Below are 42,243 nucleotides of genomic sequence, written 5' to 3'. Positions count from 1 at the left end.
GACCCACGGCCCAAGAAGGATCACGCGGAGCCAGTGGGGAAATCCCGTGTCCGCGGGGAGTTCTCATGTCCGCCAGTGCGTGGGTCATCAAGTCCGCCACCGGGGCAGTCGCCCTGACCGTTGACACAGCTGGACGCCGACGGCTCAGTCATCTCCTGGGCTTCCTACGGCCCTGACCTGGCCGAAGCCATCCGTGGGTTGTGAGCTGTCAGGCAGCGAGCTCGATCATTTTCACAACACGTCCCCGAGCTGGATCCGAATCCGGTGAGAACGTTTGAACCACGGATGCCTGTCACGCTGTAGTGAACATCGACAACAACCGACAGGACGCCGCCGGGACGGCCGTTCTCTGACAAGCCATCGGTTGGAGGCACAGGTGACCGAGAACGCGGTGGGTGCGGCGCGTGGCCGGGACGAGGACGGCCCGGAACACGACGCGCTGTCGTCTTTGGGGCCGGAGTCCACTCAACTCCAGGCGTTGCACGCCCTGTTGACCGAACGGAGCGTCACCGGCGCTGCCGCGCGGCTCGGGCGCAGTCAGCCGACGCTGTCGAGTGCGTTGGCGCGGTTGCGACGCCACTTCGGGGACGAGTTGCTCACCCGCAGAGGCAACCACTACCGGCTGACCCGCTTCGCCGAACAGCTGCGCCCGCTGACCGGCACCGCGGTGGCTGCCGTCGACCGGGTGTTCGCCGCGCAGGCGGAGTTCACCCCGGCGACCAGCCACCGCACGTTCAGTGTGGTCTCCTCCGACCATGGTGTCGGCACGGTCGGCGCCCGGCTGGTGGCCCGGGTGGCGGCCGAGGCGCCGCAGGCGTGTGTGCGGTTCGTGCCGGTCACGGCGCGGGCGCTCGGCGACGACGAGGAGTACCTGCGCACGGTGGACGGTGTGTTCATGCCGCACGGCTATCTGAACCTGCCGCGCTCGATCGATCTGCACACCGATCGGTGGGTGTGCGTGGCCGCCGCGGAGAACACGGCGGTGGGCGACCGGCTCACCATGGACGATCTGCGCACGCTGCCGTGGGTCGCGACGTTCGCGGACCGGCTGGGGCGGGCCGCGGCGTGGCGGCAGATGGAACTGCTCGGGGTCATACCACGGGTGATCGCGGTGGCGGAGTCGTTCCTGGTGGTGCCGGAGCTCGTCCGGGCGTCCGGTGCCGTGGCACTGCTACAGGAGAAGGTTGCGGCGCTGGTCGCCGCGGGGCCTGAGTTCCGGGTGCTCGACTGCCCCTTCGACGCGGTCCCGCTGATCGAGGCGTTCTGGTGGCATCCGGTGCACGACGACGACCCCGGCCACAGCTGGCTGCGTCACTGCCTGCACGACATCGCGGGGGCCTGACGCGCAGCACATCGACGTCGTCTATACCGGGTATGGCAAAGATTGGCTTCCTTTTGGACGTTGGCGGCAGCAGGCTGAAGTTGCCGCCGAACGTTACGGAGGAAACCGATGCAGGCCACTGTCGATGTCCACGCGCATCTGTGGGCAGCCGCGGTCGAGGCTCTCGTCGCGGGCCGGCCGGGGCACGCCGAGCACGTGGAGCTGGCGGACCGGCGTCTCGGCGCCGCATCCGTCGCGGTGGGCGCGGTGCGACTGCGCGACCAGTTGGCGCTCCTGGTCGACGTCGAGTCTCGGCTCGGCGCGATGGACGCCATGGGGGTCGGCGCCCAGGTCGTCTCGGTCACACCGACCCAGTTCCACCACTGGATCCCCGACCCCGCACTCGCCGCCGAGGTCGCCCGGGCGACCAACGAGGCCGTGGCCGGACACTGCGCGCTCCGCCCGGACCGGCTCACCGGCCTCGGCGTCGTGCCACAGCAGTTCGCGGAGCTTGCCCCAGCGGCGCTGGAGGACGCGGTGCTCCGGCAGGGCTTGCGCGGTGTCGCGTTGTCCTCGCACGCGCCGGGCCCGGCTGGCCGCGCACCGCTGGAGCTGTCCGACCGCCGCTACGACGAGTTGTGGCAGCGTGCCGTCGAGCTGGAAGCGGTGGTCTTCCTGCACCCCTGGGGGTGCACGCTCGACGCTCGGCTGGCTCGCTGGTACCTGGCCAACAGCGTCGGCCAGCCGGTCGAGCACGCGGTCGCGCTCTCCCACATCATCGTGGGCGGCGTACTCGACCGGTTCCCCGGGCTCCGGATACTCGCCGCCCACGGCGGTGGCTACCTGCCAGGCATGCTGGGCAGGGCCGACCATGCCTGGGCCAACCGCCCGGAAGCCCGCACCACCGAGTGCCGGCCCAGCAGCTACGTGCCGCGACTGTTCTTCGACTCTCTGGTCTACGAGCCGCAGGCATTGGTGAGGCTGATCGAGGCGGCAGGCCCGGATCACGTACTGCTCGGCTCCGACCACCCCTTCGACATGGGCGTCCCCGATCCGGTCGCGCGGCTGCACGCCGCGGGGCTCGACAGCGCCACCATCTCGGCCGTCGCCAGCGAGAACGCCGTACGACTCCATCTGGCGCCCACCCCGGCGCGACCCACGCTGGTCGACCGCTGACCGGCCCGACACCACCATCCGTTTCATTCGCCGAGGAAGAACCATGAACGCATCCACGGATTGCGAGACCCTGCGATACCACTGGTCCTCCCACGACCAGGCCGACCGCTTCACCGTCGAAAACCCCGCCACCGGAACGCCCATCGCCACCGTTCAGGGCGCAGGGGAGAAGGAGGTGGACGCGGCGGTGCACGCCGCATACGCAGGCCACCTCGCATGGAAGGCACGACCCCCGCACGAGCGCGCGAAGTACCTGCACGCCATCGCCGCCGCCGTAAGGGAGAACGCCGACGAGATCGCCCGACTGGAGACGAGCGACAACGGCAAGCCGTTCACCCAGGCACGCCGGTTCGACCTCGAGGCCACGATCGCGATCTTCGAACTCTTCGCGGGGCTGACCGCGGCACTGCCTGGCGCGGTACACGACAGCGGAGCGCTCCTCGACGTCACGACGCTGGAGCCCTACGGGGTCGTCGGGGCGATCGTGCCGTTCAACTGGCCGCCCCTGCACACGGCGGGCAAGCTCGCCCCGGCGCTCGCGGTCGGGAACGCGGTCGTGCTCAAGCCGCCGGAGCAGGCGCCGCTGTCGGTGCTGAAGGTGGTCGAGATCGCGCGATCGGTCCTCCCCGACGACGTCGTGCACGCCATCCCGGGCGGCGGCCCGGTGGGCGCGGCACTCGTCGCCCATCCGCTGGTCAAGAAGATCTCCTTCACCGGCGCTCCGGCCACCGGTACCACCGTGTTGCGGACGGCCGCCGACAACCTCACCCCCGCCCTGCTCGAACTGGGGGGAAAGAACCCGCTGATCGTCTTCGACGACGCCGACCTCGACTCGACGATCCCCTGGATCGTCGAAGGCGGCTGGTTCAACCAGGGTGAGGCGTGCACCGCGGCATCCCGGGTACTGGTCCAGTCGAGCGTCTACGAGCAGGTGGCCCGACGCGTCGGGGTTGCGGTCCGGCGACTGAACGTCGGTGACGGCGCGGACCCGGGTACGCACGTCGGCCCGCTGGTCACCCGGCAGCAGCAACGGCGCGTGCTCGACTACCTCGACGTCGGCGTGGCCGAAGGTGCCACGATCGCCGCGCAGGCACCCCTCCCGGACGACCCCCGGCTGGCGGACGGCCACTACGTGCGCCCGACGCTCTTCACCGGCGTGCGCCCGGACATGCGGATCGCGAAGGAGGAGATCTTCGGCCCGGTGGTCGCCCTGATCCCGTTCGACGACGAGGCCGAGGCGGTCCGGATCGCCAACGACACCCAGTTCGGCCTCGTTGCGGGCGTGTTCACCACCGACGCCGAGCGTTCGATGCGGGTCAGCCGAGCCATCGAGTGCGGCATGGTCTTCGTCAACCACTACAACCGCGCCTTCGTCGGCGCTCCCTTCGGCGGCATCGGCGCCAGCGGCTTCGGCCGTGAGCACGCCCGCGAGACGCTGCACGAATTCGGCTACAGCAAGACCCTGCGCATCCCGACGGGCGCCGCCCCGATCCCCCGCTGGGCACCGGCACTGGAAGTCAGCGACATCGAAGAAGAAGCGAGCGGAAAGTGAGAGGCACCATGACCTCGGTCGACGGCTGGGTCGATGTGCACGGCCACTTCACACCACCCATCACCGAGCGGGAGCGGATCGCGCGGTGGGAAGCCATGCGCGAGCAGCGCTTCATGGCTCCGCAACCGCACTACTGGAGCCCCGAGTCCACGCTGGACTACCTGGACCACACGGGCATCGCGATGCAGATGCTCAGCAACATCCCCGCACAGCACACGGAGTTGCGGAGCTCCAACGACTACGGGGCGAAGGTCGTCGCCGAACACCCGAGCAGGTTCGGACTGCTCGCCGCCGTACCCACCGACGACCCTGAGGTGGCCCTCGCCGAGATCGAGCGAGCTGACACGGAGCTGCACGCCGACGGGTACGCCGTAAGCACCGCCTACAACGGCGTATACCTCGCAGACGAGCGCCTGGAGCCGGTGTGGGCCGAACTCGACCGCCGACGAGCGGTCGTCTTTGCTCACCCGAACGCCTACCTGCCCCCGGTGCTGGGACACCCCGTCCCGTTGATCGAGGTGGCCTTCGAGACCGCGCGTTGCGTGGTCGGGATGCTGTACGCGGGTGTCTTTCGACGATACCCGCACTTGACGCTGATCCTCGCCCACGCGGGCGGCGCGCTGCCCGCACTGTCCGGGAGGCTGCAACTGCTCGGCACCGAAGCCTGGGTGCCCAACCCGCAGCGGATCACCCGCGACGAGATCCGGCAGCACCTGGGCCGGCTCTATCTCGACACCGCGGCCTCCGGCATGGACGCCAGCCTCGCCCCGGCGCTCACCATGGTCCCGCGCGACCACCTCGTGTACGGCGCCGACTGTGGGGTGCCCTGCAGTACGGATGCCACGATGGCTGCCAACATCGAGGCGTTGCGGCACTCGGGGGCACTGGTCGGCGACGAGGCCGACCGGGTCGGGCGCCGGGCCCTGGAGCTCTTTCCGGCGGCGGCAGGGCGTCGCGGCTAGCTGGGTTGCGCGGCTCACCACCCGATCGGCCATCCGCACACCGAGACGTCAGCCGCCCGCGCGAGCCTGCCAAACGCGGCTGATCGCAGCCCCCAATTTCGCCCACGTGCACCAGAATTGACGTACTTGCCGTGATGCGGTCAGCTCCACCGGGAGCTGATCGGCGGGCCGTTGGACGGGCAGCTCGTCGATGTCACCGCCTCGACACCGGCGCAGGTGGTGGAGAGCGCGTACCTCGTCTGTGAGTCCGGTGCGGGCGGTCGAGCTTCTTGGGGCCTGTCTCCGCGGTCCAGGACGGGAACTTGACAACACCTTGCGGGTGGTTACGATCAAACTCGAATTCGAATCCATGTCGAGTTTGTGTTTCGCTGCCGGAGATCCCGTCCGGCTTCCCCGCAAGTCCAGAATGTGAGCACTCAATGTTCCGCAACGCGCTTGAGCCGTGGCACCTGGTGGTCCTGGTCGTGGTCAGCATCCTCGTATTCGGCTCCAAGAAACTTCCGGACATGGCGCGCTCGCTCGGTAGGTCGGCGCGGATCCTCAAGAGCGAGGTCGAAGCGATGAAGGGAGACGGGGAACGGTCCGTCACGATCGACCGGACGTCTGAGGAGAAGTCCCCGTCCTGACCGGCCGCCGGGACCCCGCCGCGACGTCTCAGCCGCTGCTGAGAGCGGATACGAGGCTCGCCACCGTCACGGTGTTGAAGACGAACGCGATGACCGCGTTGGCCGACACGGTTCGCCGCATCTCCCGCGAGGTGACGTTCACGTCGGTCGTGCCGAATGTCGTCATGACGGACAGGGCGAAGTAGACGTAGTCGGCCCAGGCCACCGACGTCGTGCCGGGAAACTCCAGCCCCTGTTCGTCCTCGACGAGATTGTCGGCCTGGAAGGCGACGGCGAACGCCACCACCACGCAGATCCAGGCGATGACGACGAGCGAGAGCGCCACCAGTGCGCGAGGCACGACGGAAAGAACGCTCCCGATGTATCCGGGGAGCCACACCATTGCCACCAGCAACGCGGCCGCGGCGATGAAGATCGACGCCCCAGGCCCCGGCGCGGTGCCGAGCAGCCATCGCTGGGTGATCGTGCCCCGCGTCTCACGCCGGGCCCAGGAGCGAATCCGAGCCGGAGAGGCGTTCGAGAAGGCGATCAAAGTGACGCACAGATAGGGGCACAGGTAGGCGAACAGCACGACCACGCCACAGTCTGACGGCGAAAGCCTCAGCACCGCACCGCTGAGGGTGAGAAGCAGCAGGACCACCGCCGCGCAGGCCGCGGTGAGACCGCTGAACGCCGACCGACGGCGTTCGGAGAGCCAGTGATTCACGAAGAAGTCCTCCGCGTATGACCATCGGAATGCTGGACGCTGATGACATCCGGTGCCGCGGGTCATGCCTATCCCAACTGCTTCGCTATTGGGGCCGGCCACGCCGGAGCCGGAGCTTCGGCACGAAGGGCGGATGAGGCCCGGCGGGATGCGGCTGTCGCTGTCGCTGTCGCTGTCGCCGTCGCCGTCGGTGCCGGTGCTGGTGCTGGTCTCCGTCAGGGGATTGTCGTCAGACCGGGCAAGAAGGTGATCAGTAGCGGCACAAAGGGGATCAGGGCGGCGACGGCAGCGATGAGCCCTCGTCGGGGACGTGCGAGTCTGCGCGGGGGTTGCAGGAGGCGGTTCACGCGTTCGTCGAGGAGGCGGTGGCCGTTGCCGGACAAGACGCCCCGGTGTTGGTTGAGTTCGACGAGGGCGAGGGCGGTGGTGAGGCGCCCGCAGCGGCGGGAGGCCGTGTCGTCGGCGGCGAGTTCGACCAGGCGGTGGGTCTGATCGCAGAAGCGGGTGAACAGAGCGACGCGAGGGAAGCCGGTGGCGAGGGCGGTGGACAGGTGGAGTAGCCAGTCGTGGTGGGCGCGTGCGTGGCCGCCTTCGTGGGCGAGGACGGCGTTGAGTTGGTGGTCGGTGAGCCGGCGCAGCGCTCCGGTGGTGACGACGAGTCGGGCGGGGCGGCCGGGCAGCCACCAGGCGCGGGGGTACGCGTCTTCCAGCACCAGCATCGGGCCACGCGCCGAGGGGAGTCCGATGGGCAGCTCGGGGGCGCGTTCGCGCAGCAGTGCGTGGGCCGCTCCCCGCCGTCGCCGGGCCCCGGTGAGTTCGCGGGCCAGTACGGCGGCTGTCCATGCCGCGCCCGCGGCGAGCACGACGGTGAGAGCGGTGGTCCAGGCAGGTGCGGTGGATGCCGCCGAGAGGCCGTGGGCGGCGGCGACGGCGGGGGGCGCGGGGGCGAAGACGTGGTCACGGACGGTGCGGACGACGGCGGCCGCGCCGAGAGCGAGTGCGCTCAGACAGCAGAGCAGGGCGGTGGAGACCAGGCACTGCCATGCCCACAGGGCCGTCACGGGTTCCCGTTCGGGCCAGGCTGCCCGGGTGAGCGCGCGGGGCGCGGGTACGGCGGCGGTCAGGGCGACGGCGCTGAGCAGGACCAGGCAGACGGTCATGCCGGGGATCCGGTTGCCGGTCGGACGGATGCGTGGGCGGTCATGTTGGCTGCTTCCTGGTCCTGCACGTGACGAGCGTCCTTTGTCTTGCCTACCGGAGTTGTGGTGTCAGCGGCCTCGGGCGATGGCGCCGGCACACCGTGTTCGGGGCGGGAGGGGAATCGGGCATCGGCCCGCAGCCGGGCAGGCCACCCGCCAGGCTGTGCTCCGGGCCATCATGTGGACGAGGGCGGTGGGGCCGTCCGGTCCCGATCGGCTCCGGACGGCGGGAGCCCGTTCAGGAGGTGGTCGCAGCGATCCAGTCGTCGTAGAACTGCGGCATGTTCGAGGCCCGCTGGGTGAAGTGCGGGGAGCGCTTCTCGCGGAATGCCGACACGCCCTCGGCGCCGTCGCCGATGCTGGAGTAGAACATGGCCAGGGATTCCACCCGGTGCGCCGCCTCAGGATGTTGCAGGGACGCATTGCGGTGCAACATCTGACGGGTCAGCGCGGTCGCCACGCGCGACCGGCCCGCGGTCCATCGGTCCGCCAACGCACGGGCTTGTTCGATCAGGTTCTCAAGTGGGTGGACCGCGTCAACGAGGCCGGCCGCCGCGGCGGCTTCGGCGTCGAGGATGTCGGCGGAGTACATCAGGTCCAAGGCCTTGGCCATGCCGACCAGGCGGGGAAGGAACCAGGTCGATACGGCTTCGGGCGTGATGCCCAGGCGGCCGAAGACCAAGCCGTACCCAGCCGTTGGCGACATGAGTCGTGCGTCCATCGCCAGCGTCATGGTCGCCCCGATCCCGATCGCGGGGCCGTTGATCGCGGCGATCACCGGCTTGCGGCAGGCATGGATCGCCAGGGTGACCCTGCCTCCTGTGTCCCGCACCCGGCGAATGTCGGGACTGTCGAGATCGCCCATGTCGGCGAGGGTGGGGGTGCGCGACTCGTCGAGCCCGAACGCGTTGCCGTCGGTGCCGAGATCCATTCCGGCGCAGAAGGCCCTTCCCGCGCCGGTGACGATGACGGCCCGCACGTCGTCGTTGTCGTTCACCTCGGTGAATGTGCGCTCAAGTTCCTCGGCCATCGTCGGCGTGAAGGCGTTGAGGTGGCCGGGCCGATCGAGGGTGACGGTGCGGATTCCGTCGTCGAGTCGGTGGTGGAGGGTGGTCCACGTCATGGGTACGGGCTCCTGGTTTCCGTCGTCGGCGGCAGCCGGATTCACCTGGGAAGTACGGCGAGTCGGCCGATGATCTCTTCAGCGTCGGCCACGATTCCGGTGACGATCTCGTCGCATGTGGCGACGGACTCGACGAGCCCCTGCGATTGACCGGCCCACCACAGACCGTCGTCCAGGTGTCCTTGCTCCAGCACGCGGGTCCGGCCCCGGACACCCGAGGCCAGATCGGCGACGTCGTCGAAGCTCGCTCCGGGGCGCCGTGACCGGGCGACGATCTCCTCGGATATCGCATTGCGTGCGACCCGCGCGGTGTTGTCGAACTCGCGGAAGACCAGTTGGGTGGCCCGTTCGTCATTGGCGACGATCTGGTCCTTGACGTTGCGGTGCACCGGCGCTTCCGCGCTGGCGACGAACCGGGTGCCCATGTTGATGGCGCACGCCCCGAGCGCGAGGGCGGCGGCCAGCCCGCTGCCGGTCGCGAAGCCTCCGCTGGCGATGACCGGGACGTCCAGCTGCCGTGCGGCGGCGGGAATGAGCACCAGGCCGGGGACGTCCTCGTTGCCCGGATGTCCGGCGCATTCGAAGCCGTCGACACTGACCGCGTCGACGCCGAGACACTGCGCTTTGACGGCGTGCCGAACGGCCACCGCCTTGTGGATCACCTTGACCCCCGCGGCCTTGAAGGCGGCCACGTGCTCTGCCGGGTTGCTGCCGGCCGTTTCGACCACCTGGATGCCGCTGTCGATGATGGCCGACCGGTATTCCGCATAGGGCACCGGGTTGAGGGTGGGCAGGATGGTCAGGTTGACGCCGAACGGCCGATCCGTCATCTCCCGGCATCGTGCGATCTCCCGCGCCAGCGCCTCCGGCGAGGGCTGAGTGAGGGCCGTGAGGAACCCGAGCGCGCCGGCCTCGGCCACCGCGGAGATGAGTTCCGCGGTGCCCACGCCGGTCAGGCCGCCGCAGACGATGGGGTGGTCCACTCCGAACAGGTCGGTGAAGCGAGTCGAGATCACGGGTCAGCCCCTTCCCCTGTGGGTGCGGACCGCCTGAGCCGTCCGCACTGCAAGGCCGTTGGGGCTCATGCCCTTGAAGGGACCGACGGGAGCCCCGCAGGCTGTCGGCGTGGGAAAACCGCCCCGGCAGGGGCGAGTGTTGACCATGGCCCTCTCCGTTCCGTTGTCGTCGCCGTACATGTGCGCGGCGGTATCCGTGTCGCTGTCGGCTCGGGGGACCGAGAGCGCATAAGTCGAAATCGAATCGACTTCGAGTTTAAGGGGCGCCGGTGCGACGCTGTCAAGATCCGCCGTTCCTGCGTCGTTCTGCTGCATCTCCGGCGCCGAGACGGCGACGCCACCCGCGTCGACGGCCTCGCCGTGTGCGCTGACGCTCATCGCTGTCTCTCGCTTTCCCGTCTCCACAAGTTCCGTTGCCCGTCTCCGACCGGGACGCCCGATTCCCGGCGGTCGTCCCGGCCTGGGCGTCACCGCACTCGGCCCCTTGCGTCAGCCGCTGTGACCCGTTTTCGAGCCGAGGCGATCCGACAGCCGGTCGACCGCCCAAATGGCACGCAGCGTCGGAGCGTTGAAGACGGGCGAGGGGACAAACCGCGACCGCTCCTGCCAGATGGCTCCGAGGTCGTCGTGGAGCGCACCGCCGGCGAGCCGGTCGGCGAGCATCGTGCCGACGTACGGCGCCTGGGCGAGGCCGTGGCCGTTGCAGGCCATGGCGTAGAAGACGTTCTTCGCGGCCTGTCCGGCGACCGGCAGCCACGACGACGTCAGCGCGACCCACCCACCCCACGCCCGTTGCAGCTTGACGTCGCGAAGGGACGGGAAGCGGTCGTGGAAGCCGCGGGCGAGGTCCGCCACGACCGCGGGGTCCGGCTCACGAGTGCCCGCCGCTCCTCGCGTCGCTTGCAGCCGGCGAACACCGAACACGATCGTGCCGCGCGCGGTGGGACGGAAGCTCTGCATGAGGTTGTGCTGGGTGGCGATGCCGGACCGGCTCGTCCAGCCGGTCGCCTCCAGACGGCCGGGCTTGATCGGTTCGGTCTCGACCATGCTGACCCAGAGGGGGGTGGCCAGCCGCTTCGGGGTGATCGCAAGTTCGCGGGAGTAGGCATTGGTGGCGAGGAGGACCCGGTCGGCGCGGATGCGCCCGCCCGGCACCGTGACGACGACTCCCGTGCCATGGGGCTCAACGGCTCGCACGGCGGTTTGCTCGAACACCCTCGCCTGCGACCCGAGGAGCGCCTCGCGGAGACCGAGCGCGAACTTCCCGGGGTTCAACAGGCCCCCGGCGCGCTCCAGGACGCCACCGGGGAACGCTTCCGGCAGTCCGAGGTCATGCCTGTCTCCGAACTCGGCGTCCGCCCCTGCCTTCTGGAGAATCCGGGCGTTCCGCCTCGCCTTGCGCAGCTGTCCCGTGGAAACGGCGGCCCCGATGTTGCCCGTCGGCTCGTATTCGCAGTCGGTGTCGAGCCGCCCGATCAACTCCTCGGCGAAGTGGACGGCTCCTTCGGTGAGGCGGAGGAGGTTGCGAAAGCGGCGCGGGTACAACGTGCTCAGGACCGAGGGGTCACCCGCTGGTGCCCCCGTCAACTGTCCGGCGTTGCGCGAGGCCGCCCCGCTGCCGCAGAACCCGGTTTCGAGGAGCACGACATCGGCACCCCGCTCGGCCAGCCGCAGCGCCGCTGCCATGCCGGCGTACCCACCGCCGACGACGGCGACATCGCACGTGAGCTCGCCCCGTAGCGCCGGCATGACGTCGGTGGGCGGATCGATCCAGCCGCTGGAAGCCGAGTAGGTGATTCCCTCGTTGGTCATCTCAGACCTCCTCGACTGCGTCGGCGCCGCCGATGACCTTGGTCTGGGCGGAGAAGCCGAGCGTGCCCAGGCCCGCAGCCTCGGCCAACGCCAGGTTCTCGGTGGCCGCCGCGAGGACGCGGGCTCGCTGTCCGGCTCCTCGCATGACGGTCAGGCCGGCGCTGGCCCCTGCGGCGTAGGTGTCGAAAAGCGTGGCACCGCGCCGGTCGGCGGCGGGGCCGAGTGCCGAGTGCGTAGCTTCGTAGGTCGACACACAGTCGACGACCAGTGGCGACGACCGCACGGCTTCACCGACGTCGCGCACCGGCGTGATGCCCTCGCCGGCGAGGGCATCCGCCCGCTCGGGAGTGCTGTTCCAGACCGCCACCGAGTACCCGCTCCTCGCGAACGCCCGCGCCAGAGCGGCACCCGTCAATCCACAGCCGATGATTGCGGCGTCGCGAGTCTGCGAACCATCGTTTGATTCCGTCACGTCAAGCACCACTGTCCGTCTCGGATCCTGAAGATCCTGGTTTCGAAGTCGGACCGCGATCGCAACGGAGCGCCTTGCGGCACTCGTTGACGCCATCGGCTTGCTCTTGGGGAACCTGCCGACAAGGGCGAGGGCAGCGTGCGATCACAGCAGAGAGATCGGTCTGAGCCTGGTCCCCGACGTCATTGCCGCATCACCGGTTGACCATGACTCGCTCCGGCCCGTGCGCGTGGCGTGCACACGCGGGGAGTCCGCGTCGCGGTAAGGCTCAGCACAGGCAGGCAGAACCAGATCTCGAATCGAATTCGACTTTATGGGGGGTGGTGGGGTGGTGTCAATCCAACCGATCGGCCGCAATCGCTCGCCGCGCGGAGCTCTTCCACCTTCGCTCCCGCAGCAGAACGGAGAGGGTCATGCCCCACGGCGTTGCGGGTGCAGTGCGGGGATCGTCGGAGGCATACGTCGGTGGGACTTCGGTGATCATGCCCGCGCTCGATCTGCCGGAGCTGACAAGGGCGTTGGCGGCAGAGCGGATCTCGTTCATGGTGACCGTGCCCGCCGTGTACTCCCTGCTCTCGCGGCACCCGGATTTCGCCGACGCCCGACGTGTCCGGGGTGCGCACGGTCGCGTACGGCGGTGCGTCAACGTGACCACCGGGTACTGGCGCAGACCGGCGGCCACCGCGGAGCCGATCGTGGACGGTGGGGGAACCTCCGCCAGTGAGGCCGTAGCCGGTGGGCGTTCCCCCGGTAAGGGGGAAGGTGGCCGCCGGGGGAGGGGGATGGCTGTGCACCGGTGACATCGTCCGGGTCGACGCAGCGGGCCGTGTCCGTATCGTCGACCGGATCAAGGACATCATCAATCGCGGTGGGGAGAACGTGTCGAGCGCAGAGGCCGAGGCGGTGCTGCTGTCAGCTCCAGGGGCGGCCGACGCCGTGGCCCTCGCCGTGCCCGACGGCGTGATGGGGGAGAAGGTTGGAGCCGTCCTCTTCGGGGACCGGGGCCGGATCGACGTCGCCGCCGCTCACGCATCGCCCGAGGCGTAGGTTTCGAGATAGGCGCTGACGAAGCGTCGCATTTCGGCGATCGTCGTGTCGTCACCGGCCGGCGAACGCCGGAACGCGATGTCGAAGAGCCGGTTGCCCGCCTCGAAGGTGAGCTGCAGGACGAGCCGAGGAGTGTCGGCGGGCACGAGCTCCCGCTCGATGAGAAGGCGCCAGATCCGCTCGGCCTGCGCCTCGTCGAATGCGCGGACCAGCTCGCCGACTGTCGACCTGTTCCCCGAGAACCACAGCTCGGTACAGCTGGGATGCCGTCGGAAGTAGTCGAGCAAGGGGTCGATGACGGCGTCGGCGGCGTCCCGCAGCGTCTGCGGTGGGGATCTGTCCAGCGCGGCGCTGATGAGTGCGTCGAGCTCGCGCGCATGGCGCTGCAGGAGCTCGGCCTCGACCTGATGTCGGTCGGAGAAGTAGTGGTAGACGGAGGCGATCGGGATGCCCGCCCGCTCGCCGATCGCCTTGAGCGTGGCGGCCTCGTAGCCCTTCTCGCCGAGCAGCCCTTCGGCGGCGTCGAGGATGGCCTGTCTCCGCTCCACCCCGCGGCGCTGTACCGCCGGGCGAGCCGATGCCTGGGTTGTCGGATTTTTCTCGAACACGATTCGGGATCGTATCAGCGATGTGGCCCGAACTTCCTTGTCGTACGGCTTGACAGTCCCCTGGCGCGCCATAAACTCGAACTCGATTCGAGATCGAATCTCGCGTCTTGGTCGAACCGATCGCAACGCGATTGCGCTGCGTACATCCGGCGAGGACAACAGAACGGAGCGGGCTATGCCCAACAGTGCTTGTGATGTCGTGGTGATCGGCGCGGGCTTCGCCGGTGTCACCGCCGCGCGGGACCTCACCCTGGAGGGCCACTCGGTGATCCTCCTCGAAGGGCGCGACAGGGTCGGGGGAAGGACCTTCACCAGCGAAGTGTTCGGTCGCCAGATGGAGTTCGGCGGCACGTACGTGCACTGGACCCAGCCGAACGTGTGGCGCGAACTCCAGCGTCACCACATCCCGCTGTCGCTGCCGCTCGGCATCGAGAGGGTGTACTGGTTGGCCGACGGCATGGTGCACTCCGGCAGCCAGATTGAGTACGACAGCGCCGTCAGCCCCCTCGTGGCCCGGTTCTTCGCCGACGCGCGGACTCGGTTCCCGTTGCCGGTCGACCTTTCCGCCGTCGACAACACCGCGATCGAGAAGGAGACCTTGGGAGGACGGCTCGACTCGCTGAATCTGTCGGCCTACGACAGGGACCTCCTCGACGGGGCGCTGTCCACGCTGGTCCACTCCTACAGCGAGCAGGGCGTCGCACAGATGCTTCTCTGGGCGGCCACGGCCTTCGGGGACTGGGGCGCGTTCCTGGAAACCGCCGGCTTCTGGCCGATCAAGGGCGGAACCAAGAGGCTCATCGACGCCATCCTCGGTGAATCGAAGGCCGATCTCCGCCTGTCCACGCCCGTCAGCGCGATCGAGGACGACGGATCCAGTGTCGTCGTGACCACCCGCAGCGGTGAGCGGATCCGGGCACGCTCGGCCGTCGTCGCACTGCCGCTCAACACGCTGGGCGACGTCGCCATTACCCCTGACGTCGCCCAGCCGGTGCGCACCATGATCGATCACAAGCACCCGATGAAGACCGCCAAGATCTGGGCGCGGGTCAGGGGAGAGATCGAGCCCTTCTGCGCCTTTGCCCCGGTCGGCAAAAACCCCGTCAACACCGCCAGGGTCGAGCACCGGCACGAGGACGACACGCTCGTCGTGTGCTTCGCCTCCGACGCCTCGGCCATCGACGCCGAGGACCGCGAGGGCGTGCAGGCTGCACTGCGGACCTTCGTCCCCGACATCGACGTACTCGAGACGGCCGGCCACGACTGGGTCGGCGACGACTTCTCCCAAGGAACGTGGGCCCATCACCGGCCAGGCAACCTGACCCAGGCCGCTCCGCAGATGCGAGAGCCTCACGGGCGAATCCACTTCGCCGGTGGCGACATCGCGCCGCTGGGTGTCGGAGGGATCGAGGGTGCCATGGAATCCGGCGCCGGTGCCGCCCGGAACATCGCTGCGGCGCTGGCTGACGGACGCCACTGACCCACCCAGCCCCGTCGAGGAGAACCCATGGCCAACAGATTCGCGGGACAGACCGCGATCGTCACCGGTGCCAGTCGCGGGACCGGGGAGGGTCACCAGGGCATGGAGGACCGGTCAGACGCCGGTCACCGACGGCGGGGCGGTTCGCCGACGGCCCCGACGAGGTGCACAAGAACGCGCTCGCGCGCGCCGAGCTCGGCCGAAGCTCCCCCGGCACCGACTGAGTGGCGGCAGCCACCGCCTCGCAGCCCCTCACCACCGCGGAAAGGAGATGCCTGTGACGATCACGAGCATCAGCCAGACACGGCCCGTGGATGTCGATGTGTTGATCATCGGCGCCGGAATCTCGGGCATCGGCGCGGCCAGCCACCTCAAAGCCCGCCGCCCGGCCACATCGTTCGCGGTCCTGGAGGCGCGCGACGCGATCGGCGGCACGTGGAGCCTGTTCCGGTACCCCGGCATCCGGTCGGACTCGGACATGCCCACCTTCGGTTTCGGATTCAAGCCGTGGACACACCGCAAGTCGATCGCCGACGGGCACCTCATCGTTGACTATCTGCGGGAAACCGTCAGCGAGCACGGACTGACCGGGCACATCCGCCTCGGCCACCGGGTGCTCGGCGCGGAGTTCTCCTCGTCCACGGGACGGTGGATCGTCACCGCCCAGCAGGCCGGCAGCCGGAAGAAGACGAGATTCACGGCACGATTCCTGTTCCTCGGAACCGGCTACTACGACTACGAGGCGGGTTTCACGCCCGAGTTCACCGGTGTCGAGGACTTCGAAGGCCGAGTGGTCCACCCGCAGCACTGGCCTCAGGATCTGGACTACACGGGCAAACGCGCCGTCGTGATCGGCAGCGGCGCCACGGCCATCACGCTGATCCCGTCGATGGCCGGCACGGCAGGTCACGTGACGATGCTGCAACGCTCGCCGAGCTATGTGCTCTCGGCGCCGGCCGAAGACGCGATCACCAACGCGCTGAACCGGGTGCTCGGCCACAAGCGCGCTCACCGGATCGTCCGGCGCAAGAACATCATGGTCACCCGCGGGATCTACACGGCATGCCGGCGCGCTCCGAAACTGATGCGCAGGCTGCTGATCGCCAACGTGCGCCGGCAACTGCCCCGGCACTTCGACGTCGACACCCACTTCACCCCGCGCTACGACCCGTGGGACCAGCGGCTCTGCGTGGTGCCCGACGGCGATCTGTTCAAGGCGATCTCGACCGGACGGGCCTCGGTGGTCACCGACCGGATCGAACGGTTCACCAAGGCGGGCATCCTGCTGGAGTCGGGGCAGGAGCTGTCCGCCGACATCATCGTGACCGCGACCGGGCTCACCATGTCACCCTTCGGAAAGATCCAGCTCAGCGTCGACGGCCAAAAGGTGAATCCGCCGGACACGACGGCCTACAAGGCGATGATGCTCAGCGGTGTGCCCAACTTCGCGTTCGCCCTGGGGTATACGAACCTCTCCTGGACGCTGAAGGTGGATCTGGTCTGCGAGCACTTCTGCCGGCTGCTCGACCACATGGACTCCCACGGCTACGGCACCGTCGAGCCGGTTCTGAACGATCTGGGCATGGAGCGGGCACCGTTCATGGAGCTGAGCGCCGGCTATGTCCACCGGGGGATCGCGAAGTTCCCGCGAGCGGGGGCCAACGGCCCCTGGACGGTCGAGATGGCCTACGAAAAGGACGTCGAGCGGCTTCGTGAGGGACCGGTTGAGGACAGCGCACTGAAGTTCACCGCCGTCGAGCCGGCTCCGCCGGCGCCCCGGTCCGGAGGAGCGCAATGAAGACGGACCTCACCTTCACCAGCCGCGGCAGCAACTGCGCCGCCTGGCATGTCCCGGCCACGACCGACGCACTGGCCGGTGCGGCCGGCCGACCGTGCGTGGTCATGGCGCACGGCTTCGGCGGCACTCGCGACAGCGGCCTGCTGAACTACGCCGGGCCCTTTGCGGACGCCGGCATCGACGCGTTCGTCTTCGACTACCGCGGCTTCGGCGACTCCGAGGGCACACCCCGCCAGGATGTCTCGGTCAGGCGTCAGCGGCAGGACTATCACGCGGCCGTCGCGGCCGCCCGGCGCCTACCCGGCGTCGATCCGGACCGGATCGTGTTGTGGGGCGCGTCGTACTCCGGCGGTCATGCCCTCGTGGTCGCGGCCCAGGACGGCCGTGTCACGGCGGTCGTCTCGCTGACGCCCGTGACGGACGGCCTCGCCTCACTGGCGCAGGTCGTGCGCTATGCGGGAGTCGGCCGGCTGTGCCGCCTGGCCGGGCACGGGCTGCGTGACGCTGCGCGCGCCCTCACCGCGCGAACGCCGCACCACGTGCCGGTCGTCGGGGAGCCCGGATCGCTGGCGATGATGAGCGTCCCCGGCGCTCTGGAGATCTGCGCGTCGTTCGCCGGCCCGACGTTCCGCAACGAGGTGTGTGCTCGCGCGGCGTTGAAGGTCGGGCCGAACCGCCCGACCGCCTTCGTCCGACGGCTGGCGTGCCCGGTCCTTGTGCAGGTCGGCACGCACGACCGCATCGCGCCGCCCGACGCGGCGCGGCGGACCGCCCGCAAGGCCGGTCAAGGGGCGCAGTTGCGCGAGTACCCCGTCGACCATCTGGACGTGTACGCCGGGCCGGGGCAGCAGCGAGTGCTGGCCGACCAACTCGCATTCCTCGCGCACACCCTGGATCCGGCTCGGATGCCCCGGCATCGGGGACGTCACCGGGCTCCCCGGGCGTAGGACCCGTCCGATCCTGAGCTCTCCACTCTTCTCTCGCCACAACGTCGTTCGTCACCACGCATTCTTCGTTCACAGGGACGGGATGAGCATGTACGACTACGTCATCGTCGGCGCCGGATCCGCGGGCTGTGTCCTCGCGGCGCGACTGTCGGAGAACCCCGAGGTCCGGGTGGCCCTGGTCGAGGCCGGGGGCCCCGACACGGCTCAGGAGATCCACATCCCGGCCGCCTTCCCCCAGCTGTTCAAGTCCGGCCTCGACTGGGACCTGGACACCGACCCGGAGCCGGGCCTCGGCGGACGGCGGGCCTACCTGCCCCGGGGCAAGGTGGTCGGCGGCTCCAGCTCGATGAACGCGATGATCTACATCCGGGGCAGCCGCGCCGACTACGACGGCTGGGCCGCGGCAGGGGCCACGGGCTGGTCGTACGCCGAGGTGCTGCCGTACTTCAAGCGCGCCGAGGACAACGAGCGCGGCGAGGACAACTTCCACGGTGTGGGCGGGCCGCTGACGGTAAGCGAGGGAAGGTCTGGGCATCCGCTCTCCTCGCTCTTCGTGCAGGCCGCCCAGCAGGCCGGATACAAGACGAACGACGACTTCAACGGCGAGGACCAGTTCGGCGTCGGGCGCTACCATCTGACGCAGCGGGGCGGCCAGCGCTGCAGCGCGGCCGTCGCCTACCTGCACCCCGCCCGCGACCGTCCGAACCTCACCGTGCTGTGCTCGGTTCTTGCCCGCCGAGTGGTGATCGAGAACGGCCGGGCAACGGGCGTGGAGGTGGACCGCGGCGGTGCCGTCGAAGTGATCCGCGCCGAGCGAGAGGTGATCCTGTCGGCCGGTGCGTACGAATCCCCGAAGCTGCTGATGCTGTCCGGGATCGGCCCCGCCGCCGACCTGACTGCCTTCGGCATCGACGTCGTGCGGGACCTTCCGGTCGGCCAGGGCCTGCAGGACCACTACATGGCGATGCTGAACTTCCGCACCGACGCCGAGTCGCTGATCAGCGCGGCCACCGCGGAGAACACCGCGCTGCTGCAGAGCGAGGGGCGCGGCCCGCTGACGTCCAACATCGGCGAAGCCGGCGGATTCTTCCGGAGCCGTCCCGAACTGGACGCCCCCGACGTGCAGTTCCACGCCGCGCCCGTGCTCTTCCACCAGGAGGGGCTCGGCGCGGCCACCGAGCACGGCTTCTCCTTCGGCCCGCTCGTGCTCGCCCCGACGAGCCGCGGCGCGGTGACCCTGCGCTCCCCGCTCCCGCACGCCGCGCCCCGGATCGTGCACAACTACCTGGTGACGCCGGAGGACCAGGAGTGCATCGTCGCCGGGGTCCGGATCGCTCTGGACATAGCCGCGCAGCAGGCGGTGACCGACGTCGCCACGGGACCGTTCGAAGTGCCGGCCCCCGATTCCTCCGACGCCGACATCCTCGACTGGGCACGGAGAATCGGCCAGACGCTGTACCACCCGACGTCGACCTGCGCCATCGGCTCGGTCATCGACCCCGAACTGCGCGTGTACGACGTGGCGGACCTGCGGGTCGTCGACGCCTCCGTCTTCCCGACGGTGCCGCGCGGCAACACCAACGCGCCCACGATCATGGCCGCGGAGAAGGCGGCCGACCTCATCAAGGGAGTCGGGTGATGGCGACGTCGCAGCCGTCCACCGAGCAGGTGAGGGAACTCGGCCGGGCCGTTGACGACTTCGTCCGTGGCGAGACCGCCTGGGCCGGCTGCGACCGGGCGAAGCGGCGTGAGCTACTGCACCAGATCCACGCGGCCACCACCCAGCACGCGGCGGCATGGGTACATGCGGCCGTCGCGCACAAGAAGCTGCCGAAGGACAGCCCGCCGGTCGGCGAGGAATGGATCACCGGCCCGTACCCGGTGCAGACCTCCCTGGGCGCGCTCGCCGCAAGCGTCGAGGCCCTGGAGGAGAGCCGCAGTCCCGTCGACGGTTTCTCCTTCGGCCGGGCGCCGGGCGGGCGGGTCTCGGTCCGAGTCCTGCCGCACAGCATCTGGGACCAGCTGCTCCTGAACGGTTTCAGCGCCGAGTTGCGGATGCCACCGGGCGTCACGAAGGAGACGGTGCGGAGCCGCGCGGGCCTCGCGCTGCTCCGCCCGGCCGAGACCAAGGGCGTCGGCGTCGTGCTCGGCGCGGGGAACATCACCTCGACCCCGATCCTCGACGTCGTGTACGAGCTGCACGCGACCAACCGGGTGGTGGCCTACGACTGCGTGGCGAGCCTGGCCGTCGTCATCAGCTCCGCCTGGGCACAGAAGGACCGCCTCCCGGCCCATCTGCGCGCCGCCCTGTCCGACCCCGGCCCTGCGCTGGACGGCGCATACTTCGCCCCGGTCCTCGCCGTCCTCGAACTGCCCGGCTCGCCACATCAGTTCCTCGACGACGCGGTGCGCACGGCGAACGAGACGTTCACCGGCACACCGGGCGCGAACCTGATCGCGCATCCGCGCACCGTCGCCCCACTCGGCCCGGCACCCGACGACGCGATCGCCGCACTCCGCTACGGGACCGTGGCGTTGAACGCATGGCCCGGCGTTGGTTATCTGACCGCGACGGCCACCTGGGGCGCCTACCCGGGCCATACTCTCGACGACGTGCAGAGCGGCATCGGCGTCGGGCACAACGCGCTCCTCCTGGACGGGCCGGAACGCACGGTCGTGCGGGGGCCGTTCCGCCCCGCGTCCCGGGCGATCCTGCACGGCGAGCCGGTCATGCCTCCCAGGCCGCCATGGTTCGTCACCAACCGCACCGCGGACACCACGGGCCGGCTCCTCGCCGACTTCGCCGCGGCGCCCCGCCGGTCCGCCCTGCCGAGGGTCTTCGCCTCCGCACTACGTGGCTGACCGCACCCCTCCGGGGGTCCTCGGACCCTCCCCTGGGCCCCCTGCCGTTCACACAACTCCCGCTACAAGAAAGGACTACGGATGGACAAGTCAGTGCGGGAAGCGTTCCGGAACGACGGCGCCACCCTGATCAAGGGCTGTCTCGACGAAGCGCAGCTGGACAAGTGTCGCGAGGCGTTCGACTGGGCCGTGGCCAACCCGTCGCCACACGCGGCTCAGCTCTTCGACGGGACCGAGCAGCAGTCGCTCGTCGACAACGCCAACCCGCTCGCCAAGGACCGGCTGGACGATCTGGTGTCTTCGCTGCCCTTCGGCCGGCTGTTCGCCGAGCTGTGGGGCTCGAAGCACGTCTGGTACTTCGCCGAGGAAGTGTTTCTCAAGGCCGGAGGGAAGGGCGCCCGCAGCGCCTGGCACCAGGACACCGCCTACCTGCCGTGGGCCGGCCAGCACTGGGGAAACGCGTGGATCACGTTCCAGCCGCTCACCAAGCAGTACTCGCTGGAGGTCGTCCGCGGCTCCCATCAGGGTGCCCAGTACGACGGCACCACCTTCGCGAACCCCGACGACCCGACCGAGCCCCTCTTCGGTGACGGTTCCCTGCCCCGCCTGCCGGACGTAGAAGTCGAGCGCGCGCTCGACCCCGATGCCCACGACGTGGCCTCGTGGGCGACCGAGCCCGGCGATGTTGTCGTGATCCACCCCCGCTCGCTGCACAGTGGCCCCGCCGTCGACGCCGGCTGCCCGGACCGTCACACGCTGGTCCTCCGCTTCTTCGGCGACGACGCGGTGTTCCGTTCCCTGCCGGACGTCGAGGGGCACCCCTTCGCCCGCAACGGCGTCCTCTTCGTCGAGGAGATGGCGAAGCTGAACCCGGGCGACCCGTTCCGCTCGCCCCTCTTCCGCAAGCTCGTCTGAAAAGGACCCCGTCATGAGTACCCACGACACGAAGCGTCAACTGATCAACCCGCCCCCCACGCAGGCGATCTACGACACGCTGCACTTCTCGCAGGCGACACGTGTCGGCGACACGGTCTGGGTGTCGGGACAGGTCGGGATCGACACCGCCACCCTGACGCCCGCCGACGGAGTGGAGGCCCAGACCCGGCTCGCGTTCGAAGGCGTGAAGTCCGCCCTCCGGGGCGCGGGAGCAAGCCTGGCCGACATCGTCGACCTGTCGACCTTCCACACCGACCTCCGCGGGGACATGGAGGTGTTCAGCCAGGTGAAAGACGAATATCTCCCCAAGCTGTATCCGTCGTGGACCGCGGTCGGTGTGAGCCAGCTGGCGCTCCCCGAGTTGGTGGTGGAGATACAGGCTGTCGCCGTGGTCGGCAGCGGCGACGACTGACGGCGATGGTTTCCTGACCGTTGCGTGGCGGGGAGCTCCCGGCCGGCCGACCGCCTGGCCGGCCGGGAGCCTTCCGCTGCCGTGCGCCAAGTACGGCACTCATTCCATGGAATGAGCGGGGGCATGCGCAGCGGGTACCAAGTGATCACACCCGCCGTACGGGAGCCGGCTCCGTACTCGCCGAGCCCCGGGCCCGGCCCGGGCGCCACCACGCCGGCGCCCGAGGGCGTTCTACCAGGGTGAAACCGATCGGCCGCGGCAGCGGCGGTGTCTACGGGCATCGGGGCGGTTGGTTTCACGTCAGTCTTCTGAGGCCGCGGATATCGGGTGGATCTCTCGGGGAGGGTGCCGGGGCCCGAGGGCCGCCGGGGTCCTCGCGAGGAGGAAGTCCGATCCGTGACAGTTGAACGTCCGGCGAGCAGCCGCCTGAAGACCTACCGCGACCGCACGTATCTGCACACCACTCTCGTTCGGCATCAGGGCGTCACCATTGCCCTGGGGATGGATGATTCCCGCCGTATCCGCTACAGCGTGCTCGATCTCGACACCGCGCCGCCTGCTGCTCTGGCCGCGCCGCAGGGCGAGGATGGCCTTGGGGCCCGTGCCGAGCTGGATGTGTACCACTGGTCCGAGGACCCCGGGGAGCTGCTCTTCCCGCGGGAGTTAGCGCGCGCCGGTTACGCCGCTGTGGGCTCGGTGGCGCTGCCCCGGGTGCGCCAGGGCGGCCGCGCCGAGCCGGGGCCGGGCGAGGTGCTGCGGGACGAGGATGTCGACGGGTTCCTCTCCAGCACCGCCCGGCTGAGCGCCGCTGAACCTTTTCACGCGGTCTCCGACGGCAGGCACGTCTTCGTCTTCCGTCAGGCGGTCGGTGCCGGCCACGCGGACGCCCTGTTCCGCCTGACCGACGGCGGCGCCACGGGCGTACGCGACCACGCGGACCGCTTGGTGGATGCCGCGGGGCAGCCGAGGGCGATCGCTCTGGACGCCCTGTTGTGCGACCGGTTCGTGCTCGCCGACGGTGTGCTCAAGCCGGCCCTGGAGGTCCGTTACCGGCGCAGCCGTCACCGGGACCGGCCCGAATCGGTCAAGGACAGCCTGGGCACCACCGACATGGACGGGAACCCGTTCTACGAGCCGACCCTGGTGTTGGGTTTCGCGGGCCGGATCGAGGGGGGCCGGTTCACCGCGCTGCTGTTGCCCACGACTGCGGCCGGTATCAGCCGATGGCAGTTCTTCGTGCACAACGCCACGGCCGAGCGGATCGAGGCGGTCAATGTCGAGCAGGGCGAAGACGGCCTGTTCAACACCCAGGGCACCCGCTTCTACACCAGCCCCGACCCCGCCTACCGTGACGCGGTGCTCGAACGCACCCCCGGGACATGCCCGTTCACCAAGAAGCCGCTGGTCCCGGTGGAGCCGGACACCCGCTTCGCCGAATCGGCACTCACCCTCTCCCAGGGCGCGTACGCCGACGTCGCCACCGGCGCGGAGGTACTGAAACTGGGCGCCGGCCCGTACACGCTTGAGGCGTGGCTGAAGCCCGCCGAGCAGGCCGGGACAGTCCTGTCCACGGGCGGCGGCGAGGGTGAGAACGCCGTTGGGGTGCGGCTCTCGCTCGACGAGAACGGCGCCCTGGTCCTGGCCCACGGCCCGGATGCCTCGGTTACTTCCTCGGATGTCACCGTGCCTGTCGGCACCTACAGTCATGTCGCTGTCGTGTACGACGGCGAGAAGGCCGCCTTCCTCGTGAACCGGGCGCCCGCGGGCGGCGGGGAACTGGCCGCCGTGCCCGGCGCCGGGCCCCGCCTGCTGCTGGGCGCGGCCATCAGCGCGGACGGAGCCGCCGAGGGCTTCTTGACCGGTGAGCTGGACGAGGTCCGGATCTGGGACCGGGCGCGGCGCGCCGAGCGCATCGTCGAGACCTCGGACCAGCGGCTGGTCGGCGACGAGCCGGGCCTGGCGGCGTACTACCGCTTCGACGAGGGCACCGGCACCACCGCCTACGACCAGGGCCCGCACGTCCTGCACGCCACCTTGCACGGCACCGCCGCCTGGACGGCCTCCCAGGCCCCCCTCGCCGACCACCCGGGCATCCGCCGTGACGCCTTCCGCACTCCTGGCCGCACGGTATCCGGCGGTCTGTCGGCGGCCCTCCATCACCAGCAGGAGGACGGTGCCGCAGGCCACAGCGGCGAGCCGCGCCCGCTCAAGCGGCAGGCCCGGGTCCTGCTGACTTGGACCGCGAGCGCGGGCGAGGACGCAGACGGTGCAGGCTCCGGTGGTGACCTGGTCGGCCGCGTCGCCGCGCTCGACCTTGCTGTTGCCCGCGACGGGCGCCTGGCCCAGCTGCCGGATGTGGTCGACCTGCCCGTGGTCGGGGCGAGGGCGCAGGAAGTCGACCCGGCCAGGCAGATTCAACTCACTGCGGAGATCAAGCAGCTGGACACGGAGATCCCGCGAGGCAAGAGCGAACTAGCCCTTGCCAAGAAGAATTTGGACCAGAACGGTAAGGCTATTCAGTCCACCGGAAGCTCGGCAGGCTACATTCTCGGTGCTGTTAGGGGTGCGGACCGTTGGGTATGGAATAGGGCCGATCCTGACGTACCGTCTGGTGAATATTTCGTCTTCGTCGACAGCGCGGACTTCTACCGGTACGGCACGCCGCCGCCGCATCTCGCGACCGGCGGTGATCAGGGCGACCAGTTGGTGCTTCTCACCGGTGCGCCGGACCCAACGGACCCGGCGCACCGGTGGATTCTGGTGCCCGATGGGGAGGGGAGTGCGCGCCTGCGTAACGTCAAGTCGGGCCTGCTCCTCGTACAGAGCGGCCAGGACATCGTCGTTGCCCAGGGTACGTCCGATAACACACCGGTCACCATGTGGAAAACTGGTGGGCTCCGTGCGGGCGGATCGAAAATCCGTTTGACCGGCGGAAAGTTGGTACCCACGACGTCCAAAGCCACGAGTGACAAGCGTCGCGCCTTGCCTGAACTCGTGCCCGCCGCGCCGTCGACCGACGAGGGCTGCGAGCAAATGAAGAAGGTCACTGAGGCGTTCCAGCTGTACGAGCTGCTCACCACCGCCAGCAAGACGCCGAATTTCCTACAGACCCTCACCCAGCAGCTGACTGATCTGTGCAATGAGCGTGAGGCCAAGCAGGAGGAACTGGGCCGTGTCACCGGTGGTACCAAGGGCTGCAGTGACAAGGCGCTGCCCATGGTGTATCTCGGTACGGACCGTCTGGGGCTGGGCTGGTCCGGCGCCCTGCTGGACTTCGCCCATGTCAAGGGTGCCCCGTTCATCAACAGCAGTGGCACCGGGCAGCTCGGTCTGTATTTCCGCGATGCGGAGGACCGGTTCACCGGCCTGTTCTACGACACCGCGGTGGGTCGTTCCGGCAAGCGCCTGGCCGCGACAGAGGACACGGTCGTCCATCTCACCGCCCGGGATGCGGGTTTGGATCTCGTGGACGTCGAGGTGAAGGTCACCGCGGATACGGCCGGGCCGTTCGACGGTCGCTGCACGCTCACCCTGGCCACCACGGCGGGCGAGACGGAGACCTGGCGGCTGCTGCCGCGGCGTGCCGACGCGTTCGCCGACGCGCTCAACGGGCTGCGCACCGCCCCGGCCCCGGTCGGCACCGTGGCCCCGGACGCTGCGGCCGAGGACGGCTCGCTCACGCTGGCTCCGCCCGGCGCCCGCCGTGCGCTGGCGGCAGGGGATCTGCTCGATGTCGGCGGCACGGTGTACGCGCTGTCCGAGGCCGTCGAGAAGGGGGCCACCGGGCTGCAGTTGGTGAATCCGGCGGGCGAGGGCTCCACGGCCGAGGCGCTTGCGTGTTTGGAGGGTGCGGTCGTGCGCCGGGTGGCCTACGACCCGTCGCTGGTCACCCACAGTCGCCCCGGCTCTACCGCAGCCTACGGTTCCCGTCTGGTGACTGCGGCACTGATCGGCGTCACCGGGTCGGTCACTGACGGCACCGCGGCCGATGAGGGGGAGGCGCGCCCGCCGCGCTGGTGGGGTGATCTGCCCGGCCGGGCCCTGTCGTTCGGCAAGGACACCCAGCCGCCCTCGCTGGCCGCCAAGCTGCTGCCCGCCGCCCGGCACAGCGACGATCTCACCCTGGAGGCATGGGTGCGGCCAGAGCCCGGCGGGGCCACGGCGCGGATCGTGCACGCTTCTTGTGATGCGGACTCGCAGTACACCCTCGCCCTGGGCGAGCCGACCGAGAGCGGCGGGCGCCTGCTGGTCGCGGGTGTCGGGGAGCGGTTCGCCGCGAGCCAGGACGCCGTCGCCGACGACCGCTGGACGCATGTGGCCGCCGCCTTCGAGCAGTCCTGGGCGCTGCGCTTCGCCGGTGCCGGCTATGCCGAGGTCGCGCACGCCGACGACCTCAACATCGCCCGCGATATGACCCTGGAGGTCTTCTTCCAGGCCGATGCGCTGGGCTCGGTGCAGGGCCTGGTGGGCAAGGGCCGCACCGGTGATGACCAGGGCAAGCGCGTCCCTTACCAGCTCGCGGTGGACAAGGACGGGCGCCTGCGGTTCACCTACGACAACGGCGATGCCGGCGAGAAGCAGGTGCACTCCACCGACAAGGTCACCGCCGGGGAATTCCACCGCGTCGCCGTGGTGCGCAAGCTGGGTGACTCCCGCGAGGAGCAGTACGCCGACAAGGACATCACGGTCGGCGGCACGACGAGCCCGATCAAGGTTATTTCGTCCATCGTGGTACGCCGGTGGTCCGAGTTCACCTTCTACATCGACGGGAAGGCGGCCGGGCAGGCCATCGTCGAGGGGGCGCCCGAGCTGGGGCACCCGGGCCCGCTGGAGATCGGCCGCGTGCGGCGCGGTGCCCTCACGGAGCCTTTCAGCGGCGTGATCAGTGAGGTGCGGATCTGGAACACCGCGCGCCAGGCCGACGACATCGGTGACAACCTGGCCATCACCGGCCCGGGCACGGGCACCCGTCCGCAGGGACTGGTCGCCCACTGGCGGTTCGAGGAGAACGAGGGGAACACCACCCGCGAGGAGTCCGGCAGCCACCCGGCCCGCCTGCACGGCGTCACCTGGGTCAAGAACCCCGACCCGCACGGCAGCACCTTCCGCCTCTACCTGGACGGGCTGCCCACCCTGGCCACCGCGCTGGCCGCCGCCGACGCGCCCGCCCAGGGTGCCTACGGCAGCACGCAGTTCACCCTGGGCGCACGCACCGACAAGGAGGGCACCGCCGAGCCGTATCTCGGCGTCCTGGAAGAGGTGCGGGTGTGGCGCACGGCCCGCACCGAGGAGCAGATCCTCGACAACCTCTTCGGCCGCCTGACCGGTGACACCGCGGAGCTGGTGGCCTACTACCCCTTTGACGACGCCTCGACCGAGCCCGAGGCGACCAGGCTGGCCGACCACGGGCCCCGCGGCCTGCGCCTGGCGCTGCCCTCGCAGGCTGACGCGCGGCCGCAGCCGGTGGCATCCACCGCCCCGATCTCCTCCGACATCCCCGAGGTCCGCCCGGTGTTCGCCACCGGCCAGCCCCGCTATGTGCAGCAGGTCTCGACCACCCCGGCGGTCGGGGAGTACGCGGACCTGCAGCGGCTGCCCGACGGCTCCACACGCGGCGTCCTCAAGCGCGTCCACGCCTACGTCCAAGACGGCTCCTGGCAGCTGGTCACCGGCTTCAAGCTGGGCAACCTGGCATCCGAGTGGGTCGGGCAGGTGCAGTTCGACCCGCAGCTCATCGGCTACGTCGAGGGCGCCCCGCCGGTGCCCTCGGAGAACCTGGTCGCCACCCGCCGCCCCAGCTCGCTCAGTTACCTCAACACCACCTCGGTGGAGTTCCAGCAGGCCGACCAGGTCATCCAGTCCCTGTCCTCCAGCACCGAGCGCAGCGTGGACAGCGCGCTGAGCATCCAGGCGTACAACGAGTACGACACCGACACCCTGCTGATCGCCGCCCCCCTGGGCTTCGGCTTCGCCAAACCGGCCGTCGAGGGCGGTATCGAGCTGCGCGGGAGCACGAGCCTGGAATGGTCCAACGGCTGGGGCGACCAGACCGAGGTCACCGAAGGCACCGACACCACCCGCTCCACCCTCGTCGGCCTCAGCGGCGGCTGGGAGTCACCCGACAAGCAGGTGGACGCCGCCGGCGGGCGCCGCTTCCTGCCCTCCAACACCGGCTACGCACTCGTCCAGTCCGAGACCGCCGACGTCTACGCGCTGCGCCTGGCCCACACCGGCGCCGTCGTCGCCTACCGGATGCTGCCCAACCCCGACATCCCCCGCGACTGGAACCTGATCCCCTTCCCCATCAACCCCCGCTACACCAAGCAGGGCACCCTCGACGGCACGATCGGCTTCACCAAGACTGGCAAGCTCCTCGACGAGAGCTATCCGAACGCCTCCGACGGCGGCGAGTACAGCTACTTCAAACCGCGCGAGGCATACGCCCTCAAGCGCCGCATCACCGAGGACCAGCAACGCCGCCAGGCGTACTACGAGGGCATCTCCACCGACACCCACGCCGCCGACCCGACCTCCGAGCGGGCCCGCGCACTGCTCAGCAGCTTCATGGGCCCGGTGCCGGGCCCCGGTGACAAGCCCGGCGGGCGCAAGGAGCCCGAGGCGTTCGCCCGCCGCGACATCGTCAACACCTACGCCTGGTCCGCCGACGGCGGCTTCTTCGCGGAAACCACCCAGAGCACGGACGTCGTCACCGAGACCACCACCGGCTCCTACCGCTTCAACGGCATGGCCTCCGCCGGCCTGACCACCGGATTCACCGTCTTCGGCATCGGCATCGGCCTCCAACTGGACGCCTCCCTCGGCGGAAGCATCACCCGCACCCGGGCCCGCGGCAAGGAAGCCACCCGCTCCTTCAACCTCAACGTCCATGTCGACACCCCCGGCGACATGCAGAAATACAACAACGACTCCGAGCCGGAATACAACAAGGACGGCTCGGCGAAAGAGGTCGACGGCCGGGTCGACGCCTACCGGTTCATGACCTTCTACCTCGACTCCGACAAAGCCAACTTCGAGGACTTCTACGGCAAGGTCGTCGACCAGCAGTGGCTGAGCGGCCCGGACGCCAACGCCACCGCGCTGCGCCAGGCCCGACAAAGCGAGCAGACCCCGCCGTGCTGGCGCGTCCTGCACCGCGTCACCTTCGTCAGCCGCAAGCTGCCCAAGACGCTCCCCGACGACGCACCCCAGCTCGCCCTGGAGAAGGACATGCGCTCGGTCGACCTCTCCAGCAACTACGAACTGGTACGCCGCCTGGAACCGTACGTCGACCCCGCCGCCCAGGACCTCGGCGAGCTGTCCCGGCAGGTACGCGACGCACTCGACCTCCACCTGCCCGAACTGACCCCCCACACCGAACAGATCACCCAATTCATGGCCGACTACTACGGCATCGCCTGACCCCACACCGGATCGGTGCTGCCGTGGGGGCGGGCCCCCCCCCCCCCCCCCCCCCCCCCCCCCCCCCCCCCCCCCCCCCCCGCCCCGCCCCCCCCGCCGCCCCCCCCCCCCCCCCCCACGGCAGCACCGCCTCCCACACCCCGTCCAGGCAATACCCGTGACAGTCCCCACCGAGAGAGGATTCACCCGTCGCAGACCACCGCTCCGCACTCCAGGAGCCGGGGACGCGCAGCCGCGGGGCCCTCGCCCTCGCCGACCTCACCGGTGGCGGCCAGAACGGCGACGCCGGAGCCAGGGGCCACGGCAGGGACGGCAGCCGCGTCCGGCACCGCTCCCGTCCCGCTGCGGCCGGGGCGCCGTAGGCGAAGCCGACGGGCTCGCCGACCTGACGATCGGCGGGCCCACAACGCGGCTTCGTCCCCGAGTTCAAGGGGACGGCGCGACCGGGGACCGCAAGCCGAGCCACTGCTCGGCGTCCCAGGCTTGGAACCGCTCTACCTCGGTGAACCCCAGCTTTGCCGCGAGGCGCATCGAGCCGACGTTGGCGGTCTGGGTGGTGAGCACCACCGGCTCGCCAGGAAGGACGGCGTCGAACCAATCGAGTGCCGCCGCGCACGCCTCGGCGGCATACCCGACCCGAGCCGCCCATGCTCCTGCATCGCGGAAGGCAACCAGCACGCCACAAGGACAGGCTGCCACCGACTGGGAGCAGGCCGCCGACATCGCCGTCGCCATCCTGCGCACCGAAGCCGGCCGCAACCCCCACGACAAGGACCTGCACGATCTCATCGGCGAACTGTCCACTCGTAGCGACGACTTCCGTACCCGTTGGGGAGCCCACAATGTCCGCCACCACGGTACCGGCACCAAACGCTTCCATCACCGCGCCGTAGGCGACCGCACCCTCGCCTACGAGGGCCTGGAAATGGCCGCCGAACCCGGCCTCACCCTCACCAGTTACACCGCCGAACCCGCCTCACTCTCCGAAGAGGGACTGCGCCTGCTTCCTACCTGGGCCGCCACGCAGGACGTCGGAGCTCCCGCGGCGCGGGCCGCCGACTGACCGGCCCCGGACGAGCTGCATTCCGCTGGCGGGTCTCGGCGAACAACGTTATGGCTCAGGTCTGCTGTGGACGGCGCCATGCGTGCGTCCCAGGAGACGATGACGAGACACCCGTGTTCCTGCCCCGCGCGGCAGGTCCGCGCAGAACTGCCCGCCTTCAAGGGGGAGTCACCCGCGATGCTGGAGACGCACCGCCAGCGCCGGGCACTGGTTGACGGCGCGGCGGGCGCTGTGCTCCTGCCAGGGGGCGACGGGGAGGGTGGCGGACGTGGGATAGCCGTGCGGGCCGAGGCGAATGAGGTCGGGGGCCAGCACGGCGCACAGGCCGTGGCCGGTGCAGCGGGACCAGTCCACCTCCAGCCGGGCGCCCTTCGCACGGGGGAGGGGCAGCACTCCGCGTACGGGGCGGCCGCAGCCGGGACCGGACAAGTGGGCGTCGACGTCCTCGGAGAAGACGTCCAGCGCGGAGAGCAGGAAGCGGGCCGTGCCGTCCGGGTGCGAGCAGGCGCCACCGGCCTGGGCCACGCCGAGCGCGCCCCGGGCGTCCTCCAGTACCGCGGGCCCGGCAGCGCCGGTGGCCAGCATGGCCAGGGCCTCGGCGGCTTCGGGCAGGCCGCGTTTGCACGGTCCGCACTGACCGGTGGACTCGGTCGCCAGCCAGGCCGCGACCTGGGCCGTCTCGCCGACCGGGCAGGTGTCGTCGGGGAGCGCGACGACCGCGCCCGCGCCGAGGGTCCCACCGAGGGCCACGAGCCCGGCGCGGGAGAGCGGTGCGTCGACGGCGTCCCACGGCCGCAGCCAGGCACCGTGATAGCCGCCCACCAGCACGCCGGCGCCCGGCTGGAGCCCACAGGCGTCCAGTACCGGGCCCAGCCGGGTCCCGGTCGGTACTTCGACCACCAGCGCATCCGCGCCTGGCCGGTTGACGGTGAGCAGGATCGTGCCGGGTTCGGCGGCGGTGCCGACCGAGGCGTAGGCGTCGGGGCCGAGTCGGGCCGCCAGGGCGAGCTGGGCCCAGGTCTCGGCGTTGGAGAGCAGCGTCGGACGGCGACGGACCCCGCCGGCTGCGCCTTTGGCCGCGCGGGCCTTCAGCGGCGCCGGTGCCACCGGCAGACCGTTGATGCCGCGGATCAGGGCCCCGGATTCGCCGGCGACGAAGCGTTCGGGCAGGCATACGGTCCGGGCCGGGCAGGGAAGTTCGCGCTCGGCGAGGGCAGCCGGCACCGAGATCTCTCCGGGGCTGTCCGCGCCGACGCCGACCACGATCTCCTCGGCGCCGAACGCGTCCGCCGCCAGGCAAGCGCCGTCCAGGACCAGGTGCGGCACGCGGGCCAACAGCATCTTGTCCTTGGCGCTGGCCGGTTCGCCCTCCGCGCCGTTCACCACGATGACCGGCGCCGTACCGGTGCGGTCGGCGGTGGCGAGCGTGGCCCGGGCCTTGCGCGCGAACGGGAAGCCGGCGCCGCCGCGGCCGGACAGGGCAAGGGCTTCGGCCAACGCGAGCAGTTCGTCCCGATCCGACGGTGGGAGGGGCGGGTGAGTGCGGGTGTGGGCGGCGAGGTCCAGGCGCTGGCGGTGGTCCAGGCCGGCGGTCAGCCGGGCGGTCCCCAGCCAGCGAACCTCGGGCAGTTCGAGCGGGACGTTCTTCATTCGCCGCTCCCGGGCCGGGCCAGGCGGAGCGGCCGGGGCCCTGGTCTCATGGCGTGTTTGGGTTGCCGCGGCGCGCCGGCGCCCGGCTCGGGCTGCCGGGCCGGCGTCGTCGGTCCGGCGGACCTGGCGATCCGGTGGGCGCCGGTGGTGGGCCGAGCGGAGTGCGCTGACAGGGCAGCCAAGGCATCCGGGCGGACGGCAGCAGGCCGATATGCCTTGGCGCTGCGCCGGCTCCGGGGCCGGTGGCGGCCCAGGTGAGAAAGGCTGCGGACCAGCAGGGCGAGCGCCACCAGCGCCGCGCACAGGCCGTAGCCCCAGAAGACCCACGCGTGTGCCTTGCGTCCCGCCGCCAGTCCGTGCGCCAGGGAGACCGGCCAGCAGACGTACGCCATCGAGTGCAGCACCCGCCACAACCAGGGGCGGCGGCCGGCGAACCGGCCGCGGAGCACGCCGGTGGCCGTGATCAGGACGAGCAGGTCGGCGGCGATCGTACCCAGGCTCACCGTGAGGGCGGTACCGCCGGCAAAGGGGACCACCGCGGTCTGTGGAGCGGCGTGCTCTTCGACGACCTTGACCGCGATGTGGGTGGCCAGGAATCCGAGCGCCGCGACGGCGCTCGCCCGGTGCACGGACTGCACGGCCACCCGCAGTCTGGGAGTCAGCACCAGTCGGTCGGTGGCGGCGAGCCCGCAGACCACCACGGCGGTCAGCGAGAGCAGGGTGAAGACGCCGGCGAAGTGGTCCAGGAAGGCCATCACCCGACCGAGCGGTGCGACCGGTGCCGCGCCGGATCCAGGCCGGGCGAGCAGGGTGAAGCTAGACATAGGACACCTTCTTCGTGCGCTCGGGTCGCGCAGCCGGGCGTGGCCGAACCGGATCGGGATTCTGTATGCCCACGTCGGGGAGGGCACCGCTGGGGGAGTGGTACCGGCGGCACTGCACGGCAGGGCACATCGTTAGCTCGAACCCGGCTCAGCGCCAACCACTACTGGTACGGCCCACGACCGTAGTGATCCCCGGCAACGACGCCGCTTCCTCGGACGCACGGCAACTGTGGACTACGCCCGTGCTTAGTAGATGTCGACCGCGCCGTGACCAAGCTCACCCGTGCAGCCATGGGCAGGGCCAAGATCCTTGGCCGAGCGATCACCCGCCCGGCTTCCTCATGACCAAGCAGTTCGACGCCAACTCCATCGACCTCGCCGAACTCCACGGCCACCGCGTCATCGTCTGCCCCGAGCTCAAAGCCGGCGACCGCCTCGACGAATCCGGCCGTCAAACCCCACACCGTGGGCGACATGTCGAAGCCCGCCGCATGCGACAGGACTCCTCCTCCTTCGTCCCCACTCACAAGCTCTTCCTCCTGGGCAACCGCCGCCCCGAAGCCGGCACCGGCGGCTTCGCCTTCTGGCGCCGCATCCGCCTGGTCGCTTCGGCCGCGTCTCCAGCCGCCGCCCCCCTACCACCGTGACGGCCGCCTCGTCGGCTACGCCACCCTCGGCACCACTGCCAAAGCCTCCCGCGCCTCCGGCGCCTTCCTGCGCCGCGCCTTCTGGCCCGCCCCCCACGACCGCGACCAACAACCCGACGGCCTCTACGCCGGTGGAACCGCCGTGCCGACCGGATCCTCGCTGCAGGCCACGACCGACTCCACACGGCCACCGGCGGACTCGCAGCTGCTGCCGATGAGACGGCCTGGCCACCAGCCGGCTGCCGCCGACCAACGCCGCGCCCTGGTCGACCCCCAGGCTCAGGGCCCGGGCGAGGCCCGGGGGCGGCGTTGGCCGGCGGCGCCTGGACCCCGCACGTGGTCCTGGCCGCCGACCCCGACGACGCCACCGCTACGGTCTGCCAGTACCCCGGCGTCGTCCTGCGGGAGGCCGCGGAGTGGGTCGGTTTCTGTGGCGAACTCCCAGAAGGTCAGGGAGGTCCCGCGGGCCTCGACCGGTTCGCGGGGCATGAAGGGGGCTGGAGCCGACGACAGGGGCGCCGATGCCGGCGAGCCAGCCCGCGACGGCCAGTTCCCGCCGTTGCTTCTCCACGAGTTGGGCGGGGGCCCACAGAGAGGACGGGGACACGGACGACGACGGGATCCGGCGCGAGGTGCACCAGGACGCTGAAAGCGTCGTGGAGGACGCAGGGCCGCGCCGCGCGCAGGCCGAGCGAGCAGCCCACTTGGACGGCCGACTCCCCGTGCAGGCTGTCGTGTTCCCGGGGCGACCCGCGCCGAATGGCGTCAGGTGCCTGCGGACCGGACCCGTTGGTTCTCGGAGAAGGGTGGTGCGCATGTGCTGCCGCAGGTTGGTGCCGCTGCCCAGGCCGGCCCTGGCGGCGATGTCGTCAACAGGCAGTTCGGTCGACTCCAGGAGGTGGCGTACGTGTGCCAAGCGGGCCGCGGCGAGCCATTCGGCCGGGGAGAGCCCGGTCTCCTGCCGAAAGCGCCTGGTGAAGGTCCGTACGCTCATGTGGCAGTGGGCCGCGAGGTCCTTGAGGGACAGTCGCCGGGCCAGGTGTTCCGCCATCAGCGTCCGCGCCCCGGCCGTCGAGGTGCCCGCGTCCTCCCGCACCGGGTGCTCGATGTACTGTGCCTGCCCTCCGTCCCTCATGGGTGCGACGACGTTGTACCGCGCCACCCGGTTCGCCACGGAACTGCCGTGGTCCTCCCGGACCAGGTGCAGGCACAGGTCGATGGCGGCCGCGACTACGCCGCACGCCTGTCCGCCGCCGGCGTCACCACCGAACTCGTCCAAGTCCCCGGCGCCGTCCACGGCTTCGACATCCTCTTCCCCCAGGCCCGCATCAGCGAACACCACCTCACCGACCAGATACGCACCCTGCGCGAGGCCCTTCACCCCTGAACGGGCGTCCCTGCTGGCCTTCGGCCGAGAGGCGTACAAGCAGCGCAACACCGTCGAGCGGTGCATCAACCGCTTGACAGGTGGTGCGGCATCGCCACCCGCTACGGGAAGACCTCGCCCCTCTCCCCGGGCGGACTCCACGTCGCGGGCGTCTTCCTCCGGTCCGCACGCCGATCCAAACGAAACCGCCCAGGTCCTGCCTGCCGGCGGCGGAAGGATCGCCGGCGCCGGGGATGGGGGAGTGGCGGTCCGGGTGGTCGTGGCCTCATCTAGCAGGTGGCGAGAAGGTCGGAGAGGATTCCTGCTGGGTCGTGGAGCGAGCGGGCGCCGTCAGTCACGACGTGGTGTGTTCCAGGGGCGACGGGATCTGTCGTGGCCCAAGGTCGGAGGGCCGACGCCTACCTCAACTCCCAGGCCAGAGGCTGTGGAGTAGCGTCGCTCTATGATTGCTCCCCACGACTGAGCGCGGATCAGTTCGCCCAGCCCGAGATCCTTGGCCCAGACAGTGTCGTGGAGATATCGGGGCTCGTCCGTGGTGAGCAGGACGACGTCGATGTCGGAGTCGGGCCGCGGAGCATTGCGCGCGCATGATCCGACCAGCAACAGACCGACGATGTCTTCGCGTCCCCTCGCCCACCGGGTGAGGCGAGCGACGACCTCGTCGATTTCGGCGGTCCGCTCCGGCGACAGCGCGGCACGAGAGCGCGCCGCCTGATCATCACGAACCACTGTCACCCCTTGCCGTGGTTGGCGCCTGACTTACCACCAGGCTACGGCGCTTCAGGACCTTGGGGGCGTGAACTCAGCTCTGGGGAACTCGGTCGCGTGGCTGACCCGCGCCCGCCGTCGGCTATCGGGCCAGTCCGCGGCACAGGGCGACGTTGTCTGGGGGTACCCGGCCCTCTGCTGCCCGGCCCCGCCGTCGTGAACACTGGCTTCGGGGCACTTGCGCGGCTAACCCCTGGTTGTGGGGCTGGTGGCACGGTCGTTACCGGCACGACGGCCGTGGGTTCAGCGTGACTGAGGGACTTTCACCGGGAACCCACGGCGTCTTCGGCAGGCGGGCTTGAAAGTCCGGTGGGTTCGTCGCCGCTGAATGCGCGACATCCCGTGAGTTCCCCTGAGCCCTGCTTGACCGTTGTCCCCGTGGCCAGCGTGTTCGGCCGCCTTGGGGTGTTCTTCGATCCGGTGACGGAGCTTCAGGATTCTCGAAGAGTTCTCACTTCGTCCGATCGATCTGCGATCGGGATGAAGGCGAGACGTCAGCCGCAACCGGAGACTGTGATGTTGCTGCGGCAGCCTCGTTGAGTACCGTGGTGGTTGCTTGAACCGATATGCATATCGAGAGGTCGACGCCATGCCCGCCGCCAGGTTCTTCTTCGACGCGGGATCGGGCGCAGTCCTGTGGGCGGCCCCGGAGGACCGGGAGGTGTGGGGGTATCCGGTTGATCTGGACCGACTACCGATCAGTCACGACCTCCGCGACGGCCTGAGCAGGCTGGTAGCTCGCTACGATACGTCGTTGAACTGGGATTACCCCCCGGACCCGGGACCGTGGCGTGAAGCGGAGTGCCACAACTTCAACGAGGCGGTACGCCAAGCGCTCGGTCGCCTGCGCACCGAACTCGGCCCGGCATGGCAGATTCACGACGAGTTCTACGCACTCCACGAAGACCCGGACCTCGACCGCTACCTGGCCGACCCAGCCGGATTTGTTCGCACCTAACCTCGCCGGACGCACTCATCACGACTGCGTCGCCGGCGGCGTACGCCAACGACTGGACTCCGCTCGTCGCCGACTTCAGCCCGCTCGGTGTCTACTTGGTGCTGGCCGCCGAGACCGGCCCAGCGAGTTGACCACGAACCCACGGGTTCATCCCGCAGAATCAGGTCAATCCGCCCCGGGTTCATGCCGAAGAACCTTCAGTTTCCGCGAACTCGCGGGCTTCTCGGCCCTGTACTCGTATAGCTACCGCGAACGGACATGTAGCGCTGGGTGAGGCTCGGGGCTGAATCCGGCGCGAGGCCAGTGGTACAGCGGTTGGCGGCAGCAGTGGTCTCGCTTCGCCGTCAGCTCTCCTCCAGAGGCCGCTGGCGTCGAACAACGAGTAGCGGCCACGGCGCACGGTGATATTGGCGGGATTGAGGTCGACCACATCCGCTTGGGGGTATGGGGCGCACGGTGCCGTCCTTCGGCGGATGCGGCATCGCCAAGACCTCGGTCTGGCGGCCGGCCCGGTAGGACGGCTTTGGCACGGTCCACAACCGTTGTGGGCGGGGCGTGGGCAAATCTTCTTACGTCGTGAGGTCAGCAGCTTCCGGGCTCGACCGGCTGAACGGCGGCGCCGGGGATGCCAGGCGGAGCAGGGCGTTCGAGGTCGCGTCGTCCGCCGGGTTGAAGGCCCAGATCCTGTGACCGTCGCTTCCCGGCAGTTCCAGGACGTGCTGGTCGAGTACGAGCGATCCGACCCTTGGGTGTTGGAACAGTTTGTGGTCGATCGCCTTCTCGTAGAGGTGGTGCTCGGCCCAGGCGGTTGTGAAGACATCACTGTGTGCGGCCAGTTCCTTCAACAGCTGTGTCAGGCGGGCCGACCCCGCTTCGGAGCCGGCCTGTGCGCGTAGGGTCGCCACCATGCAGCGGGCGAGTTCGGGCCACTCAGTGAAGAATGCCTGTGCTCCGGGGGCGAGGAACACCAGGCGGGCATAGTTGTCCCTGGGCTCCATCCCTTCGTGGAGAAAATCGCCGAGTGCGTTGCTGCCCACGATGTCGAGCCATCGGTTTACCAGCAGGGCGGGCACCGTCATGGAACCGAGCAGCTGGTCCACGGCCTTCAGCCGATCCCCGTCCATACGGGGCGTCTCCCCGCCCACAGCAGTTCCTGTAGCGGTGAGTTCCCGCAGGTAACGCGCCGCGACGGTGTCCAGCAGCAGTGCCTGACACAGGCCCTCCACCACCGCGCGGGACGGTCGGCGTTCCCTCCCCTGCTCAAGGCGCACGTAGTAGTCGGTGCTGATCCCGGCCAGGAGCGCCACTTCGTCTCGCCGCAGTCCCGGCACCTGGCGCTGTGCCCCCACGGCCAGCCGGTGTTGTTCAGGCCGCGCTGCATTCCGTCTGGCACGAAGGAAGGCCGCCAGTGGCCCGCCTCCGCTGTGCCCTCTTGAAGCCTCCATACCGCCAGGATAGGGACGCGAGTGTTCACTGTGGTGGGAGACGGTCGCGAGCTGCGCCGCCACGGCCGCGCGGTTCCGGCTGTGCCGCGCAGGTCGAGATCAACATGCGACGCAGGGCATCGACGCCGCCTAAAGCTGCGGGCAGGGGCACGCTCGCTGAGCAAGTCGTCGAGCCGGCTGCGCGGCCCTGGTGACCGCACAGCCCTCGCCTGGACGAGAGGTGTGCCGGCTCTCAGAGCGAAGAGGCCCGGCCGGTGCCAGCCGGCGCGGCTGAGGTTCCGGGGTGCGGGGTGGGTGCGCCACTCATACCCGTCCGGTTTGCCGGGGGGCTAGCGTTTCGAATGCCTGCCGAAAGGTCCGGATCCCAGCCGCGCGACGGCCCTGCTTCCTTGGCCCACCCCGGGAAGGAGCCATGGCGCCGTGTGAGCACGGCTGGCTTCCCAGGCATCAGTACAGACCGCCAGGAAGAGAGATACATCGATGTTCGTCATCACCGGCGCCAGTGGCCGCACCGGGCGGGCCGCCGCAGTGCACTTGCTCTCGGCCGGACACCGCGTCCGAGCCGTCGGTCGGTCGGCCTCCCGGCTCACCGATCTCGCCGCGCGGGGCGCCGAGGTGTGGGAGGCCGACCCGAGCGACTCGGCCGCGCTGACGGATGCCTTCCGTGGCGCGGACGGCATCTACGCGGTGATCCAGCCCAACTACATCCCCGATCACCCCGACTTCGGTGCCTTCCAGGACCAGGTGGCGGCCTCCCTGACCAGGGCAGTCACCGAGTCCGGTGTGACCCGCGTCGTCGGACTCAGCAGCTGGGGAGCCCGGCATCCCCAAGGTACCGGCCCGGTCATGGGGCTCCACCGCTTCGAGCAGCGCCTCTCGGCCGCCCCGGGAGTCGACACGCTGTGGCTGCGGGCCGGCTACTTCATGGAGAACCTGCTGGACCACGTCGGCACTGCCAGGTCCCACCACCGCATCAGCGCCCCCTTCGAGCCCGATCTCCCTCTCCCCTTTGTCGCCACTCCCGATGTCGGGGCCCAGGCCGGGGAACAACTCGCCACCGGGGCCTGGCACGGTACGGAGGTGCTGGAGCTCCAAGGGGAACGCGACGTGAGCATGCGGGAAGCCGTGGGCGTGATCGCGAAAGCTGTGGGTGCAGATGACGTCACCTACACACAGACCAGCCTCGCCGACTTCCACTCGAAACTCCGCAGCGAAGGCGTGTCCCTCAACGTCGCGGACATGATGGCCGAGGTCGGCGAAGCCGTTAACTCCCGGCACATGCGGACGGAGCAGCCGCGTACCGCTCGCACCTCCACTCCCACCTCCATCGAACAGTTCATCGAGGAAGAATTCGCCCCCCGCTACCGCGCAGCCCGACCGGATTGAAAACCCTGGGGGCCCACCGCGGCGGGGAGGGTGAGCGTCACGGGGCCTCCCAGGTCTCCCTCCAGCCGTTCCACAAGCTTCGGTTCGACGGACGTGCGCAACCGTCACTCCTGCGCTTCGAGCGCTGCTCACCGCGGGCGCGTACGGGCGCCTGCGCCAGGGCCGGGGGGCTGCTGGCCCGCACGCGAGGTCGAGGTGGACGGGCCGGTAGGGGCGGCCGCGCTGTAGGTTCTCGGCCTGCTGCTCGTCAGCTTGTCCGTTGCCGCCCGGCGTCGGTCGTCGCCGTGCTGTTCGTCGGCTTAGCGATTGTTGCTCGGTGTCCTTGTTCCGCTCCGGCCGGCTCGCCGGGCAGTGGCGCGGATGCGGCTCGTGCTTCGGGCGGGGGTGTCGGAACTTCTGGTGCTGGGGTCGTGGGGTTGGTCCGTCTTGTCCCCCGAGATGCGGCCGGGCCCACGCCGTCACACTGCGGGCCCGGCCCCTGTTCATCGTCGTGTTGGCGTTGCTTCCCGGTGGGTTGGTACTGCGCAGTGCAACCCGATGTCGTGCTCCAGGGATGTGGGGGCGTGGCCGTCGTGGAGGAGCGTTGTGACCGCCGGGGCCGGAGTACCTGCTGGGCTGCACGGCAGCGAACAGGCTTCGGGCTGACGGTCCCGTCGCGGGCGGCAGCTCGGCACCTGTCCGGTCGCTGGTGTCGGCGAGGGCCGTGGGGTCGGCACTGCGACGACGGGCCGTCGCTGAACAGGGCGCCGACGGCCCGGCCGCCGGCGCCGGTGCTGACTCGCCGGGCCGGCCCAGGACCGGCCGACGTGTCGGTCGCCGGGAAGTGGTCCCGACTGCCGGCTGGCGGTTGGCCTCTGTGGACCGTTCGGCCTCCGACGCCGCCCCGTTCCCTGCCGTCGTCCCCAGTCCCACGGCCCTGGGCGCTCGTCGTGCCGCCGCTGCGACACGGCTCTCTCGCCCCTCCTGTGGTTCTCGGTCGCCTGGTCGCGTTTCGAGGCCGGTCCGCTGTCCGACCGTTCGATGTGGACTACCGGTAGTTCGTTAAATCCGGCGGTAGAGGTCATTGCCGTGTCCTGTGGTGACCGCGTCGATCAGGGCCTGGAGCTCGGATGGTGGGTCTGTGTCCGTCCAGGCTCGCCACCATCGGGTGAGGGTGATGGCGGGGGTGAGCCAGGAACGGATGGCGCGTAATGCCCTGGGCCAGCATGGCTGTTGGGGCTGGTGGGGTTCGGCTGAGCCCCCTCTCTGGCCCTTCGTCGGGGCAGGGGTCCGGCGCGGTGGCCTCCAGGGGCCCGGGTGGGGCGAAACACTGGTCCCAGCAGAAGGAGAAGGCGCAGTTGACCAGGGTCTGGTGACGGCGGATGGCGCGGTCGGAGCGGACTTGGAAGTCGGCCCAGCCGAGTTCGTCCTTGATCTGCTTGTAGCTCTGCTCGATCCACGGCCGCAGGCCGTAGAGGCGGACGATCTCGGCGAGGTCGGCCGGCGAGTGTGGGCTGGTGGAGGCGTGGGGTGCGTCGGGGTGGGACAGGTTGGTGGCCAGGTACCAAGTGGCCTTCTCAGGCAACGTAGCCGGGTCGGTGGTGGCCACGACCAGCCGGCAGGGCGAGTCAGGTCCGTAGCCGCTCAGGCGGGTGTCAGCGGCCCACCAGGTCTCGGTGTGCCCGTCACAGAAGTGACGCTCCACGGGCGTCCAGTCGCTGGGACGCCTGGCATCCTTCCAGACCAGGGCGTGAGCTGCTTCGATGGGTGTGTGTGGTTGGTCGGCCGGAGCCCAGGTGCCGCGGTGTGTGTGAAGTAGGCGCGGGCCTGGTTGTACTGGCGTGCGTCGAAGTGGATCCAGCCGGTGAGCCGGGCGAGTTCGGCCGCGACCCCGTACAAGTCGTTCTTGAGGGTCCTGGACTTGCTCTCGCCCAAGAGTCCTACGACGTAGCGGAGTTGTCCGACCACCGCTGGTCGCAGCGTTTCGCCGCCGTGCTGGTCGTCGCGCCGCCAGTAGTCCTGGATTGATGCCCGTAGCGCCTTCAGGGTGGACGGGCTCGGATCGGGTGTCGAAGTCAGGGCAAGGATGCTGTCAACGTCGGCCCCGGGAAGGTCCACGGGCTTCGGCTGCTCCGGCAGCAGCGACGGAGATTCGGCTGCCGGCTCCCGCTCGGTCACGGTGAGGGCCAGAGGGGTTTCCTATGTCCGGCGGGCCAGCCCCAGCATGTGGCCAGGGATGCGCAGGCCGTCCGCGATGCGTTCGACCACGTCCATGTGCTGCAAGCGGCGTTCCCCGGCGATCACTTCGCCGACGCGGCTCGGGGTGAGATCACAGAGGCGGGCGATCATCGACGGGTAGAGGCCGGCCTGCTTCTTCACCAGCCGGAACACGCTGCTGAAGTCCCGGACCCGGCAGGCGTCGATCATCTCGGGTCGGTGAGCAGCCTGGCGGGAAGTTCGCGTGGCTGGGCTGACTTCGGCATGCGGCTGGCTCCCGCCGTTGAAGCTACGCGATGTCGCTCATCATCTACGGCGGGTGATGTTACCCAAGTTGGGTAATCAGCTGGGCCCTTGGCGGCGGTGCCCGCGTCGCGATGCTGCTGTGCATCGGTTCCGGGCGGCTGCGACGTCTCCCGGCCTCAACAGCCCCTTGACCGGGAGG

General features: G+C 69.9%; 32 protein-coding genes and 4 pseudogenes. 20 read left to right on the top strand and 16 right to left on the bottom strand.

From position 1 onward, the window contains the following. Positions 1-376: 376 nt before the first annotated feature. From ACLJT4_RS36595 to tatA, 5 genes are all read left to right on the top strand, one after another. The gene (locus ACLJT4_RS36595; RefSeq protein ID WP_411129193.1) at positions 377-1,342 is read left to right on the top strand and encodes a LysR family transcriptional regulator; all 966 of its coding nucleotides are present in this window, start codon (positions 377-379) and stop codon (positions 1,340-1,342) included. 108 nt (positions 1,343-1,450) lie between these two features. Then, positions 1,451-2,497, top strand: coding sequence for an amidohydrolase family protein (locus tag ACLJT4_RS36590; protein WP_411129191.1), 1,047 nt, complete (start codon positions 1,451-1,453; stop codon positions 2,495-2,497). A gap of 43 nt (positions 2,498-2,540) precedes the next feature. After that, positions 2,541-4,049 carry an aldehyde dehydrogenase family protein gene (locus tag ACLJT4_RS36585; RefSeq protein ID WP_411129189.1) on the top strand — a complete coding sequence of 503 codons (1,509 nt, stop codon included), beginning with the start codon at positions 2,541-2,543 and terminating at the stop codon, positions 4,047-4,049. A gap of 8 nt (positions 4,050-4,057) precedes the next feature. Further along, a complete protein-coding gene (locus ACLJT4_RS36580) occupies positions 4,058-5,011 on the top strand; it encodes an amidohydrolase family protein (protein WP_411129187.1) in 954 nt (317 codons plus the stop codon). Between the two features lie 419 nt (positions 5,012-5,430). Further along, complete coding sequence (tatA, locus tag ACLJT4_RS36575) at positions 5,431-5,637, top strand: Sec-independent protein translocase subunit TatA (protein ID WP_411129185.1); 207 nt, start codon at positions 5,431-5,433, stop codon at positions 5,635-5,637. Between the two features lie 28 nt (positions 5,638-5,665). On the opposite strand, the gene ACLJT4_RS36570 is transcribed toward tatA, so the two are convergent. The 7 genes from ACLJT4_RS36570 to ACLJT4_RS36540 form a co-directional block, all read right to left on the bottom strand. After that, the gene (locus ACLJT4_RS36570; RefSeq protein WP_411129183.1) at positions 5,666-6,343 is read right to left on the bottom strand and encodes a DUF1345 domain-containing protein; all 678 of its coding nucleotides are present in this window, start codon (positions 6,341-6,343) and stop codon (positions 5,666-5,668) included. A 215-nt stretch (positions 6,344-6,558) separates the two neighbouring features. Next, positions 6,559-7,503, bottom strand: coding sequence for a M56 family metallopeptidase (locus tag ACLJT4_RS36565; protein ID WP_411129181.1), 945 nt, complete (start codon positions 7,501-7,503; stop codon positions 6,559-6,561). Between the two features lie 277 nt (positions 7,504-7,780). Next, on the bottom strand, positions 7,781-8,665 hold the full coding sequence (locus ACLJT4_RS36560; RefSeq protein ID WP_411129179.1) for a crotonase/enoyl-CoA hydratase family protein: 885 nt from the start codon (positions 8,663-8,665) through the stop codon (positions 7,781-7,783). 41 nt (positions 8,666-8,706) lie between these two features. After that, positions 8,707-9,681 (bottom strand): NAD(P)H-dependent flavin oxidoreductase, encoded by a 975-nt coding sequence (locus ACLJT4_RS36555; protein ID WP_411129177.1) that lies wholly within the window; start codon positions 9,679-9,681, stop codon positions 8,707-8,709. A gap of 3 nt (positions 9,682-9,684) precedes the next feature. Continuing rightward, positions 9,685-10,059, bottom strand: a complete 375-nt coding sequence (locus tag ACLJT4_RS36550; protein ID WP_411129175.1) for a hypothetical protein — start codon at positions 10,057-10,059, stop codon at positions 9,685-9,687. Positions 10,060-10,170: 111 nt separating this feature from the next. After that, positions 10,171-11,493: an NAD(P)/FAD-dependent oxidoreductase gene (locus tag ACLJT4_RS36545; protein WP_411129173.1), complete on the bottom strand. Its 1,323-nt coding sequence runs from the start codon at positions 11,491-11,493 to the stop codon at positions 10,171-10,173. A 1-nt stretch (position 11,494) separates the two neighbouring features. Continuing rightward, a complete protein-coding gene (locus ACLJT4_RS36540) occupies positions 11,495-12,061 on the bottom strand; it encodes an NAD(P)-binding domain-containing protein (RefSeq protein WP_411129171.1) in 567 nt (188 codons plus the stop codon). Positions 12,062-12,727: 666 nt separating this feature from the next. Here ACLJT4_RS36540 and ACLJT4_RS36535 point away from each other — a divergent pair. Beyond that, positions 12,728-13,012: a hypothetical protein gene (locus ACLJT4_RS36535; protein ID WP_411129169.1), complete on the top strand. Its 285-nt coding sequence runs from the start codon at positions 12,728-12,730 to the stop codon at positions 13,010-13,012. Here the strand turns inward: ACLJT4_RS36535 and ACLJT4_RS36530 are convergent. Continuing rightward, a complete protein-coding gene (locus ACLJT4_RS36530; protein ID WP_411129167.1) occupies positions 12,991-13,620 on the bottom strand; it encodes a TetR/AcrR family transcriptional regulator in 630 nt (209 codons plus the stop codon). The two genes, ACLJT4_RS36535 and ACLJT4_RS36530, sit on opposite strands and share 22 nt — an antisense overlap. A 175-nt stretch (positions 13,621-13,795) precedes the next feature. On the opposite strand from ACLJT4_RS36530, the gene ACLJT4_RS36525 reads away from it, so the two are divergent. The 8 genes from ACLJT4_RS36525 (at position 13,796) to ACLJT4_RS36490 (ending at position 29,474) form a co-directional block, all read left to right on the top strand. Continuing rightward, positions 13,796-15,100 carry a flavin monoamine oxidase family protein gene (locus ACLJT4_RS36525; protein WP_411129165.1) on the top strand — a complete coding sequence of 435 codons (1,305 nt, stop codon included), beginning with the start codon at positions 13,796-13,798 and terminating at the stop codon, positions 15,098-15,100. 271 nt (positions 15,101-15,371) lie between these two features. Continuing rightward, complete coding sequence (locus ACLJT4_RS36520; protein WP_411129199.1) at positions 15,372-16,898, top strand: flavin-containing monooxygenase; 1,527 nt, start codon at positions 15,372-15,374, stop codon at positions 16,896-16,898. Next, the gene (locus ACLJT4_RS36515; protein ID WP_411129163.1) at positions 16,895-17,845 is read left to right on the top strand and encodes an alpha/beta hydrolase; all 951 of its coding nucleotides are present in this window, start codon (positions 16,895-16,897) and stop codon (positions 17,843-17,845) included. Before ACLJT4_RS36520 ends, ACLJT4_RS36515 begins: the two co-directional genes overlap by 4 nt. 82 nt (positions 17,846-17,927) lie before the next feature. After that, a complete protein-coding gene (locus tag ACLJT4_RS36510) occupies positions 17,928-19,484 on the top strand; it encodes a GMC family oxidoreductase (RefSeq protein ID WP_411129161.1) in 1,557 nt (518 codons plus the stop codon). Continuing rightward, on the top strand, positions 19,484-20,707 hold the full coding sequence (locus ACLJT4_RS36505; RefSeq protein WP_411129159.1) for a hypothetical protein: 1,224 nt from the start codon (positions 19,484-19,486) through the stop codon (positions 20,705-20,707). The genes ACLJT4_RS36510 and ACLJT4_RS36505 overlap by 1 nt, the downstream gene beginning before the upstream one ends. A gap of 81 nt (positions 20,708-20,788) precedes the next feature. After that, on the top strand, positions 20,789-21,622 hold the full coding sequence (locus tag ACLJT4_RS36500; RefSeq protein ID WP_411129157.1) for a phytanoyl-CoA dioxygenase family protein: 834 nt from the start codon (positions 20,789-20,791) through the stop codon (positions 21,620-21,622). A gap of 13 nt (positions 21,623-21,635) precedes the next feature. Then, positions 21,636-22,055, top strand: coding sequence for a RidA family protein (locus ACLJT4_RS36495; RefSeq protein WP_411129155.1), 420 nt, complete (start codon positions 21,636-21,638; stop codon positions 22,053-22,055). A gap of 396 nt (positions 22,056-22,451) precedes the next feature. After that, positions 22,452-29,474, top strand: a complete 7,023-nt coding sequence (locus ACLJT4_RS36490; protein ID WP_411129153.1) for a LamG-like jellyroll fold domain-containing protein — start codon at positions 22,452-22,454, stop codon at positions 29,472-29,474. A gap of 426 nt (positions 29,475-29,900) precedes the next feature. Here the strand turns inward: ACLJT4_RS36490 and ACLJT4_RS36485 are convergent. After that, positions 29,901-30,107, bottom strand: a pseudogene (locus ACLJT4_RS36485) (GNAT family N-acetyltransferase); the annotation flags it as partial. A gap of 67 nt (positions 30,108-30,174) precedes the next feature. On the opposite strand from ACLJT4_RS36485, the pseudogene ACLJT4_RS36480 reads away from it, so the two are divergent. Then, positions 30,175-30,537, top strand: a pseudogene (locus ACLJT4_RS36480) (transcriptional regulator); the annotation flags it as partial. Positions 30,538-30,705: 168 nt separating this feature from the next. On the opposite strand, the gene ACLJT4_RS36475 reads toward ACLJT4_RS36480, so the two are convergent. Both ACLJT4_RS36475 and ACLJT4_RS36470 read right to left on the bottom strand, forming a co-directional pair. After that, positions 30,706-32,187 (bottom strand): NADH-ubiquinone oxidoreductase-F iron-sulfur binding region domain-containing protein, encoded by a 1,482-nt coding sequence (locus ACLJT4_RS36475; RefSeq protein ID WP_411129152.1) that lies wholly within the window; start codon positions 32,185-32,187, stop codon positions 30,706-30,708. Further along, complete coding sequence (locus tag ACLJT4_RS36470; RefSeq protein ID WP_411129151.1) at positions 32,184-33,011, bottom strand: hypothetical protein; 828 nt, start codon at positions 33,009-33,011, stop codon at positions 32,184-32,186. Before ACLJT4_RS36470 ends, ACLJT4_RS36475 begins: the two co-directional genes overlap by 4 nt. Positions 33,012-33,352: 341 nt before the next feature. Between ACLJT4_RS36470 and ACLJT4_RS36465 the strand changes: the two genes are divergently transcribed. Both ACLJT4_RS36465 and ACLJT4_RS36460 read left to right on the top strand, forming a co-directional pair. Continuing rightward, the gene (locus ACLJT4_RS36465; protein ID WP_411129149.1) at positions 33,353-33,658 is read left to right on the top strand and encodes a hypothetical protein; all 306 of its coding nucleotides are present in this window, start codon (positions 33,353-33,355) and stop codon (positions 33,656-33,658) included. Then, a pseudogene (locus tag ACLJT4_RS36460) lies at positions 33,642-33,794 on the top strand (DUF6009 family protein); the annotation flags it as partial. The gene ACLJT4_RS36465 and the pseudogene ACLJT4_RS36460, both read left to right, overlap by 17 nt. A gap of 234 nt (positions 33,795-34,028) precedes the next feature. On the opposite strand, the gene ACLJT4_RS36455 reads toward ACLJT4_RS36460, so the two are convergent. Further along, the gene (locus tag ACLJT4_RS36455; RefSeq protein ID WP_411129197.1) at positions 34,029-34,709 is read right to left on the bottom strand and encodes a helix-turn-helix domain-containing protein; all 681 of its coding nucleotides are present in this window, start codon (positions 34,707-34,709) and stop codon (positions 34,029-34,031) included. A 132-nt stretch (positions 34,710-34,841) separates the two neighbouring features. Here ACLJT4_RS36455 and ACLJT4_RS36450 point away from each other — a divergent pair, with 132 nt between their 5' ends. After that, entirely contained in the window at positions 34,842-35,045 is a 204-nt protein-coding gene (locus ACLJT4_RS36450) for a hypothetical protein (RefSeq protein ID WP_411129147.1), read from the top strand. Positions 35,046-35,375: 330 nt separating this feature from the next. Here ACLJT4_RS36450 and ACLJT4_RS36445 read toward each other — a convergent pair whose 3' ends face one another. Then, on the bottom strand, positions 35,376-35,774 hold the full coding sequence (locus ACLJT4_RS36445; RefSeq protein WP_411129145.1) for a nucleotidyltransferase domain-containing protein: 399 nt from the start codon (positions 35,772-35,774) through the stop codon (positions 35,376-35,378). 628 nt (positions 35,775-36,402) lie between these two features. Here ACLJT4_RS36445 and ACLJT4_RS36440 point away from each other — a divergent pair. Further along, a complete protein-coding gene (locus tag ACLJT4_RS36440; protein ID WP_411129143.1) occupies positions 36,403-36,771 on the top strand; it encodes a hypothetical protein in 369 nt (122 codons plus the stop codon). A gap of 569 nt (positions 36,772-37,340) precedes the next feature. Here the strand turns inward: ACLJT4_RS36440 and ACLJT4_RS36435 are convergent. Next, on the bottom strand, positions 37,341-38,216 hold the full coding sequence (locus tag ACLJT4_RS36435) for a helix-turn-helix transcriptional regulator (RefSeq protein WP_411129141.1): 876 nt from the start codon (positions 38,214-38,216) through the stop codon (positions 37,341-37,343). A 480-nt stretch (positions 38,217-38,696) separates the two neighbouring features. On the opposite strand from ACLJT4_RS36435, the gene ACLJT4_RS36430 reads away from it, so the two are divergent. Beyond that, positions 38,697-39,602 carry an NAD(P)H-binding protein gene (locus ACLJT4_RS36430; RefSeq protein WP_411129139.1) on the top strand — a complete coding sequence of 302 codons (906 nt, stop codon included), beginning with the start codon at positions 38,697-38,699 and terminating at the stop codon, positions 39,600-39,602. Positions 39,603-40,662: 1,060 nt separating this feature from the next. Here the strand turns inward: ACLJT4_RS36430 and ACLJT4_RS36425 are convergent. Next, positions 40,663-41,286 (bottom strand): hypothetical protein, encoded by a 624-nt coding sequence (locus tag ACLJT4_RS36425; RefSeq protein ID WP_411129201.1) that lies wholly within the window; start codon positions 41,284-41,286, stop codon positions 40,663-40,665. A gap of 104 nt (positions 41,287-41,390) precedes the next feature. Further along, positions 41,391-42,064, bottom strand: a pseudogene (locus ACLJT4_RS36420) (hypothetical protein); the annotation flags it as partial. Positions 42,065-42,243: the final 179 nt, after the last annotated feature.

It is taken from the genome of Streptomyces sp. x-19, from assembly GCF_046549115.1.
GTDB classification, from domain to species: domain Bacteria; phylum Actinomycetota; class Actinomycetes; order Streptomycetales; family Streptomycetaceae; genus Streptomyces; species Streptomyces albulus_C.
Note: the sequence above shows the minus strand (reverse complement) of the source record. Positions and strands in the feature narration are given on the sequence as shown.

What these genes read in the sequence shown, in the direction of transcription:
- ACLJT4_RS36580 (WP_411129187.1), top strand. Translation starts at nt 4,058, where the DNA reads ATGACCTCGGTCGACGGCTGGGTCGATGTGCACGGCCACTTCACACCA.
- ACLJT4_RS36500 (WP_411129157.1), top strand. Translation starts at nt 20,789, where the DNA reads ATGGACAAGTCAGTGCGGGAAGCGTTCCGGAACGACGGCGCCACCCTG.
- ACLJT4_RS36510 (WP_411129161.1), top strand. Translation starts at nt 17,928, where the DNA reads ATGAGCATGTACGACTACGTCATCGTCGGCGCCGGATCCGCGGGCTGT.
- ACLJT4_RS36515 (WP_411129163.1), top strand. Translation starts at nt 16,895, where the DNA reads ATGAAGACGGACCTCACCTTCACCAGCCGCGGCAGCAACTGCGCCGCC.
- ACLJT4_RS36470 (WP_411129151.1), bottom strand. Translation starts at nt 33,011, where the DNA reads ATGTCTAGCTTCACCCTGCTCGCCCGGCCTGGATCCGGCGCGGCACCG.
- ACLJT4_RS36545 (WP_411129173.1), bottom strand. Translation starts at nt 11,493, where the DNA reads ATGACCAACGAGGGAATCACCTACTCGGCTTCCAGCGGCTGGATCGAT.
- ACLJT4_RS36520 (WP_411129199.1), top strand. Translation starts at nt 15,372, where the DNA reads ATGCCTGTGACGATCACGAGCATCAGCCAGACACGGCCCGTGGATGTC.
- ACLJT4_RS36585 (WP_411129189.1), top strand. Translation starts at nt 2,541, where the DNA reads ATGAACGCATCCACGGATTGCGAGACCCTGCGATACCACTGGTCCTCC.
- ACLJT4_RS36430 (WP_411129139.1), top strand. Translation starts at nt 38,697, where the DNA reads ATGTTCGTCATCACCGGCGCCAGTGGCCGCACCGGGCGGGCCGCCGCA.
- ACLJT4_RS36495 (WP_411129155.1), top strand. Translation starts at nt 21,636, where the DNA reads ATGAGTACCCACGACACGAAGCGTCAACTGATCAACCCGCCCCCCACG.
- ACLJT4_RS36465 (WP_411129149.1), top strand. Translation starts at nt 33,353, where the DNA reads ATGACCAAGCAGTTCGACGCCAACTCCATCGACCTCGCCGAACTCCAC.
- ACLJT4_RS36435 (WP_411129141.1), bottom strand. Translation starts at nt 38,216, where the DNA reads ATGGAGGCTTCAAGAGGGCACAGCGGAGGCGGGCCACTGGCGGCCTTC.
- ACLJT4_RS36505 (WP_411129159.1), top strand. Translation starts at nt 19,484, where the DNA reads ATGGCGACGTCGCAGCCGTCCACCGAGCAGGTGAGGGAACTCGGCCGG.
- ACLJT4_RS36440 (WP_411129143.1), top strand. Translation starts at nt 36,403, where the DNA reads ATGCCCGCCGCCAGGTTCTTCTTCGACGCGGGATCGGGCGCAGTCCTG.
- tatA (WP_411129185.1), top strand. Translation starts at nt 5,431, where the DNA reads ATGTTCCGCAACGCGCTTGAGCCGTGGCACCTGGTGGTCCTGGTCGTG.
- ACLJT4_RS36550 (WP_411129175.1), bottom strand. Translation starts at nt 10,059, where the DNA reads ATGAGCGTCAGCGCACACGGCGAGGCCGTCGACGCGGGTGGCGTCGCC.
- ACLJT4_RS36455 (WP_411129197.1), bottom strand. Translation starts at nt 34,709, where the DNA reads ATGGCGGAACACCTGGCCCGGCGACTGTCCCTCAAGGACCTCGCGGCC.
- ACLJT4_RS36590 (WP_411129191.1), top strand. Translation starts at nt 1,451, where the DNA reads ATGCAGGCCACTGTCGATGTCCACGCGCATCTGTGGGCAGCCGCGGTC.
- ACLJT4_RS36565 (WP_411129181.1), bottom strand. Translation starts at nt 7,503, where the DNA reads ATGACCGTCTGCCTGGTCCTGCTCAGCGCCGTCGCCCTGACCGCCGCC.
- ACLJT4_RS36560 (WP_411129179.1), bottom strand. Translation starts at nt 8,665, where the DNA reads ATGACGTGGACCACCCTCCACCACCGACTCGACGACGGAATCCGCACC.
- ACLJT4_RS36475 (WP_411129152.1), bottom strand. Translation starts at nt 32,187, where the DNA reads ATGAAGAACGTCCCGCTCGAACTGCCCGAGGTTCGCTGGCTGGGGACC.
- ACLJT4_RS36525 (WP_411129165.1), top strand. Translation starts at nt 13,796, where the DNA reads ATGCCCAACAGTGCTTGTGATGTCGTGGTGATCGGCGCGGGCTTCGCC.
- ACLJT4_RS36540 (WP_411129171.1), bottom strand. Translation starts at nt 12,061, where the DNA reads ATGGCGTCAACGAGTGCCGCAAGGCGCTCCGTTGCGATCGCGGTCCGA.